The organism is Flavobacterium flavipallidum (genome assembly GCF_038289905.1).
Taxonomy (GTDB): domain Bacteria; phylum Bacteroidota; class Bacteroidia; order Flavobacteriales; family Flavobacteriaceae; genus Flavobacterium; species Flavobacterium flavipallidum.
Genome location: NZ_JBBYHU010000009.1, coordinates 57672 through 115342 on the forward strand (window position 1 = coordinate 57672; position 57671 = coordinate 115342).

The window sequence follows — 57671 nt, forward strand, 5'->3', positions numbered from 1 at the left end:
TATAATCTATTTGGGAGCAATTTTCCCAGATTTTAGCAAAGGCTTCCTGGACTAAGTCTAAAGCAGCATCAGCATCGCCTGATTTGTAATAGGCAAAATTAGTTGCCGATTGAATCGTTTTAATATAAAATTCGCTAAAATAGGATTCTTCGCAAAGATTATTTTTCTTCTCTGACATTCTCTTAGGATTGGGATTTGGTTAGGGTAAAAGTAATTTATTTTTTTTGAAATTGATTTCTTTTTTGTTTAGTTGCACTTTTTTAAATATTTAAAATATTGGTGTTTAGTATTTTATATTATTTTTTGATTTTTTTTGTTTTTTAGGGTGGGGAAAAAATGTTGATGGTTGTCTTACTGATAGAAATGCGAATAATTCGGCATTAATTAACTATTAGAAAATATTAAATTTGTAAAATTATGAAAACATTACAATTGATTACAGGAATTGCTTTGATGGGTATTTTTAGTTTAACCTCTTGCCAAAGCGAAATTGAAGAAGTACAAGGGGATAACCCAAATACTGCTAACTCTACAGCAGCTACTAATCTTAAAAGAGTATCCATGTTTGATGGTTCGTCTGATGATTTTTTAGATGATTCCTCTTGCTCTTCTATTGTATTTCCATATGTTGTTAAAATTAATGGTATTCAAGTTAGTATCTCAAGTCAAACTAATTTGGAGGCTGCATTATCAATTATAGGGGCAATTGACGATGATGCTGTGGAATTACAATTTCCTGTTAAAATTAAAATGAGTGATTATACAGTTGTAACTGTTAATAGTCAATCAGAATATGATGAAATTACCGAAAATTGTAGTGAAAGTGAAGATGCGATTTCGTCAATAAACATTAAATTCCCAATTACAATGTTATCTTTTGACTCTAGTTTACAACTAACAGGAAGTGTAGTGATCAAATCTGAAGAGGAATTGTATTTATATATGAAGAATATGACTTCAACAGAACTTTTTTCAATACAATACCCTATAACTGTTACACTTTCAGGTAGTACAAGTCAGATAATCAATTCAGAAGCAGAATTTAAGGCTGCAATTAATGCTGCTTTAGATATTAAATCAAAGATGGAAGTAGCTGAAGATAACAAAGAAAAATTGGAGGCTATTTTAGTTAATGGGACTTTTAAAGTGAGTTCTTATATTGTTGCAGGAGTGGAATCGGTTACTAGTTATTATTTGAATAAGACTATTGACTTTACAAACGATTGGAAGGTGAAGTCTATGGAAACATTGACTACTGTGGCTTCAGGTACTTATAGTATGAAATCAGAAACAGATGTATATTTACAATTAGATTTTACTAGTAATACTAATTTTACGGTATTCAATAAATCATGGAAAGTAACTAGTTTTACTGCCTCAACAATTACATTGCAAAGTACAACCAATAGTGCAGTAACTTTAGTATTAAAACAAATCTAATTGTTAAAGCTTGATTTTTGCAGATAATTTGTTTTTAATTTCTATTTTGCAAAGGAAAGTTTTTTATAAAAATATATCAATGAAGAAAATATTAGCTGTTGTTGCTTTAGTTTGTTTATTTCTGAATTCCTGTTCTGATTCTGAAGGTAATACTAAGGCTGCCAACCAAAAGGGATTAGGTTCCTCAGCCCATGAATTATTGTCGGAAGATAAATTTGACAGTATGATTATAGAAGTGGTTTATGTAGAAGGATTTGAACCTTCGGCAACAGCATTAAATAATTTCAAAAGTTTCTTAGAAAACCGAGTAAATAAATCGGGAGGAATTACAATTCAAAAAAGAGCTATTCCTTCGCCGGGAAATGAAAGCTATACTAATGCACAAATTATTGCCATAGAAGCAGCAAACCGAATTAATTACAATGAAGGAAGTCAAATTGCAGTTTGGGCTTTTTTTGCAGATGCAAAATCTTCTTCAGATACAAACACATCAGTTGTTTTAGGTACAGCTTACAGAAATACTTCTTTTGTAATTTATGAAAATACCATTAAAAAAATGAGTGGTGGTTTGTATAAGCCAAGTACAACGGTTTTAGAGTCTACAGTAATCGAACATGAATTTGGTCATATTTTAGGTTTAACCAATGCAGGAACAGCCATGCAAACAAATCATGAAGATGCGAATCATAAAAGACATTGTTCAAATAGTAGTTGTTTAATGTACTGGGAAGCCGAATCAGGAACTAATTTAACAGGTGGAACAATACCACAATTAGATGCACAATGTATAGCAGATCTTCAGGCTTTTGGCGGAAAATAATTTTTAAGACAGACATATGAAAAGATTATATTTAATGGGATTGTTGCTAGGTTTAGTAACATCTGTAGCGGCACAGGAATCTTCGTCGCACAAATCCAATGGGGGGATTAAAGGAGGATATAACTTAGCTTCGGTAAGTTTTGATGGTGAGGGAGAAACAGATACTCGAAATGGTTTTCATATCGGAGTTTATGGAGAATCTTTTTTAAGCGATTCCTTTTCTATCCAGCCGGAATTACTATTTTCGCAACAAGGTTATGAAATTACAAACGGTTCAGGAAGGTTTATCCAAAAACTAAATTACATCAATTTACCTGTAATGTTCAAAGCCTATCCTTCACAAAATTTTTTCTTGGAAGCAGGTCCGCAAATAGGTGTAGCTATTACACACAAGGAAATTTATGAGGGTTTATTTAGCAGTACTCAGGAATATGACCCAAGCAGTTTAGATTGGGGAATGAATTTTGGAGCTGGTTTCAAAACCAATTCAGGAGTGAGTTTAGGAGTGAGATATCATCTGGGATTAGGTGATTTATATGATGAACAAAAAGCCCAAAACCGAGTGTGGATGTTTTCTCTAGGATTTGATTTGTAAACGTCAAATCAGTCATTTTTTGAATATAAAAAAAGCTTAGTGTGTAATTGTTGAACAATTCGGCTAAGCTTTTTTGCTTTATTCAGGTTGGTGTTTCCATCTTTTATGCGTCCAGAAATAATATTCAGGAACTTCATAAATTTGTTTTTCTACTTCTTTAATATAGCGATGGATGATTTCATAATTAGGCAATGATTTTGGTTCATCAGTTATAGGGATTAAAGTAGCTTCATAATAGCCTCTTTTGACCTTAGTAACTTTGGCAAAAACCACATTAAGATTGTATTTTTTGGACAACAATTCCGGACCAATATGAACCGGAGTTTCAATTCCCATAAAACTTTCCCAATGCGCAATTTGTTTCGTTTTTGGGGATTGATCACTGATAAGTCCGTAGAGAGACAGGATGCCTTTTCTTTGATTGTTGGCCATTAAAGGAATGGTTTTTTCGGTGGAAACTAATTCAGTTTTAAATTCAGAACGAATTTTTTTGATAAGGTTGTCAAAATATCGGTTGGCAATTCTTTTATAAACAGCTACACCCTGATAACTTGACTTTAGGTTGATTGCAATTAACCATTCCCAACTGGCATAATGAGAAGCCAAAACCATAATGCTTCGATTTTTTTCTTCAAATTCTTTAAGTAATTCCGGATTGGTAATTTTAAAACGTTGTTGTATTTCTTCGGGTGAAATAGTCATGGTTTTTACCATTTCCATAAATAAGTCACAAAAATGGTGGTAGAATTTTTTTTCAATGACCAAGCGTTCTGCATCAGTCAAATGGGGTAAAGCAATTTTTAAATTGTTTTTTACTGTCTCTTTGCGATAGCCTATAATGTAGTAAACTACTAAGAAGATTAGGTCAGAAATCCAGTAAAAAATTCTAAATGGTAAAATGGATATCAGTAAAAGAAACGGATAAGCGATTATAAAAGCTAAAAATTGCATGCAGTATTTTTTAAAGGTACAAATATAATTAAAAAAGAATATCCTATATAAAGTTGCGTTTTACTGTAGTGCTATGTTGGATTCCTTATATTTACCATTGATAATAAATAAAACTATGAATACTTTTTTGATTGCAATTATACTCGCCAATGTTCTTTTTAGTTACAAAGGATTTAATGATTATTCTTTTTTTAGAAAATACGAATTTCATTTGGGCAGTATTCGTGCCGGTGAACAAATTAGAATGTTAACTTCCGGATTTCTACATGCCGATTTGGGGCATTTGGCCTTTAATATGATTACGTTGTACTTTTTTGCTCCGGTGGTAAGCGCTTATTTAGGAAACTTAATGTTTGTAATGATTTATTTTGCAAGTCTAATTTGTGGAAGCCTGCTCACATTGGTAATTCATAAAAACGAATATCATTATCGTGCTGTGGGTGCATCTGGGGCTGTTACAGGAGTTTTGTATTCGGCAATTTTGTTACAGCCTGATATGATGTTGGGAATCTTTTTTATAATTCCAATGCCGGCCTATCTTTTTGGAATTTTATACTTATTATATTCCATTTATGGTATGAAAGCCAAAAATGACGGAATAGGGCATACGGCTCATTTTGGTGGAGCCATTGGAGGTTATCTTATTACTTTGTTAATTTATCCTGATTTAATTTTTACAGAACCATTGATGGTGAGTTTGTTAACGATTCCAATAGTGTTATTGTTTGTTTTGATTAAGAAAAATAAGATTTAATGGCATAACTTTTGGATAGTTGTTGTAAACTTAAAAACATAAAATCATGAAAAGAAAGATAGTATTTTTAGCCTTAATGTTAATGCCTTTTGCATATGCTCAAGAGATAAAGCAAGTTCCTCAAATAACAGTTTCGGGAGAAGGAAAAGTTAAAGTAACTCCAGATCAGGCTACAATTTCGGTTTCAGTAGAAACGAAAGGAAATGTAGCTAAGGATGTAAAAAAAGAAAATGATACTAAAATTGATGCGGTTTTAAAACTCATTAAGAAAATGAATTTTGCTTCTTCCGATTTTCGTACGCAACGCGTGAGTTTGAATCCACAGTACGATTATGAGAAAAAGAAAACCAGTTACAATGCAACTCAAACTATCGAAATTATTGTTCGTGATTTGAATAAGTATGACGAATTGATGGATGGTTTAGTAAACCAAGGCATCAACCGAATTGATAATGTGATTTTTCAATCATCAAAATTAGCAGATTACGAATCGGAAGCTAGAAAATTAGCGATGAAAGAAGCCAAACACAAAGCCGAAGATTATGTATCAGTTTTAGGTCAAAAAGTTGGAAAAGCAATGACGATTTCTGATAACACACAAAGTTATTCACCACAACCGGTTTACGCCCGATTTAAAACAATGTCTTTAGCAGAAAGTGATGCTGCTCCTAGAGAAACATTGGCAGCAGGAGAGATTACTATAACAGCCAATGTAAGTGTGAATTTTATTTTGGAATAATCTATTTTTAAAAGTAAAAAAGCCAGTAAAACTTAATTTTACTGGCTTTTTTTATGGATTGAGATTAATGTAATTAATCTTGGTTTGTTACTTTTCTATATGGGAAAGAACCAAAAACGTGTCTTTTAGCAAAACGTGCAGGAGAATCTGCATTTACCATTTTCACATAAGTTGCTTTAGGAACACTGATGTATTCATAAACACTTCCGTTAGAGAAATTAACTACTAATCTTGCTTCTTCAAATTTGTAATCTGTAATAGTAGCTGTAGCAATAGTTTCCTGATATTCTGGTAAATTTTGTTTGATAGTCTCAGGATTGATACTTACTAAATGGTGGTAAGCTTCAATAATTTTTTTACTGTTTTCCTCAGCAGCTTTTAAACCAGCTTCATCACCTTGAAATTTATCCGGATGCGCTTCTTTCATTGCATTACGATAAATGGTTTTCAATTCTTTCAATTGTACAGTTTTATCAACATTTAAAAGCTTACGGTATTCAACTATTTTTTTCATAAATTAGGATAAATGCTTGTCTTTAAAGTAGAAAAGCAATTGATTTTTAGTTTCTAGATTGACAATTTTTTTGCAAAGGTACACTTTTTTTTAAGTTTTCAATTTTCCTTTTGAAAAAAAGAAAAAAGTTTTTAAATGCTAATAGTCAGATAATCAGCGATTACTGTTCTGGTTTGTTATTTGCCTTATCAAAGTTTTTTGACTTTTTAGGATATTGTTTGAAACTAATGTCACTTGGATTTTCAATAATTGATTTTATCGTAATCCAATCACCTACAGCGAATTTAGATTGTACCATTTTGTAATCCAGCAGATATTCTCCGCAAAAAAAGTTGTTGTTTTCATCTTTTTCAATAACTCCTGTAAAAACACCTTTTTGTAGCATCTTTTTATCTGAAGATTTGTCCATAATATTTTTGTATAAAATTGAAGAGGCAAAGTTAGTTAATTAAATTGTTGCATTCTGGTTATATTTGCACTCATGCAAAAGAACTATAAACCACATCCAAATTCATTTAAAAATACTTTTTGTGTATTTCATGAAGTGCTTCCAGAAGCTGTTGAAGGCTTAAAAGTTCAATTTGAAAGTAAAGCAGGGAGTACTTATTATTATACTTCTGAAGGGATGTATCGAAAATCCAATCATTGGGGACGATTAGCTAATAGTAAATGGAGATTAGTAGCAAGGGAACCGGAAACGCTTAGTAAATTCAAAATTGGTTTTGCTACTTGGGATTCATTTTATCCGGATAATAAAGAGGATTTATTGTATTATTTAGAAATGGATTACGATAAGAATACCGTAAGTTATCAGCATAAATTAAATCCTAATTATGATCAAAAGACGATGCTGCGTAATAGTGTTGCCACGACTAAAAGGATTAAACAAGTTAGAAATATCATCGAATTGAGTTCTTGGGCTAAACATTTTGATTGCGATGATATTAGTCTCTTACGGTCCTTAATTATCGATAAATTAATTAATACTGATAAAAATTTAGATGCTATAAAAAGGGAAATAGCTGAACAATTTTTAAGTTAGGTTTTGGCAATTTTTATTAAATCTTCAAGGCTTATAGGTTTCGACATATAACCCATGATATTAGGGTTGTTTTTAGCTCTTTCTTTGTCGTCAATTGCAATAGAAGAGCTAGAGATGTATATGTTAAACGAAATACTTGTTTGTTTTTTTAGATTAGCAATTTCTTCCATAAAACCCCATCCGTCAAGAACTGGCATTTCAATATCAAGTAATATGATGTCTGGAAATGAAGTATTATCCGAAGTGTTTTTCTTCAAAGAATCAATGGCTTCTTTTCCATTTATAAACGATTGTGTAGTAGAAAACAGTCCTGATTTAAGGATTATTTTTTTCATGATGATTTGATAGATAGGATCATCGTCAATTACCCAAATTGTTTTTTCCATTATGATATATATACTTTAAAAGTTGTTCCTAAATTGGGTTCACTTTCCACGGTAATACTGCCTCCCATAGCATCAATTTGATTTTTTGTAATAAATAAACCAATACCTTTCGAGTCTTTATGGGTACTGAATTTTTTATACATACCAAATATTTTATGTCCGTTTTTGTCTAAATCAATACCTATTCCGTTATCGGAGATTTTAAGCACCGTTTTTTTACCTTCTTTGTAACTGTCGATATGAATTATTGGATGCCTGTCATGATGGCTGTAACGAATTGCATTTGAAATAAGATTGTATAAAACGCTCTCTAAATAGGCCGGATTGTAGATAATTTCTACGTCTTTTTCTATTGAAGAAATTACCTGAACTCCTTTGAACTGAATTTGATCAGACAAAACGGTTAGTGTATTGTCGATATATTGTTTTAAGTTAAGTTTTTCGACAACAATGTCTATATTAGTTTGAATATTAACCACTTCATTAAGATTGAGCATGGTTTCATTTAGTGAGTCAGAAACTGATTTTAATAATTGAATCATTTCTTCTTTTTCTTCTTCAGAATCTGAGTTTTCAATTATATCAACAATCGATGAGATATTGCTGGTATGTGATCTTAAATTATGAGAAACGATATAAGAAAAATTTAGGAGTCTCTTGTTTTGTTCGGTAACCAAATGGAATGAGTTGTTTAAGTCTTTTTGAATTTCTTTGTTTTTTGTAACATCAATCATAATTCCTCTAAGACTTTTAGCCTGTCCACTTTCTATAATAACATTAACAATGTCTCTCAGCCATACAATTCTTCCGTCTTTTGCTACCATTCTGTATTCGAAATCATGGTTGAGATTTTGATTGGTTTTTTCCATACAAAATTTCAAAGTAGCTTCTTTATCGTTTTCATAAATGTGATCAACCCAAAAATTAGGTGTATTAATCCATTCCTCAGAAGTATAACCAAGAATATCTTCTACTTTTTTGCTAACAAAATTAAATTTCAAAGTTTCGGCGTCACATTCCCATACAATTCCGTCTATTGTATTAATCAGGGATTCTATTCTTTTTTGGGAATCCAAAATCTTTTCTTCAGCTAGTTTTCGTTCTGTAATATCTTCGGCAATGGCAATATGATTAGTGAGTACACCGTTATTTTCCCATAATGGAGAAATGGTAAGTTTAATCCAAATAACATCTTTTGATTTGGTAATATGCCTTCTTTCAGTAGTATATTCTTTTATAATACCATTTCTTAATTTTTCAAAATTGGTCAATGATTTTTCTAAATCATCAGGATGGATTAAATTAATGATGCTCTTTTGTTTAATCTCTTCCTGGTCGTAACCCAGTAAATTACAATATTTTTTGTTGGCTTCTAAAAGTTGTCCTGTAACAGTATCTACATAAGTAATACCAACGGAGGCTTGTTCAAAAACACTTTTAAATTTAATTTCGTTTTTTAAAATTTCATCCGATTGTTCTTTTATTAATTTTTCTAATTCGGCAGGTTTTTTATAAAATGAAGTGGTTAAAAATCCAATTAATGCAGCCAAAGAAAACCATAATAGGGAAAATGCGAAGAAAGGTAAAATAAGTTCGTTTGGATTTTTATCAACAAGATACAGTTTCCAGTCTCCATCAGGTATTGTTGAGGTGACAGCATTTTTTTCGTCTACTTTTAATTTGTTTTCTAAAAAGAAAACTTCTTTGTGGGTAACAGGATCAACTTTTGAAAATTGAAAATAATATTTCTTAGCATCAATTTTTTTTATTTCAGGTTTATCTAATAAAGTTTTTAATCGAATTAAAATAGCAGAAAATCCCCAAAATTTATTGTTTTTGTAAACAGCAATTCGGCCTAAAATTCCTAATCCACCTTGTTTTAACTCAAATGGTCCTGCAAAATACATTTTTCGGGTTTGTATTGCTTTTAAGGCTTCCGTTCGGTATTTTTTGTTAGTTAATAGATTAATGCCCTGTGCAGCTTCATTACCTTTAGCAGGATAGGTGAAACGAATAATTCCCTTAGGTACTAGCTGGACAGCATCAATACTACTATCAGCTTCGATAATTTGTTTTCCTACTGCTTCAAAATTTTCGGGTTTTCCTTTGTCATTAATTGTCAAGGCAAGTGTTAATGCATCCACATAATTGTCTTTTAAGGACTGTTCAATACTTTTGTGAATGTTTTGAAGAATAGCATTCATCTCATCATTTTTTGTTTTTTGCGCAATGCGATATTGCTGAGAAATGATAAGAGAAAACAGGATGCAAAAAAATAAAAAGAATAATACCCCTGTCAATTTTGGCTTAATTGTAAACCATTTATTGTGACTGAAGAGAGATTTTATTAAATTCATTTATTTAGTTTTTTAATATATTTAATTATTTGTTAAATAATAAAATTTACTCAAAATATAAAGGCTTTCCGTCAAAACTATGAAAAATAATTAAAAGATTTATGACAGAAATGAGTTTTTTTATAATTTTTTTAATAAGTTGTTTTTTGTGTTTTTTAAGTCTCTTGGAGTTAGGCAAAATGTAGAAAATAAGTACTTTTGAATTTAGTTTGTATTTTAACGTTGCTAGTCAAATTTATATTTTAAATTGACAGAAAATAATTGATTTTTGAAATGGGAAGAAATAATGAAAAAAATATAAAGAAGCATAACGATAAATTGCATAAGGCTCAGGCTAAGGCAAAACAAGCAGAAATGCTTAGAAAAGAAAAATTAAAAGCCATGGTGAAAAAATTCAACGAAAATTCATCAGAAGAAAACAATTAATTAAATAGAAATGGAAAACGATAAATATGCTTTGTTAAAAGCAGAAGTTCAGGAAATAATTGATTTTATAGCTGCTAAAAACGCTAAAGAGGCCAATAATAAATTAGTGGATGTAAGTGAACAATTAGATGATTTATTAGATACTAGCGATGATGATGAAGATTTGGTTGAGTTGAGTAAATATCAAGTTCTATTGAATCAATTGTATCAAAAAATTGTTGCACTAAACGGACAGGCTCAATAAAATAACTATGACTAAGTGTTATTGTAATTCCCAAAATTCATTTGAAGCTTGTTGTGAGCCTTATATTAAAGGTATAAAAAAGGCTCCAACAGCCGAAGCCTTGATGCGTTCCCGATATAGTGCTTATGCTACCCATCAGGCGGATTATCTGGTTGAAACTACTCATGTTTCACAAAGAGCCCTGTATTCTAAAGAAGATATTTTGCTTTGGGCTACGTCTAACCAATGGCAAAAATTAGAAGTTCTCAATGTAACTCCTACCACAGTTGAGTTTAAAGCTTATTATTTAGATAAAGCTAAAAAACAACACATTCATCATGAGTTTTCAACCTTTGCTCAGGAAGATGGAATTTGGTATTATGTTGATGGTGAGTATCATTGAATAATAAAGAAATTTTCCACCCTTTAGGGATGGGGAAAAGAAAATTTTCACTTTATTGAATTTCTTTTTAACTAAAAATTAATAACTGTTTGCTTGAAGTAGTCTTTAAAATGAGTTAATTTTAAAGACTATGGAAAACAGTATAAAAAAGGGATTTTATTTTAAACAATATCAGGCTCCATTTCAATCTCCATTTGATAAATTATTTGAAATTTTCAAAGAATTAATCACTCATACTTCAGGAGATTTTGACGAAGCTATCAGTTGGCTACGCGAATTAGACGTTGAATACAAACTGACTGATGAAAATTATACCATTGACGATTTTATCGAAGATCTAAAGAAAAAAGGCTACATCAAAGAAGAATTAAAGGATAATGGAAGTCAGGGTTTAGGTATTACTGCAAAAACGGAAAGAGCCATTCGACAACAAGCTTTGGATCAGATTTTTGGAAAATTAAAACGTTCCGGAAATGGTAATCATAAAACAAAATTTTCAGGAACCGGAGATGAACATACCGGAGAATTTAGGGAATTTCATTTTGGAGACAGTTTAGAACGTATTTCGTTAACCGAAAGTTTGCGAAATGCTCAGGTCAATAATGGCGTAGACCAATTTATGCTGACCGAAAATGATTTGGTGGTGGAAGATGCGCAGTACAAAGCCCAAATGAGCACCGTATTGATGATTGATATCAGTCACAGCATGATTTTGTATGGTGAAGACCGAATTACCCCCGCCAAAAAAGTAGCGATGGCATTGGCTGAATTGATTACGACACGTTATCCAAAAGACACATTGGAAATTTTGGTTTTTGGTAATGATGCCTGGCCAATTGCGATTAAAGATTTACCCTATTTAAAAGTAGGACCTTTTCATACGAATACTGTTGCCGGTTTACAATTGGCAATGGATATGTTACGTAGAAAACGCAATACCAACAAGCAAATTTTCATGATTACAGATGGCAAACCCAGTTGTGTTAGAGAACGCGATGGGTCCTATTACATGAATAGTAATGGCTTGGACGAATACATCGTTGATAAATGTTACACTCAGGCACAACAAGCTAGAAAATTACATATTCCTATTACGACTTTCATGATTGCATCTGATCCTTATCTGCAAAAATTTGTCAATAAATTTACCGAAGCTAATCAAGGTAAGGCTTTTTATACTGGCTTGAAAGGTTTGGGTGAAATGATTTTTGAAGATTATGAAACGAATAGGAAAAAGAGAATTAAATAATCTGAAAATAGATTAAAGAAGCAAGAAAAAAGAGGTTAGAAATAATGATTATTGAATAATGACAATGATTGCAATCTTTTAATTATTCAATCTTTTAATTTTTAAATATTAAATATGAAAATAGAAAACATAAAAACCTTGGGCGAATTAAAAGCGTCAGGATATAAAAGTAAAACGATAAAAGACGAATTACGAAACAATTTGAGGGAAAAAATCAAATTAGGTATTCCAACTTTTGAAGGAGTTCATGGTTTTGAAAATACGGTTATCCCTGAGTTGGAACGAGCTATATTGTCGCGACATAATATTAATTTATTAGGACTTCGTGGTCAGGCAAAAACCCGATTGGCTCGAAAAATGGTCGAGTTGTTAGATGAGTACATTCCGTATGTGAGTGGTTCAGAAATTAATGATGATCCTTTCCATCCAATTTCGCGTTATGCAAAAGATTTAATAATTGCCAAAGGAGATGAAACCCCAATTTCCTGGTTGCATAAAAGCGACCGTTTTTTTGAAAAACTAGCTACTCCAGATGTAACTGTAGCCGATTTGATAGGTGATGTAGATCCGATAAAAGCAGCTAATTTGAAATTATCCTATGCAGATGATCGTGTGATTCATTTCGGGATGATTCCGCGGGCTAATCGTTGTATTTTTGTGATTAATGAGTTACCTGATTTACAAGCGCGAATTCAAGTTGCCTTGTTTAATATTTTGCAGGAAGGCGATATTCAAATTCGTGGTTTTAAGTTGCGTATGCCTCTCGATATGCAATTTGTATTTACGGCTAATCCTGAAGATTATACCAATAGAGGAAGTATTGTTACGCCTTTGAAAGACAGAATTGGGTCTCAAATTTTGACACATTATCCGGAAAATATCCAAATAGCAAGAACAATTACGGAACAGGAAGCCAAGTTAGATGAATTGCAAAACGAAACTGTTTATGTGCCATCTTTAGCCAGGGATTTATTGGAACAAATAAGTTTTGAAGCCAGAGAAAGCGAGTATATCGATCATAAAAGCGGTGTAAGTGCCCGTATGAGTATTACTGCTTTTGAAAATTTGATGAGTGCTGCTGAACGTCGTGCTTTAAAAGCCGGTGTGGATAAAACTACTTTGCGATTATCTGATTTTATGGGTGTTATTCCTGCGATAACAGGAAAAGTAGAACTGGTTTATGAAGGAGAACAGGAGGGAGCTGCTGCGGTGGCGGAACGTTTAATTGCCGAAGCCGTTAAAACTTTATTCCCTAATTATTTTCCAAAGATTGAAAAACTGGAAAAACCAAATGAAAAAAATGCTTATTCTGATTTGATAGAATGGTTTTTTGCTGAAAGTGGTTTTGAATTGTTAGATGATTGTTCGGATGAAGAATACCAAAGAATTTTGGGAGCGATTGTTCCTTTAGAAATTTTATTAAAAGAATATCAAGCTGATTTGGCCAAAGAAGATAAGTTTTTTGTAGAAGAATTTATTCTTTGGGGTTTAGTAGAATATCGAAAATTAAGTAAGGATAGAATTTCAGAAGGCTATCAATTCAAAGATATTTACGGAAGTTATATCAGTAAATTATAAAGTTTTATAAAATGAAAAAAATCCGTTCCGATGAACTATCAGAACGGATTTTTTTAATTATGCGAAAGCATTATTCTGTCAGCAAAGCACGATCTAAATGAACGTATCCACCGTCACAGAAGATAAATTGCCCAGTAGTATGTGACGATCTTTCTGATATTGTAAATAAACAAGTATCGGCAATTTCGTCCGGAGTAGTCATACGGTTTTCTAAAGGAATCTTTTTTACGATAGATTGTAATTTTTCTTCTCCGTTTTCCAATGTTTTAATCCAAGTATCATAAGCTGGAGTCCAGCTTTCGGCAATGATAATCGCATTGACGCGGATGGAATATTTGATTAAATCCACAGCCCATTCGCGGGTTAATCCAAGAACTCCACCTTTTGCAGCTGCATAACCGGAAGTTCCTCCCTGACCGGTCAATCCTACTTTTGATCCAATATTTAGGATAGGACCTTTAGAGGCTTTTAAGTAGGGTAATGCATTTTTTACAGTTACGAAGTAGCTTACCATATTTAACTTTAAAGAATCCATAAATTCTTCGTAAGAAGCATCTAATCCCGCGCCATCGTTTACACCTACATTATTAATCAATGCATCGATACGACCATATTTTGCTCCAATTTTAGCAACTGCATTTTCGATTTCTACAGGATTAGTAACGTCTGTTTTGCAAAATAAAGCGTCAATTCCTTTTTGTTGTAATTCTTCTACATAGGCAAATCCACGATCATTTCTGTCAATCACAGCCGGAATTGCACCTTCTGCAGCTAAATGTTGTAGAATCGTTTCTCCAATACTTCCTTTAATTCCAGCAGCCCCTGTGATAACGACTACTTTTCCTTTTAATCCTAAATCCATAATTTATAAGTTATAAAATTCTATTGCATTATTCCCCATAATAGCGGCTTGTTCTTTCGAATTTAATTTTGCAATAAAATTGGTTATTAATTCTTTTGTTTTGGTATAATTCCCTGCCACTAAGCACACTGGCCAATCGGATCCGAAAAGGATTCTGTTAGCACCAAATGCTTCTAAAACCAATTGTATATAAGGCTCGATTTGTTCTGGTGTCCAGTTATTGTAATCGGCTTCGGTGGTCATTCCTGATAGTTTGCAATTCACATTTGGGAATTTGCTAATCGCTTTCATTAGTGAAGCCCAACCGTCATAAAATCCATCTTTTATATACGGCTTGGCAATATGATCGATAACAAATTTTTGATTTGGAAAACGACGGACTAATTCTAAAGCCGTTCCTAATTGGTGTGGGAAAATAAGAATGTCATAAGTGAAATTGTATTTTTCCAACGCTGCAATTCCGTTTAAAAAATCAGGACGTAACATGAAGTTATGATCCGCTTCGCCCTGAACTACATGACGAAAACCTTTGAGTTTTTCAAATTTGCTGTATTGCTCTAAAACAGTTTCGATATTCGAAGCTCTTAAATCAACCCAGCCTACAATTCCTTTGATAAAATCATTTTTTGAAGCCAAATCTAAAAGAAAATCGGTTTCTGCCAATGTTTGGTCAGCCTGAACGGCAACACAACCATCAATACCATTTTCCTGATAAACGGTTTTTAAATCTTCCGGTAGAAAATTTTTTCTGATGACTTTCATGTCATCGTCTATCCAGGCGTGTTTTTCGGTTTCGTAAATCCAAAAATGCTGATGTGAATCGATTATCATATTACTATAATTTAAAATCAACAGTAGCCTTGATAACTCCTGTTGCAGGATTTAACCAACTGTCAAAGTTTTCTATCATTTCTGTATAAGGTACCGTGTGCGTAATAAAAGAATCGGTAGGGAATTGATTGAGTACATTGATGACATGTTCAAAATCTTCAGTAGTAGCATTTCGGCTGCACATTAAAGTCATTTCTTTGGCGTGGATAGCAGGGTGTGTGTAGGTCAATTCACCTTTGGATAAACCTACTAAAACAAAACGTCCTCCATGTGACATATAATTTGGAGCCGATTCTAAAGCGCCTTTGTGTCCCGAAGCATCAAAAACTGCAGTACACAAATCACCATTTGTAATTTCTTTAATGGCTTCTACTGCATTTTCTCCGGCAACAACTGTATAATCAACGCCAATTTTTTCTTTGGCGTAAGCCAAACGTTGCTCATTCATGTCAATAGCAATCACTTTTGCTCCTGCAATTTGAGCCAGTTTCATAATTCCAATTCCAATAGGTCCACAACCAATTACAGCAATAGTTTCACCAGGAACAATCGCTGCTCTACGGATGGCGTGAGCCCCAATTGCCAATGGCTCTACAATGGCCATTTGATCATTAGTTAAATTGTTAGCAGGCAATAGGATAGAAGCCGGAACAGTAATTTGTTCTTGCATTCCTCCATCAGTATGTACGCCTAGAACTTTGATGTTAGTACAACAGTTCGTTTTTCCGTTTCTACAGGCAATACAAGTTCCGCAGCTTACATAAGGCATTACTACCACATTATCTCCGGCTTTAATTCCTCTTTCATTCTCTCCAATTTCTAAAACTGTTGAAGCTAATTCGTGTCCTAAAATTCTAGGGTAGGTAAAGAAAGCCTGATTTCCACCATAAGCGTGTAAATCGGTTCCGCAAATTCCAACCTTGTTGATTTGTAATAAAGCTTCGTTTTCTTTTCTAACCGGAGCTTCTTTTTCTTTTAAAATAAATTCTCCCGGTTTTTCGCAAACAATGTATTTCATGTATAAAATATTAGTATTTATCTCTTTTTGATGTTTATTTTAATTTGTTCAATCGTTTGAACACTTTTTAAAATAAAAAAAACACAATTACCTGAGTATTGTGTTTTTGGTATAAAATGTTATATTTGTTCAATCGTTTGAACAAATATAGAAACTAAATTGGAAAATAAAAAGAAATCTACCATAAAAGATATTGCAGCGGTATTAGGTTTAACACCTTCGGCGGTTTCAAAAGCATTGAATGATCATCCCAGAATAAGTGAAAAGACTAAAATTGCGGTGAAAGAAGCGGCAGTTCAACTGGATTATCAGCCTAATTATTTGTCGAGTGCTTTGCGTAAAGGGAAGAGTAATCTGGTGGGAGTGATAATTCCTCGTGTAAACAGCCATTTCTTTTCCTCGGTAATGGAAAATATTGAAAAAGTACTGAATCTAAATGGTTACAGTATCATTATGACGCAGTCTAATGAGTTGTTTGCCAAAGAATGTCAGGAGATTGATACTTTACTCAAAATCCAAGTAGATGGAATCATTGCTTCTATGGCTAACGAAACAATTGATTTAGAATATTATAAAAAAATTAAATCCAAAGGAACAGAACTCGTATTGTTTGACCGTGGGGAAGAAGAGTTACATGTAGACTATGTGGGAATTGATGATTATAAAAGCAGTCACTTAGTAGTAGATCATTTAGTTTCTCAAAACTGTAAAAAGATCGCTCATATTGCAGGTTTTAAGCACATTCGTATTTATAAAGAAAGGATTCGTGGTTATATAGATGCGCTTGAAAAATGGGATTTGAAAATGGATGATAACTGGATTATTGAAAGTAATCTTAGGGTAGAAGACGGACGTCGTATTATGCAGCAATTATTGGATTCGCCTGAAAGACCGGATGCAGTTTATGTGGCTGGTGATATAGCTGCATTAGGTGCTTTGCAGGTACTTTTAGAGAATAATATAAAAGTACCCGAGGAAATGGCGCTGATTGGTTTTAGTGATGAACCTTTTACTTCACTTACTCAGCCATCTATTTCGACCGTAAATCAGCATAGTGACCAAATAGGGAAATTGGCCGCAGAAGCTTTTTTAGACCGAATGAAAAACCCGAAGAAAAAAACGGTTAACCGAATCATTCTGGAACCGGAATTGATTATCAGGCAATCTTCAGCTAAGAATTTGAAATGATAAAAAAAATAAAGAAGGTTTCTTTGTTCAAATACAGGTTTTGAATTGGTATTTTCTCTTTTTATTTTGGGAAGTACTGAAATACTTTTAATGCAATCTTTCTAATTCTAATTCCAATTGATTGCGTTCATTGTCTAATATTTCCAATTCACTTTTAAGATGTGAAATTTCCGCCTGTAATGCATTTATTTCTCTGCTTTTTTCATCTGGAGTTCTAAAAAGTTGAAAATTATTCGCTTTGATTAATTTATTTTTAGCTTCATCTAAAAGCGTTTGAATTTCTATTTTACCTATTTGAATTTCAGAAAGCCTTTTGTTAATAGTATCTTTTTTTTCTTTGGCAATTCGTTCTTCTTCCAGTCTTTGTTGTTCCGCTAAACGTTCATTTTGTTCCTTGAGTTCTCTTTCTTTAAGTAAAAATTGACGGTTTTCAATTTCTGTTTGATGGTTTATTTTGCTTAATTCTTCTTTTCTGTTTTCTTCCAAAATATTTAAAACAAAACTCCCTATAAATAATACAACAAATAATAGCACCAAATAAAAGGTGTTTTTATGAAGTCCCATGATTTTGGACTTTTTTACTTTTTCCTTTGCTATCTTTTCCGTTTCGGGTTCAAGAGTTTTAAATGGTGGGGGACTCACTTTTAGAAGTACTTGAAGTTCTTCAATTTCGGCAGCAGTTTTCCAGTCCGGCAATCCTGAGAACCACACTGGCGTTGTTGCTGTAATTTGTTTTATTTCTAATTCGGACAAGTCAAAAGGACCACTGCTTTCAACACCGTTATGTAAATAGTACTTTTTCATTATTAAATATTGAATTTCTTTTTGAAATTATACAGAAATTAAGAATTGATATAAGCTTTTCGAAATTATAAAAGTTTGCCGAATTTTAAAAATTCACATGATTAATTTAGTAGTACAATCTGAAGTCAAGTAGTTTACAAAGAGCATAGTTTTTTTGATGTAATTCTTCTACAATTTCGATAATATCATCTAATTCATCACATAGATTAAAAAAGAGTTTATCCAGATGAATACTGCTAATTTTTTGGTTTTTGATTCCGTAACCCGAAATGGCTCTGGCACCTGTAATATCAAGAAAGTACTGTGCTTCTTCGGAAGTTAAATCCAGTACTTTTTCATTGGCAAAATGGATAATTTTTCCTTTTAATTTTCCTTCAAATAATTCGGCTATTTCTTCTATGCTATAATAGTAGTTGTGAAGGCAAATGCTATTTTCCTGTCCCGGCATTACTAAATAAATAATTTGGTAATCTTTGAAATTATGGTCGTCATAGAGTAAAGCGCCAATACTTTCTTCAAGACCTTCTATTGTGTCACAGCTTTTATAAATACTGGATATTTTATTTTCAAAAGCCAGATGCTCTAAATTTTTAAGCACTTCGGTAGTAACAGTAGTTTCTACGTCAGGGACGCCTTCAAGACAAAAAATAAAGTTCTCATGGACCATTTCAGCGTGTTTTGAATTGATATAAAAGTTAGCAAAGATATACTTAAAAGAATAGTTTTTTTTGTAGTGGATACTAATTCTTTTTTATGTTTTAGAGGATTATTATTTACCTAAATAGTTGTAAAAATGTTATTGGTCGAAAATATATAAGTCAGGAATTAAATTGCTGTAAATTTATATTTTAAATGAATGATTTATCTTTAAATATCGCCTAATTATAATGAAAAAACTGTTTTTATTATTTAGTTTTTTAACTGCATTTTTTCCTGTTTACAGTCAGAAATTAGTTAATCCACCAAAAGCTTTTGGACCACTTCCTTCTGAAAAACAACTCAAATGGCATGAAATGGAGTCTTATGCGTTTGTGCATTTTTCGCTCAATACTTTTACCAATAAAGAATGGGGCTATGGGAATGAATCGCCTGAATTGTTTAATCCTTCAGCTTTAGACGCAAATCAATGGGCAAAAGTTGTAAAAGAGGCGGGATTGAAAGGGATAATTTTAGTAGCTAAGCATCATGATGGATTTTGCTTATGGCCATCTGCCTTTACTGAACGTTCCGTTAAAAATTCTCCTTGGAAAAACGGAAAAGGAGATGTTGTTAGAGAGTTATCTAAGGCCTGCAAAAAATATAATTTGAAATTTGGGTTGTATTTATCTCCATGGGATCGCAATCATCCGGCTTATGGGAAACCTGAATACATAACTTATTTTAGAAATCAACTAAAAGAATTGCTTACTAACTATGGCGATGTTTTTGAAATGTGGTTTGACGGGGCGAATGGAGGTGATGGTTATTATGGAGGAGCTAATGAAATTAGAAAAATTAATACCCTTGAATATTACAACTGGGATGAAACTTATAAAATGATTTATAGTCTGGCTCCTAAAACATTGGTTTGGGGAATTGGGCCTTCTGAAGCGCGATGGATTGGTAACGAAGAAGGTTATGCAAATGCGACCAATTGGAGTCTTTTGAGACAAAAAGATGATTTGGCCGGAAAAGTACATTATACCGAATATATGTCTGGTCATGAAAATGGTGAAAAATGGGTGCCAGGCGAAGTGGATGTATCTATAAGACCAGGCTGGTTTTATCATAAATCAGAGGATGATAAAGTACATACATTAGATGAAATGGTGGATTTTTATTATCATTCGGTGGGACGAAATGCCAGTTTTTTATTGAATATTCCGCCGGACAGAAGAGGGTTAATTCATGAAAACGATATTCAACGTTTAAAAGAATATGCGGCCGTAATTAAAGCCGATTTTAAGACAGAAGTTTTATCTAAGGCTAAAGCTACAGCTGATAATTTCCGAGGAAATAATAATTTATATGCTCCCAAAAATACAAATGATGCTAATAAGGAAAGTTATTGGGCAACTGATGACAATGTAACGAAAGCTTCTATACTTTTTACATTTCCTAAACCAACGGCATTCAATAGATTATTGCTTAAGGAAAATATCAAATTGGGTCAAAGAGTGAAAGCATTTACTGTAGAAGCCAAAGTGGATGGTAAATGGCAAACGATAGCCAGCGAAACCACTATTGGTTACAAAAGAATATTAAGATTAGCCAGAGTTACAGCTACCGCTCTCAGAATTACAATTACAGATGCTAAAGCTTCTATTGTAATTTCGAATATTCAGGCTTTTAATGCGCCAACATTTGTTAAAATGCCAATAATTAAAAGAGATAAAAGCGGTATAGTAACAATGGAAGCAGAAGCCGAAACTCCTATTTATTATACGCTTGATGGTTCAAAACCTTCAAAAGCTGCTACAAAATATACCGCTCCTTTTAAATATGATAAAGCCGTAGTAATAAACGCTGTTTCGATAAATGAAGAAGGAATTAGTAGTGCGGTTAGAAATATCAAATATGGTATTTCTAAGGAAAATTGGAAAATTGTTTCGATATCCAGCGGAGATTTGCAAACGGCTAATAAAATTATTGATGGTAATCCGGATTCAGTATGGAGTTTTGGAGAGGATTTGAGTCAGCAATCTCAAGAAGTAGTGATTGATTTAGGAAATCTAATCAGTATTAAAGGATTCACTTATACTCCAAATCAAGCGGTTGAAAATCCTGGTTTAATTTCGAACTATGAATTATATAGCAGTTCTGATGGAGTGGACTGGAAGATACAATCAGAGGGTGAATTTTCAAATATTAAAAACAATCCTATTGAACAAGTAAAGCTTTTTAATGCTATAAATGCCAGGTATTTGCGTTTTGTTGCTAAAACAACGGTTGCTGATTCTAAGGAGATTACAATAGGAGAAATTAGTGTTGTAGAATAGTTTTAAAGTCAAAAATCGGAATAATAATAATTATAAAAATCGTTGAAAAATGTTTTTTGCCGAAGTAGGCTTGTTGTTAGTCGAATTTATGATTTCAGGCTAATATGAAATAGTAATTTTATGATATAAATAAAAAAAGTGGTTATGTTTAAAGAAGGTATTAGTTACAGAGAAGCTGGAAAGTTTGAAGAAACACGTTTCGAAAAAATTCATAATGTTATTTTCGAATCCTCAAAAGAAGCCTCGATATTAGTTGCTCACGAATTAGCTAATTTAATTCACAGAAAAGAAGAATTAAATGAGCCATGCGTTCTGGGTTTAGCAACAGGTTCATCACCAATTAAGGTTTATGAAGAACTTGTGAGAATGCATAAGGAGGAGAATTTGAGTTTTAAAAATGTGGTAACATTTAACTTAGACGAATATTATCCTATGGATAAAAATAATATTCAGAGTTACCATCATTTTATGCATGAACACCTTTTTAATCATGTAGATATACTTCCTGAAAATGTTAATATTCCAAATGGAACAGTTAGTGCAGAAGAATTACAACAATATTGTATTGATTATGAAATGAAGATCATTTCTTATGGAGGATTGGATTTTCAACTTTTAGGAATTGGAAGAACAGGACACATTGGTTTTAACGAACCAGGTTCTCACATTAATTCAGGAACTAGAAGTATTACTTTAGACCATTTGACCAGAGCAGATGCGGCTCCTTCATTTTTAGGGATTGATAATGTACCTAGAAAAGCCATTACAATGGGAATTGGAACTGTTCGAAATGCTAAAAGAATAGTTTTATTAGGTTGGGGTATTAGTAAGGCTGAAATATTGAAAAAAACTATTGAAGGCGAAATGTCATCTCAAGTTCCGGCTACTTATTTACAAGAGCATAACAATACCACTTTTGTTTTAGATACAGAGGCATCATCTGAATTAACGCGAGTGAAAACGCCATGGTTAGTTAAATCATGTGTTTGGACTGACGAATTAAAGTTAAAAGCTGTAGTGTGGTTAAGTGAATTAACCAGTAAACCTATTTTGAAGTTAACGGATAAAGATTATAACGATAATGGTATGTCAGGCTTATTGGCAGAGGAAGGAACTGCCTATAATTTGAATATAAAAATGTTCAATCATTTGCAGCATACCATTACAGGATGGCCGGGTGGAAAACCATTTGCTGATGATACTTACAGACCGGAGCGTTCTAATCCGGCTAAAAAAAGAGTAATTATTTTCAGTCCGCATCCTGATGATGATGTAATTTCAATGGGAGGTACTTTTGATCGATTAGTTGAGCAAGGACACGAGGTTCATATTGCTTACCAAACTTCGGGGAATATTGCAGTTTCAAATGAGGAGGCATTAAAATTTGCAGAAGTTTCTTCTGTTTTAAATTTTGAGTCTAAAGAGTCTAAAGAAGTTATTGATTTCTTGAAAAATAAAGGGGAAAATGATATTGATTCTCTTCAGGTTAGACAACTAAAAGGATTGATTAGAAGAAGTGAATCGCTAGCTGCAACACGTTATCTAGGAGTTCCAGATGCTAATGTTCATTTCTTGAATTTACCGTTTTATGAAACAGGAACAGTAAAAAAAGGAAATCTTACTGAAGCTGATATTAAAATAATGTGTGATCTTATTGAAGATATAAAACCACATCAAATTTATGCAGCCGGAGATTTAGCCGATCCTCATGGAACGCATAAAGTGTGTTTAGATAGTTTGTTTGAAGCATTAAAACAATTAAAGCACAATAGTTATATGGATGATTGTTGGGTTTGGTTGTACCGAGGTGCTTGGCACGAATGGGAATCTTATCAAATTGAAATGGCAGTTCCTATGAGTCCGGATCAGGTATTGAAAAAACGACACGCTATTTTTTACCATCAATCTCAAAAAGACGGAGTTATGTTCCAGGGTGATGATAGCAGAGAGTTCTGGGTACGTGCCGAAGATAGAAACAGAGCAACAGCAAAAAAATATAATGATTTAGGTTTAGCTGATTACGCTGCGATTGAAGCATTTAAGCGTTATCACTTTTAAAGTTTGGTTGGTTAGCAAGTGTAATTTTAGTTTTTGTTGGTTATTTACTAAATTACATTAACAAAAATGCAATCGTAATGATTGCATTTTTTTTGTTTTATATAGATTTGAATCAATGATTTTATTAGAGCGAATTGTTTAGAATTCGTTGTTTTACTTCGTCAATATAGGATCTTCCAATAACATATCTTAGTCCTTCAATTTCAATACTATTTCCTTCTACAGCATCAATTTTATTAACAGCTACGGTGTAGGAACGATGTATTCTTATAAAATCTCTTTCGGGTAATAAATTGGTGAAATCAGATAGGGTACTGTGGATGATATATCTTCCCGAAGTTGTGTTGATTTTTAAATAATCTTTTAAACTTTCGATAACCAAAATTTCATCTAAGAAAATTTTTTTCATTTTCTTTTTGTCAATTTTTACAAAGATGAAAGGGTTTTCTTTGGAGTTGTCAATAGCTGTTTTGTTTGTAGCATCGAGTCTTTTGTAAACTTTATTGATAGCCTTCATCAACCTTGGAAATTCAATGGGTTTGACTAAATAGTCAAGAACATCTAATTCATAAGTTTGTATAGCAAATTCGTCGTAAGCACTTGTAATTATTAAAAGAGGAGGATTTTCTAAACTTTTAATAAAATTAATACCATCCAGTACAGGCATATTTATGTCAAGGAAGATAACATCAACAGTATTGTTTTTTAAATAATTCAAACCTTCGATTGAATTGTTAAAGGTTTTTACTAATTCTAATTCTTCAATTTGTTCGATATAATTTTTAATAACATTAATTGCTAATGGTTCGTCATCAATTATCAGACATTTAATTTTCATTGTTGGATATATTATTTTTAGGTCAATTTAATTAAAGTTTGTTTTGAATAGTGTCAAAGGATCTTTAGGCAACTTTAATTTTAAGCTTGACAACAAAATTATTGTTTTTATTTTTAATAGAAAGTTTATAATCACTTTTATTATAGCCTAATTCAAGTCTTTTTTTAACATTTTCAATACCAATTCCACTGGATTTACTTAAATTGTCTACATGATTCGTAACGGCAGGCATTGGGTTTGAAACCGAAAAATAGAGAAAATCTTCTTTGATTTTGAAGTTAATGTCTATTTTAACATTACCTACATTTTTATTAGCACCATGTTTGAAAGAATTTTCTATGAATGTCAATAAAAGCATAGGAGAAATCTCTTTTTCATGAATATCTCCCGAAATATACATATTTACTTCGAGTCTTTCATCATGTCGAATTCGTTCTAGATCAAGATAGTTTTGAATACAAAGAATTTCGTTTTCCAGCGTTTGTCTTTTGCTTTGTGTTTCATACAACATATAGCGCATTAATTCAGACAATTTTAGGATAATCTTAGGTGTCTTATTTGATTTTTCTACTGATAAGGAGTAGATGTTATTTAGAGTGTTAAAAAAGAAATGCGGAGATATTTGAGATTTTAAAAAAAGTAATTCTGTTTCCAAATTGGCTTTTTCTAAATCGGTAACTCTTTTGTGTTCTTTGATAAAGTCAAGTGTAATTTTAATAGCGGTTACAAAAGTAATTACATATAGTTCGCCTATCATCATATCTATCGTATAATTCAAAGTCAGTATTTCTATACGTTCCGGTCCTTCTGGCCACACATTGTGATTGATTAAATAATAAGTGAGATTAAATTTAACCATCACCATACAAAATATAGAAAGGAGTAAGAGAATTATGTAAAGCGTGTACTTTTTTTTGTAAACAAAATTTGGCATGAGAACCAAAATATTCAAATAACAAAGTGTCATGTGAATAGGGAATCCCAGCAGATTAGATTTTAATGAATAGAGGTAATCATTGAAATAGCTTCCCCATCTAAAAGTATTAAAAATGAAATAAACTGACCAGAACACTACATGGTAATGCAATGGAATTTTATGAAGCTTGTTAGAATTAAAAAACATGTTTTTGATTTTAGGGTTTTCGAGGTGTTTTTTTGGTGTTTAGCCGTGTTTAATTGTTGTCCGTCTAAAATTATTTCAACAGCTGTCAAATTTATATAAATTTAGTGTTAAATATAAGAATATCGTTTATGAAGAATATCGCTTTACTTGTTTTATCGGCAACTTTGCTTACAAATTGTAAATCAAATAGCGAAAAAAGGACAGCTAAATATGATGATTTAGTTCAATATGTAAATCCTTTTATTGGAACCGGAGGTCATGGTCATACCTATCCCGGGGCAACAGTTCCGTTTGGGATGATTCAGGTAAGTCCTGATAATGGTTTTTCAAGTTGGGATTGGTGTTCCGGTTATCATTATTCGGATTCGATAGTTGCGGGTTTTAGTCATTTGCATTTAAGCGGAACGGGTATTGGGGATTTGGCTGATATTCTTTTTATGCCAATCAATAAACAAATTGAATTAACAACTAAAGCAACTTCCAGAGATTTACTGGCTTATAAATCCACCTACAGTCATAAAAATGAAACTTCAAAACCAGGTTATTATCAGGTTTATTTAAATGATTCTAAAATCAATGTAGAATTAACAGCTTCGCAAAGAACCGCTTTCCATAAATATACTTTTGAAGATAAAGATTTACAATCGGTTATTGTTGATTTAGGTTTTGCTATCAATTGGGATAAGGCTACCAAAACCGAAATTACCATCGAAAATGAAACGACAATAAGTGGTTATCGTTACAGTACAGGATGGGCCAAAAATCAAAAAGTTTTTTTCGTAGCTCAATTTTCAAAACCTATTTCTAAATGGGGATTAGTTGCCGATGAAAAGAATATAGCCGGCATAAGTGCATCAGGAGAAAAAACAATTGCACAATTATTTTTTGATCATAAAAATTCAAATGAATTGTATTCTAAGGTTGCAATTTCTTCTGTAAGTGTAGCTAATGCTAAAGAAAATTTAGACAAAAGCAATTTTGATTTTAATAAAGTAAAAGCAACAGCTACTAAAACCTGGAATACAGCTTTAAATCCTATCGAAGTAGAAACATCAGTCGATTCTCTTAAAACAATTTTTTATTCAGCACTCTATCATTCACAATTAGCGCCGGTAACTTATAGCGATAAGAATGGTCAGTTTAGAAGAGAAGATGATAAAATTATTACGGCTAAAGATTATACCGCTTATTCTACTTTGTCGCTTTGGGATACTTTTAGAGCCGAAAATCCTTTGTTGACTTTAGTAGCTCCTGATAAGGTTTCTGATCTTATCAATTCGATGTTAGCCTATTATGAAACCAAGAAAATTTTACCAGTTTGGACTTTGTATGCTAACGAAACCAATACGATGACAGGATATCACGCCATACCGGTAATTATGAATGCTTATAATAATGGTATTAAAGGTTTTGATGTCGAAAAAGCCTATGAAGCGATGAAAAGCACTATGATGCAAAATGAACGCGGATTAGATTTGTACAAGAAATATGGTTTTATTCCATATAATCTTTTGGATGAGTCGGTTACAATTACTTTAGAATATGCTTACGATGATTGGTGTGTGGCTCAAATGGCTAAATCTTTAGGTAAAGAAGAAGATTATAACTATTTCCTAAATCGTTCAAAAGCCTACGAATTTTTATTTGATGCCAAATCCGGATTCATGCGAGGAAAAGCAGCTGATGGAAAATCCTGGAATGAGCCTTTTGATCCTAAACATTCGAACCATAGAGAACATACTGATTATACCGAAGGTAATGCTTGGCAACACAGCTGGTTTGTACCTCATGATGTAGATGCTTTTATTCGTTTACATGGTGGAAACGAAAAGTTCAGCAAACGCTTAGAACAATTATTTACAGAAAGTTCAGAAATAACCGGTAATAATATTTCGGCTGACATTTCAGGATTAATAGGTCAATATGCGCATGGAAATGAACCAAGTCATCATATTGCATATATGTTCAATCATGCTAAACAACCGTGGAGAACACAATATTGGGTACGCCATATTTTAGATACGCAATACAATACAACTCCTAATGGATTAAGCGGAAATGAAGATTGCGGACAAATGTCGGCTTGGTATATTTTTAGTTCCATGGGATTGTATCCTATGAATCCTGCTTCAGGAGAATATGAAATTGGCAGTCCAATTTTTGAAAAAACAACGCTTAATCTTCCTCAAGGAAAGAAATTTATTATTGAAGCAGCGAATGTTTCAGCAAAGAATTTTTACATACAATCGGCAACACTAAACGGATTACCGTTTAATCAAACAACCATTACACATCAACAGCTATTAGACGGTGGGACTTTACATTTTGTTATGGGGTCTGAGCCAAATAAAAATTGGGGATTAACAAAATAATATTAGAAGAAATGAATAGCATAGATGTAGCAATAATCGTTTTTTATATCCTATTAACAATAGGAATTGGGATTTGGATTTCAAGAAAAGCCTCTAAAGGTTTGGATGATTATTTTTTAGGAGGAAATTCAATAAAATGGTATTATTTGGGATTGAGTAATGGTTCGGGAATGTTTGATGTTTCCGGTACTGCCTGGATGGTTGGAGTACTTTTTTTATATGGTATTAAAAGTTTCTTTTTAATGTGGCTTTGGCCTATATGGAATCAGGTTTTTGTGATGATGTTTCTAGCCATTTGGATTAGAAAATCGAATACCATGACAGGATCTGAGTGGATTTTGACCCGATTTGGGAACGATAAAGCAGGACGGGCTTCACATATTATTGTAGCGGTTTTTGCTATCGTATCTACCATTGGTTTTATAGCTTATTTCTTTGAGGGAATCGGTAAGTTTATGACCATTATTTTACCTTGGGATTTGGCTATTCATTTAGGTGATATTTCTTTATTGACTTCAGAACAAAGCTATGCCTTATTAGTTATTTTTCTAACAACAATTTATACCATAAAAGGAGGTATGTTTTCGGTTGTAGCGACAGAAGTTTTACAATACGGAATTATGGTTGTTGCCGGTATTCTTGTAGCGGCTTATTCCTTTATTAATTATACGGATGTTCAAATTAATTCGGTGATAACAGAAGAATGGAAAAATGTGTTTTTTTCAACGGAATTAGGTCCTCACTGGAGTGAAAAATTTCAAACTTTTAATAATTTGATTGATACCGAAGGTTATAAAATGTTTGGAGCTTTGGTTGGAATGTCTTTATTCAAAGGATTTTTTGCCAGTATTGCAGGACCTACACCAAGTTACGATTTACAACGTATTCTTTCCACCAAATCGGTTAAAGAAGCGGCTTATATGAGTGGATTTACCAACTTAATTTTATTCATTCCTCGCTACCTTTTAATTGCTGGAATTGTAGTAATTGCATTAGTAACAATGGCTCCTGAAATGAATTTAAATCCAAATTTAAGTGGTGCTGATTTAGAGGTGATTATGCCAAAAGTAATTAATTTTCAAATTCCCGTTGGTATTAAAGGTTTGTTATTAGCGGGATTGTTAGCTGCATTTATGTCTACTTTCTCAGCATTTGTAAATGCGGGTCCGGCCTACATTGTAAATGATTTGTATAAAAAATATTTTAAACCAAATGAAACTAGTGAGCATTACATCAAAGTGAGTCAAATTGCTTCTTTTTTAGTGGTAGGTTTAGGCGTTTTTATGGGATTTTTTGCAGAGTCGATTAATTCACTGACCTTATGGATTACCAGCGCTTTATTTGGAGGTTATGTGGCAGCTAATTTCCTTAAATGGGTTTGGTGGCGTTTCAATGGTTGGGGATATTTCTGGGGAATGTTCGCTGGATTGATTATTGCTTCCTTAGAATTTGTTTTGGAACAAAATAAAGGAAGTTTCGCTCAGGGAACTTTATTACATACTTTATCTGAGATGCAGGCTATTTATTTGTTCCCAATTATTCTTGCTTTTTCAGCATTAGGATGTGTTTTAGGAACCTATTTCAGCCAGCCAACCGATATGGAAGTTTTGAAATCTTTTTACACTAATGTTAGACCTTGGGGATGGTGGAAACCCGTTTATCAGTTATTGAAAAAAGAAGATCAACAATTTGAAAAAAATAACGATTTTATAATGGATATGTTTAATTGTCTAGTAGGTATTGTTTGGCAATCGAGTATGATAGTTTTACCAGTTTATTTTATTATTCGTGATTATCCAAAGACGATTGTTTCGTTAGTTGTTTTCTTAGTAACCACAGTAATTTTAAAATATACCTGGTTAGATAAGGTTCGAAAAATTCAAGATTAAATTAAAATTGACAAAAGTTTTAATCAAGTAGCATTAAAAGATTTAATAAAAAAAGAATAAACAAAATATATAAAAAATGAGTACAATTCCTTGGCAAGACAGACCCGAAAATAACAATGACATTATGTGGAGATATTCTGAAAATCCCATAATTGAAAGATATGCTATTCCTTCATCAAACAGTGTTTTTAATAGTGCTGTAGTTCCTTTTGGAGATGGTTTTGCGGGCGTTTTCAGATGTGATAATAAGGCTGTGCAGATGAATATTTTTGCAGGATTTAGTAAAGACGGAATCAATTGGGAAATTAATCATGATCCCATTGTAATGCAGTCTGGAAATACCGAAATGATTGAATCTGCCTATAAATACGATCCACGTGTGGTGTTTATTGAAGATCGTTACTGGATTACTTGGTGCAATGGATATAACGGACCTACAATTGGTATTGGTTATACTTTTGATTTTGTAGAATTTTTTCAATGCGAAAATGCCTTTTTACCTTTTAACAGAAATGGAGTTTTATTTCCTCAAAAAATTAATGGAAAATATGCCATGTTAAGTCGTCCAAGTGATAATGGTCACACTCCTTTTGGCGATATTTGGATTAGTTTTAGTCCGGATATGAAATATTGGGGAGAGCATCGTTTAGTAATGAAGCCAACTCCTTTTGAAGATAGTGCTTGGCAATGTACAAAAATTGGTGCAGGACCAATCCCAATTTTAACGGATGAAGGTTGGTTAATGATTTATCACGGTGTAATTAATACTTGTAATGGATTCCGTTATGCAATGGGAGCTGCTATTTTAGATACAGAACAACCTGATAATGTAAAATACAGAACGCAACCTTATTTATTAGGTCCAGCGGTAAATTATGAGCAAGTTGGTGATGTGCCAAATGTAGTTTTCCCGTGTGCGGCTTTACACGATTTAGAAGAAGATAAACTAGCTGTTTATTACGGAGCGGCTGATACAGTTGTTGCTATGGCATTTGGAAAATTAAGCGAAGTAATTCAGTTTACAAAAGATAATAGCTTGTAAAAAGTATGATTAGTAAAATTAAAAGTATTGTGTTTGTTTTAGGTTTCATTTCCTCTATTGGCTTTGCCCAATCCAAAGGAATTGTACCCAAAAACTATGTAGCTTACAAAACATCAGAAAAGATCCAAATTGACGGTGATGAATTAGAAACTTCATGGTCAAAAGCAGAGTGGACAGATGCTTTTATTGATATTGAAGGTGTTGAAAAACCTAAATACAATACAAAGGTAAAAATGCTTTGGGATAATAAAAATTATTATATCCTGGCAAAAATTCAAGAACCACATGTTTGGTCAAATTTGAAACAACACGATACCATTATATTTTACAATAATGATTTTGAAGTTTTTATTGATCCTGATGGTGATACTTTTAATTATTACGAGTTAGAAATCAATGCTTTGAATACGGCTTGGGATTTGTTTTTAACCAAGCCTTATCGTGAAAAAAATGTCGTGCTAAATGATTGGAATATTACAGGATTGCAATCGGCGGTAAAAATTCAGGGGACTTTAAATAATCCTGCTGATACAGATGAAGGATGGACTTTAGAAATTGCAATTCCATGGGCTTCATATCAAAAATCTTTTGGAGAAGATAATGTTCCAAGAGATAAATTCTGGAGAGTGAATTTTTCAAGAGTCAATTGGCAACACGATATTGTAAACGGTAAGTACGAACGCAAAAAAGATGCTTCAGGTAAATATTTACCGGAATACAATTGGGTTTGGTCTCCACAAGGCGTTATAAACATGCACGAACCTGAAAAATGGGGTTATGTATATTTTACTTCTAAAGAAATTGGAAATAAAGTAACTTTTACAATCCCTCAGGATGAAAAAATTAAATGGGAATTGTTCGAATTGTACAGAGCTCAAAAACAATATTTAGCCAAAAATAAAAAATGGGCCGTAGCGATTAATCAATTAACAAAAAGTGAGATTAAAGTTGGTACAAATGTTATAACTCCTAAATTAGAGAACCATAGTTTTGGTTGGAATATATCAGTAAAAAGTCCTTTTTCAAACAAGACTTTTATCATCAAAGAAGATGGTCAGTTTATTGAAAAATGATACCATTAATGAAAATTAAAGCATAATAAAAGAATGAAATTAAGTCTTTACATAGTGATTATCAGTTGTTTTTTTGCTTGTTCTACTTTAGAAACTAAAAAGAAGAGCAAAGCAGAGGATACTAAAATTATAGGGTACGTAGCAGGTTATGAGGATTTTGACCCCGCTAAGGTTGATGCAACTAAATTAACTCATGTTAATTATGCTTTTGCAAATATTGTAAATGGCAACGTTCAATTTGAATTAGCTACTGATGATGCTAAAATCAAAGCATTGATGGGACTTAAAAAGCAAAATCCTTCATTGAAAGTCTTATTTTCAATAGGTGGATGGGTTTGGTCTGATCAGTTTTCTAATGTTGCTGCATATCAAAATTCGAGAGAACAATTTGCGAAAAGTGCGGTAAAATTGATGAAAAAATACGGATTTGACGGAATTGATATTGATTGGGAATTTCCGGGACAAAGAGCCGAAGACAATGTGTTCAGACCATCCGATAAAGAAAATTTTACGTTGTTACTAGCCGAATTACGTAAACAGTTAGAAATAAAAACCACTTCAGATAAAGTTCATTATTTATTAAGTATTGCTTCGGGAGCTGATCAAAATTATTTAGATCATACCGATTTAAAAGCGGCTCAAAAATACCTGGATTACATTAATATCATGGGTTATGATTTTTATAATGGTTGGATGTATCAAACCGGACATCATGCTAATTTAAATGCATCAAAATTTGAAAAATTTGGTGGAGATAATTTAACTAAAACAGTTGATGCCTATTTGAAGACAGGAATAACTGCCGATAAAATAGTTGTTGGGATTCCTTTTTACGGAAGAAAATGGTCTAAAGTAAATCCACAAAATAACGGTTTGTATCAATCGGCGCAAACGGGTGCTGAGATTATTGCTTATTGGAAAATTAAAGAAGAAATAGCTACCGGAAAATACAAACAGCTTTATGATGAGTCGGCAAAAGCTTCTTATTTGTGGAATGAAAAAGACGGCATTTTTATTTCTTATGAAACGCCAAATGAGATTGAATTGAAAGCAAATTTTATTAAAACTAAAGGTTTAGGTGGAGCCATGTTTTGGGAATACAGTCTGGACAGTAAGCAGGAATTACTGAACACGCTTTTTGAAAACATGAAAAAATAGTTTTAATACTTACATACAGAAAAATTAATTATGAAATATATTCAACTATTATTTTTAGGATTAATCATCACGGCTTGTTCGAATAAAATAATCCAAAATTCAGAAGTGAAACATAAAGCAAAAGATTTTGAATTTGGAGTTTGGATTTCAGCCGATGCTAAACGTAGTGACGAATCTTATAGTGTTGAATTTAAAAAGTACCACGAAGCAGGAATTGACGAAGTTTTAATTAATACAGGTACAAGTCCTGAGTTGTTAAAAAGATTAGTTCCATTGGCTAAAAATGAAGGATTACGAGTTCATGCCTGGATTATGACGATGAACCGACCAGGAGATCAAGTTGCCTTACAACATCCAGATTGGTATATGGTGAGCCGCAGCGGTAAATCCTGTTTTGATGATCGTCCGTATGTAGATTATTATCAGTGGTTGTCTCCAAGTCAACCCGAAGCTCGCCAACATATTTATGACTTATTAGAAGGACTGGCTAAAGTAGAAGGAGTAGAAAGTGTGCACTTGGATTATATTCGTTACCCTGATGTTTTTTTGCCAATTGGTTTGTTGCCCAAATACAATTTGGTTCAAAATACTGAATTACCGGATTATGATTTTGATTATTCAGATGCCAGTGTCAATGCTTTTATGAAGGAATTTGGCAGAGATCCAAGAAAAATGGAACATCCCGAAATTGATATGGAATGGAAGCAATTTCGTTTAAATCAAATAAGAAATGTAGTCAATCACGCTTATGAAATTGCCCATAAATATGGAAAAAATCTAACTGCAGCAGTATTCCCTTATCCGGAAATGGCTGATCACATGGTGCGACAACGTTGGGATAAATGGGATATTGATGAGGTTTATCCAATGATTTATCATAACTTTTATAATGAAGGAATTAATTGGGTGGGTTTTGCAACTCAACAAGGAGTGACTGATTTAAAAGGAAGAATCACAAAAGTTAATACAGGAATTTATATTCCCGGAATAGAAAATGAAGCCGATTTAAGAAAAGCTATTTTGACAGCTAAAGAAAACGGCGCTAAAGGTGTAGCATTTTTTGATGGAAATGCCATATCTGATGCTTATTTGAAAGTAATCAAAACTACTAAAGAAAGTCTAAAATAAATTGCAAACTAAATCTAATTACTAACTCAATCTAAGACTATGTCAAACAGAAGAAATTTTATTAAAAAAACTACTTTAGGAACCATAGGCTTAGGTACTTTTATAGGAGTCAATGGAATGACTACGCCAGAGACTCCTTTAAAAAGTGCTTCAAAAAAAGTCAAAAAACCTGTTGTTATTTCGACTTGGAATCATGGTTTGCCAGCTAATGAGGAAACTTGGAAGCAAATTAAAGCGGGAAAAAAAGCTTTAGATGCGCTTGAAGCTGGCTTGAGAATTCCGGAGGCTGATCCTAAAGTACGAAGTGTAGGTTACGGAGGCTATCCGGATCGTGAGGGAAAAGTAACTTTGGATGCCTGCATTATGGATCATAACAGCAATTGTGGTTCAGTATCTTTTTTAGAAGGGATTATGCATCCCATTTCGGTAGCTAAAAGAGTGTTAGAAAACACACCACATGTAATGTTGTCTGGATCTGGAGCGTTACAGTTTGCACTTTCTGAAGGATTTAAAGTGGAAAACCTATTAACTCCTGAAGCCGAAAATGATTGGAAAAAATGGTTGGAAGAATCTAAATACAAACCCGTTATTAATATAGAAAATCATGATACCATTAGTATGTTGATGATTGATGCAGAAGGAAATCTTGCCGGAGGTTGTACGACTAGCGGAGCGGCCTGGAAAATGCATGGACGTGTCGGTGACTCCCCAATCATCGGTGCGGGACTTTTCCTGGATAATGAAGTAGGAGCTGCAGCTGCAACCGGTTTAGGTGAAGCCGTAATTAGAACCGCCGGTAGTGCTATGGTGGTTGAATTAATGCGTCAGGGGAAATCGCCATATGAAGCTTGTAAAGAAATTACGGAACGTATTTATGAGAAACATAAAAACCACCGTGATATGGAATATCTACAAGTTGGATTTATTGCATTAAATAAAAATGGGGAACACGGAGCTTATAGTTTGCGTTCAGGTTTTAATTATGCTATTTGCGATGACGAAAAAGGAAACAGAATGGAAGATGCAAAGTTTAAAATGACTTGGGATAAATAATTTTACAGAAATTAAAAATAAATACAAAGCCAAATAAAGAATATAGAAGCCTTTTAAAATAAATAATTTATGAGAATAATTAAAACTACGATTGCCTTGTTTTTACTTCTGATTACGACTTCGGTTGTGGCACAGGAAGACATAGCTATTATACCTAAACCGGCTCATACAGAAGTTAAAGATGGAAAGTTTCAATTTTCTTCAAGTACTAAATTCATTGTAAAAGGGGATTCACAAAAGGAAATAGTAGAGGTATTGATCGCTAAATTTCAATTGGCAGCAGGATGGAAACCTCAAATTTCAAATAAGAAACCTAAAAATAATTTTATCGAATTTAAAGTTGATAAAAACCTAAATAGAGAAGCTTATAAATTAGAAGTTACTTCAAAAAGTATCCTAATAACAGCAAAGGAAAATGCAGGTTTTATTTATGCTTTGGAATCCATCCGACAATTATTACCTACCGCAATTGAAAGTAAAAAAACAGTTGCTAATGTAAATTGGTCTGTTCCTAATGTGACAATTATTGATGAACCTCGCTTTCAGTGGAGAGGTTTAATGTTGGATTTATCGCGTCATTTTTTCGATAAATCATATATCGAAGCCACAATTGACCGTTTGGCAATGCTAAAAATGAATGTATTGCATTTGCATTTAGTAGACGATCAGGGATGGCGAATGGAGATTAAAAAATATCCAAAATTAACCGAAGTTGGTGCTTGGCGTGTTAATCAGGAAAATTTAATATGGAATGCTAGATTAACGACAAATCCTGATGAAAAGGGAACTTATGGCGGATTTTTAACTCAGGAGGAACTTAAGGAAATTGTAAAATATGCTCAAAAGAAAAATATCGAAATCATTCCTGAAATCGAAATGCCGGCTCACGTAAGTAGTGCTATTGCTTCTTATCCTGAATTGGGTTGTTTTAATCAAAGAATTGGGGTTCCATCTGGTGGACTTTGGCCATTAACTGATATTTATTGTGCGGGTAAAGAAACGACTTTTGAATTTTTACAAAATGTAATTGATGAAGTAATTGCCATTTTCCCTTCGAAATATATTCATATCGGTGGCGATGAAGCTACTAAGACTAATTGGGAAAAATGTCCTCATTGTCAAAAAAGAATTAAGGAGGAACATTTGAAAGATGTCCATGAATTACAAAGTTATTTTGTAAAACGTATGGAAAAATACATCAATTCAAAGGGAAAAAGAGTTATAGGATGGGATGAGATTTTAGAAGGTGGTTTAGCTCCGGATGCTACAGTAATGAGTTGGAGAGGTACTAAGGGCGGAATTGAAGCTGCTGATCAAGGTCATGATGTAATTATGACACCTGAAAATCCTTGTTATTTTAATTTTTATCAAGGTCCTCAAAACGAAGAACCTCTGGCCTTTAATGCTTACAATTTTTTAAATGAAGTCTATAAATTTGATCCTGTAGTTGACTCTATGTCACCAAAAGAAGCTGCACATGTTTTGGGTGGACAGGCTAATTTGTGGGCAGAATATCTAGCTACACCAAAGGATTCAGAATACATGATTTTTCCAAGGTTGGCTGCTTTATCCGAAACACTTTGGAGTCCAAAAGATAATCGTAGCTGGAATGATTTTACTTCACGATTATTCCCTTTATTAAAACGTTATGATTATTTAGGAATCAATTATTCAAAGAGTGCTTATTTGGTAACTGCAACTTCAACAGCTTATTTAGCTAACAAATCAATAAAAATTGAATTAAAAAATGAGTTTCCTAATCCGGATATTCGTTATGTATTGGGAGATAAAAGTATTGAAGTTGATGCAGTAAAATATATGAAACCAATTGAAATAAAGGAATCTACCGTTTTAAAAGCTTCTTTATTTCAGGATAATAAACCAGTTGGTAAAACATTTACTGATTCGATTGTTTTTCACAAAGCCTTTGCCAATAATGTAAAATACAATACCCTTTACAATTCAAATTATAAAGGAGATGATCATACACTTGTAAATGCTATCCGCGGAAGCAAAAATTTCCACGACGGACAATGGCAGGCTTGGTTAGTTGATGATATGGATGTGGTGATTGATCTGGAAACTACAAAAACAATTAGTGAGGTGACTTTAGGTTCTTTAGAAAATCAAGGAGCCGGAATCTATTTTCCTACTGAGATCAAAACATTTGTATCTACAGATGGTGTTAATTATAAAGAAGTTGGAAAAGTAGTTCACCCATTTGCCATCAATTCTTATGTAGAATTAAAAGATTTTAAGATGAACTTTAAACCTACTGCAGCAAAATTTGTAAAAGTAATAGCTACTAATTTGAAAAAAAGTCCTAAAGGAGATAGTTCCTTTATGTTTTTTGATGAAATTGTAGTGAAGTAACTATTCAATTTTAGGTTTTATAAATGTATAATTTGGAACAAAGAATGAACAAACTATTATTTAAATTCGGAATAGTATTAATGTGTTTGATGCCGCTTTTCAATCAGGCGCAAACAAAAGGATTTTCTATTGCTAACGGAGAATTCAAACAGGATGGAAAAATTGTTAAAATACATTCAGGAGAAATGCACTATGAACGTATTCCAAAAGAATATTGGAGACATAGATTGCAAATGCTTAAAGCAATGGGTATGAATACGGTGGCGACTTATGTATTTTGGAATTATCATGAAGTAGCTCAGGGAGTTTGGGATTTTAAAACCGGAAATAAAAATTTGGCTGAATTTATTCGTACAGCCAAAAGTGAAGGATTGTATGTAATTTTGAGACCAGGACCTTATGCTTGTGGAGAATGGGAATTTGGGGGATATCCATGGTGGTTACAAAATAATCCTGATTTAGTAATTCGCACTAATAATAAAGCCTTTTTAGAAGCTTGTAAAAGCTATTTGGAGCATTTGTCTGCCGAGGTAAAAGGCCTTTTTTCTAATCAGGGAGGACCAATTATTATGGTTCAGGTTGAAAATGAATTTGGTTCGTATGTTTCTCAAAGAACAGATATCAATTCTAACAATCATAAGGAATACAAAACGGCTATCTACAATATGTTGAAATCCACTGGTTTTCAGGAGCCTTTTTTTACTTCTGACGGAACTTGGTTGTTTGAAGGTGGAGCTGTTGACGGAGTTTTGCCAACTGCTAATGGAGAATCAAATATTGAAAATTTAAAGAAGCAGGTTGATAAATTTCATAAAGGTCAGGGGCCTTATATGGTAGCGGAGTTTTATCCGGGATGGTTGGATCATTGGGCAGAACCATTTGTAAAAATCGGTTCTGAGGAAATTGCAAATCAAACCAAAAAGTACTTGGAAGCCGGCGTATCTTTTAATTATTATATGGCTCATGGAGGGACTAATTTTGGATTTACTTCTGGTGCTAATTATAATGAAGAAATGGATATTCAGCCTGATATTACAAGTTATGATTACGATGCACCAATTAGCGAAGCGGGTTGGACAACACCAAAGTTTTTAGCTATTCGTGATGTCATGCAAAAATTTTCTAAAACAAAATTACCAGCTATACCTGAGAAAATTCAAGTAGCAAAATTCCCTAATCAGCCTGTAAAATCAAGTATGGATGTTTTAAGCTGGATTAAAAAGGAAAAAGCAGTTGTAAACGATCAACCTTTAACTTTTGAGAAACTGGGTCAGGGTAATGGTTATGTTTTGTATCGAAAAAGATTCACACAACCTATTTCAGGTACTTTGAAAATCCAGGGATTAAGAGACTTTGCTACAGTTTATGTAAACGGGGTTAAAGCAGGTGAGTTGAACAGAGTTTTCAAAAACTACGAGTTGCCAGTTACCATTCCTTTTAATGGAATTTTAGAAATTTTGGTGGAAAACATGGGACGTATTAATTATGGTGCCGAAATTGTTCACAATACTAAAGGAATTATTTCTCCAGTTGTAATCAATGAATATGAAATTACCGGAGGTTGGGAAATGTATAAAATGCCAATGAGTGAAGTTCCAACAGTTAAAAATGAAACTATCAAATTAGGACGCCCCGTTTTATATGAATCCATTGTAAATATTGATAAACCTGCTGATACTTTTTTGGATATGTCAGCTTGGGGCAAGGGAATTGTATTTGTAAACGGACATAATTTAGGACGCTATTGGAAAGTAGGACCGCAACAAACATTATATGTACCAGGTTGTTGGCTGAATAAAGGAGTAAATAGCATTGTAGTATTAGAACAACTAAATGAAAATGCACAAACGCAATTAACATTTACTGACCAACCAATACTTGAAACATTAAATACAGAGACTAAGTAATAACAGATTTAAGAATTAAAATACGAAAGAATGAAAAAAAGCATAGCAATCATAGCATTATTGTTTTCAGTACAAATCTTTTCTCAAGCCATTTATGAAGATGAGCGTTATGTACCGGAAACCGACCCATTGGTATTGAAAAATTTAGAGGAATGGCAGGGAAAAAAGTTTGGATTGTTAATGCACTGGGGTACTTACAGCCAATGGGGAATCGTAGAATCATGGTCTATATGTCCGGAAGATTATGGCTGGTGTGAGCGTAAAAAAGGCAGCAATCCATCAAATTATAATGATTACATAAAAGATTACGAAGGTTTAAGAAAGACTTTTAATCCCGTAAAATTTGACCCGGAAAAATGGGCCAAAGCGGCTAAATATGCTGGTATGAAATACATGGTCTTTACCACAAAACACCATGATGGATTTAACATGTATGATACTAAATATTCTGATTATAAAATCACTAGCAAAGACGTTCCTTTTCATTCAAACCCTAAAGCTGACGTTTTGAAAGAAGTTTTCAATGCTTTCAGAACCGAAAAAATCTCAACAGGAGCGTACTTTTCAAAACCAGACTGGCATAGTGAATATTATTGGGATCCATATTTTCCTCCTTTTGATAGAAATGTAAATTACGATCCTGCTTTATACCCTGAAAAATGGCAGAAATATGTCGATTTTACGCATAACCAAATTATGGAAATCTTGACTAACTATGGTAAAGTAGATATTTTATGGTTAGACGGAGGTTGGGTTCGTAAAAGAGACCAAGTAAACATCAAAGAAAACTATGCTGAAAAATTTACTGAAAACGAATCTAAAAACGGTTTCATTAAACACAGAGTAGTGGATCAGGATCCTAAAATGGACGAATTAGTAGCCAAAGCTCGTGTTAAACAACCAGGTTTAATTGTGGTAGACAGAGCCGTTCATGGTAAAAACCAAAACTATTTAACTCCGGAAGGACGTGTACCTGCTAAAACATTGCCTTATCCTTGGGAATCTTGTATTCCTGCTGGCGGAGGATGGTCTTATACTCCGGATGCACAATATTTAACAGGACGTCAGGGGATTCATATGTTAGTTGATATTGTTGCAAAAGGTGGAAACTTATTATTAAACATTGCGCCAAGTCCTGAAGGAGAGTGGGATAAAGCAGCTTATGATTTGTTACAGGCTTATGGTGACTGGATGAAAGTAAACAGCACAGCGATTTACAACACTAAACCTATTGAGCCTTACAAAGAAGAAAACATCTGTTTTACCCAAAATAAAGCAGGAAATGTATATGCTTTTTATTTAGCAAAAGACGGAGAAAATAAAATTCCGGCTGAAGTTACAGTAAAATCAATCAGTCCTAAAAAAGGAACTAAGATTACGCTTTTAGGTTCAAAAACGGCGCTAAAATGGACTAAATTTGATAAAGGATTTAAAGTACTAATTCCTGAAAGTTTAAGAAACAATTTGCCTTGTAAAGAAGCTTGGACTTTAAAAATTGAAGCAATAAACCGTTAAGATTGAAACCTATGGTTTTAAAAAATAAAAAAATTATTCAGGCAGCATGTATTTTGTACATGCTGTTTGTTAACAGCACTATTTCTGCACAGCAACCGGCTGATTTTGTCAACCCAATAATTGGGACATCCAACTATGGTGCGGCTTTTCCCGGGCCTATTGCACCACGCGGAATGGCCAGTATTAGCCCGTTTAATGTTTCCGGACCTCAAAATAGACCTTTGGAAAAAGACAGTCAATGGCTTTCAAATCCTTATGTAAATGAGAATACTTTTTTGACGGGTTTTAGTCAGGTAAATTTGAGCGGTGTGGGTTGTCCTGAATTGGGTGTAATTTTAGTAATGCCAACCACAGGTGAAGTAGAAATAGATCATTTAAAATACGGTTCTACTTATTCTAACGAAGTAGCCAAAGCAGCTTACTACAGTGTAAACATTGATAAATACAATGTAAAAGGTGAATTTACTGCTTCAAAACGTGTTGGTGTAAGCCGATTCACTTTCCCGAAAGGACAATCGAATGTTTTATTAAATCTGGGTGTTGGTTTAACCAATGAAGAAGGAGCCATGGTAAAAGTGGTTTCGAATACCGAAATTGAAGGAATGCGTTCTGTTGGTTCGTTTTGTTACAACAGTCCCGAAGATGCTTATCCGGTTTATTTTGTAGCTAAATTTTCTAAAGCTGCTGATAAATTCGGAGTTTGGAAAAAACCTGCTAAATATAATGGAGTAGAAGCGCAATGGATGGGTTACAACGGAAAAGCGAGAATAATGGAAAATACAATCAAAACCGTTGTGGGAGATAGTATTGGAAGTTATTTTACCTATAAATTCGACAAAGAAGAAACGGTTGAAGTGAAAATTGGTATTTCCTATGTCAGTATCGAAAACGCACGTGAAAACTTAGCAAAAGAAGTGGGTGACAAAGTTTTTGAAACAGTTTACAAAGAAACCTACGACGAATGGAATGAAGAATTATCTAAAATTGCAGTTGAAGGAGGTTCTAAAGATGACAAAACGATATTTTACACCGCTTTGTATCACACATTAATTCACCCCAATACTTTAAATGATTTTAATGGTGAATTTCCGGAAATCAAAAGAAGTAAAATAGGTAAAACTGATGGTACTCGTTATACCGTATTTTCATTATGGGATACCTATAGAAACTTACATCAGTTGATGTCTTTAGTCTATCCAAAACAACAATCGGATATGGTGAAAAGTATGATTCAAATGTATGATGAAAACGGCTGGTTGCCTAAATGGGAATTGAATTCAACCGAAACATTTACTATGGTGGGCGATCCTGCAAGTATTGTAATTGCGGATACTTATCTGAAAGGAATCCGTGATTTTGATGTTCAAAAAGCGTATAAAGCCATGCTGAAAGGAGCTGATCAAATGGAGAATAATCCGCTTCGTCCGGGATTAAAAGATTATATTCAAAAAGGTTTTTTAACTACAGATAACAGAGGTCCGGTTTCGACAACACAGGAGTACAATATTTCAGATTATGCAATTTCACTTTTAGCGGATGCTTTAGGGAAAAAAGCCGATGCGAAACGATTTAAAGCACGTTCCTTATCGTATCGAAAATTATTCGATAAAAATTTAAAATTACTTCGTCCAAGAATAGCTAATGGAAACTGGTACGAGCCTTTTGATCCAAATTCGGGTGCTAATTTTGAAGAAAATGTTGGTTTTATCGAAGGTAATGCGTGGCAATATAATTTTATGGTTCCGCACGATATCAATGGATTAAAAAAATTAATGGGAGGAGATAAAGCTTTTTCGGCACAATTGCAGAAAATCTTTGATAGCAAACAATTTGATATGGCCAATGAACCGGATATTGCCAATCCTTATTTATTTAATTATGTAAAAGGTGAGGAGTTCAAAGCTCAGGAAAATGTAAAAAGACTGGTACAGGAATATTTCCAAAACAAACCAAAAGGATTGCCAGGAAATGATGATACAGGAACGATGTCAGCTTGGTTAGTGTATTCAATGATGGGAATTTACCCAATTGTTCCGGGAGAACCTGTTTATACGATAACTGCGCCAATGTTTGATAAAGTAACGATCAAACTTGATCCTAAATATTATAAAAATAACAGTATTGTAATCGAAAAAGAAGTCAATACCGATGGAAAAATCAAAGCAATACAATTGAACGGAAAACCATTGAATAGTTATTTCATTTCCCATGACAATTTGGTAAATGGTAAAACTTTAAAAGTGATTCAGAATTAAAAAATACGCCTAAAATATGTTAGAATTAAAAATTAAAAAAACAGCTATTCTTTTTGTGATGGCTGTTGGTTTTAGTCAAGCTGGCTTTGCTCAAAAGAAATATCCTTATCAGGATTCCAAATTGCCTGTTGAGGAAAGAGTAAAAGACCTGTTAAGCCGCATGTCTCTTGAAGAAAAAGTACGTCAGATGGACATGTACCGAGGTGATTTTTTTAAAGAGAAAGATGATTTCGCTAAAGGTAAATCGGCTGAAAAAATTGGGAAATTAGGAATTGGAGCGATTCATGACCTTTATCCTCGTTCGGCAAAAATGATTAATGATTTACAGACTAATGTCATCAAAGGGAATCGTTGGGGAATTCCGGCTTTGATTATGTGTGAAATGCTTCACGGCTATTTAGACGAAGGAAGTACGGCATTCCCAATGAACATCGGACTTGGAGCAACTTGGGATACTGCGTTGATGAAAAAAGTAGGAGGCGTTATCGGGATGGAAGCCCGTGCTCACGGAGTACATTTTGGTTTTGGACCTAATTTAGATTTAGGACGTGAACCAAGATGGGGAAGAGTAGCTGAAACTTTTGGTGAAGATGCTTACCTGAATAGTGAAATTGGTTTAGGATTTATCCAAGGATTACAAGGAGATGATTTAAAATCAGATCGTTCTATTATTGCTGAACCAAAGCATTTTGCCGTTCACGGTATTCCACAGGCGGGAGGGAATTCGTCGCCAATTTTGGTTGGAGAGCGTTCTGCACGTGAAGATCATTTACCTTCTTTCGAAAAAGCCTTTAGAAAAGGTGGTGCTTTAGGAACAATGTGTGCTTATTCTGAATTAGACGGAATTCCTTGTGCTGCAAATCATTGGTTATTAACGGATGTTTTGAGAAATGAATGGGGTTTCAAAGGACTTGTTGTATCCGATTTAGGAGCTATTAAATACATCCAAACGACTCATAAAGTGTCTGATTCTCCAAAAGAAAGTATCAGAGAAGCGGTTTCGGCAGGAGTTGATATGCAGTTTTATGATTTTTCAAATGAATTCTGGCAAAATACAATTGTTGAATTAGTAAATGAAAAGAAATTAACAATGGAAAATATTGACCGTGCCGCGGGTGATGTTTTACGTTTGAAATTCTTATTAGGATTATTTGAAAATCCTTATACTGATAAAAACTTGATTAAATTGCGTTTTCATACGCAAGAAAATCAAGCTGTTGCTTTAGAAGCTGCCCAAAAATCGATGGTTTTATTGAAAAATGAAAACAATCTGCTTCCATTAAAAAAAGACCTTAAAAACATTGCAGTTATTGGACCAAATGCTAATGCTTCGAGATTGGGAGGTTATTCTCCAAAAAATAGTGTTGGTGTAACTGTTTTTGAAGGAATTCAGCAATTGGTAGGAAAAACAGCTAATGTGGTTTATGAAGAAGGGGTGCCACTGATCATAAAAGGACAGGCGATTCCTTCTAAATATTTATTTACTTCAGATGGATCTCAAAATGGATTAAAGGGGGAATATTTTAATAATAGAAATTTAGAAGGAACTCCAGCTTTAACTCGTATTGATAGCCAATTAGAGTTTGACTGGCCCTGGGCGCCTGGTGATGGTGTAAATGTGGATGATTTTTCTATTCGTTGGACAGGTTATATTCAATCAGATAAAGCTTTTGACGGATGGTTAGGTTTAAGTTCAGATGACGGAATCAGAATGTGGATTGACGATCAATTGGTAATAGACAACTGGACAAAAGGTGCGACAAGTATCGTAACAACTCCAAAAAATATTGAAGCAGGAAAAAAATACAAAGTTCGCATTGAAATGTGGGAAGGAGGCTGGGGAGCCAGAGCCCATTTGCGTTGGAATCTGGAAAAAGTAAATTTACAACCAGCAGTTGAAGCAGCAAAAAAAGCAGATGTTGCCGTTGTTGTTTTAGGAGAATCAAACGAATTGGTTGAAGAAAACAGAGATGTTGCCGATTTGAATTTACACGGAATGCAACAGGAATTAATTGAAGCCATTCAAAAAACCGGAACTCCTGTAGTTTGTGTCTTATTGAACGGTCGTCCATTATCCACTAACTGGATTGCCGAAAATATTCCAGCTATTGTAGAAGGTTGGTTTCCTGGAGAGAAGGGGGGTAGAGCAGTAGCGGATGTATTATTTGGTGATTACAATCCAGCGGGAAGATTGCCTATTACAGTTCCTAAATCGGTTGGACAATTGCCAATTTATTACAATCAAAAACCATCTGCTATTCACAGATATGTTAGCGAAAGCGAAAATCCATTATTTACATTTGGTTACGGATTAAGCTACACTACTTTTAAATATTCTAATTTAAAATTGAATGCTAACGAAATTAAAACAGATAATGAAATTAAAGTAGTGGTAGATGTAAAAAATACTGGTGACAGAGACGGAGAAGAAGTAGTGCAATTATATATTAATGATGTATATAGCAGTACTACAACACCGGAGAAAACATTGAAAGGATTTAAAAGAATATTCATTAAAAAAGGAGAAACACAACATGTAGAATTTACATTAACTCCTGATGAATTATCCCTTTGGAACCGAGAAATGAAAAGAGTTGTAGAACCGGGTGATTTTGAAGTAATGGTGGGAGGAAATTCTTTTGATTTGAAAAAAGCAACTTTTAAAGTTCTAAAATAATTTGTTTTTTCAATGTTAGGAAGTAATTATTGTATCCTAAATTTATGAATTACTTTTTGTAAAAAAACATAACAATTTTATAAACCAGCGAATCCTATTCGCTGGTTTTTTTTTGTTCAAAAAAAAGACTGGTTTTAATCATGAATTTTCTTTTTTGAAAGTTGTGAAGCCCTTTTTTTTGTAGGACTTTTGGATGTTTTACAGGTTTCTTTTTTTTGTATTTTAATTCTTTTGAAAAAGGATGAATAATGTTAAAATTACATCATTAAATTCTGATTTTTAAGATTTAATTTTGCTACATAAGACATAAATAAACATGTTTTTTCGCAAGAAATAAGTTTGTTTTAGAGCTTGAAAATCATTTGTTTTTAGGAAAAAATTCCCAACGTCTATCCAAAATTGTTGTTGGTCGAAATTATGACATAGTAACAATTTATAATAATAAATTTAACAAACAATTAACCTCAGGCTGGTTGTTCAAAAAACAAATTAATAACTCAAAAACCAAATTATGAATCAAAATGTATTAAAACTACTGTTTGTGTTTTGCTTGTTCGGGTTTCAATATGCTCAAGCCCAAATTACAGTAAAAGGGACAGTAACAGATGCTAAAAGCGGTGTGCCATTGCCGGGAGCAAACATCATTGTTAAGGGGACAACAAATGGTGTATCATCAGATTTTGATGGAAAGTACACAATTAGTGTTCCAAATCAATCAACAGTTCTTGTATTTTCTTTTATAGGTTCTGTACCAAAAGAAGTTGCTGTTGGTTCTTCTACGGTAATTAATATTTCATTATCTGAAGATGCGCAACAATTAGGGGAGGTAGTTGTTACAGCTTTAGGTATTAAGAGAGAGAAAAAATCTTTGACTTATTCGGCACAAACGGTGTCAACTAAAGAACTTTCTGAAGCAAGATCTTTAAACGTTGCGAACTCGCTTTCTGGAAAAGTAGCGGGTCTTAACTTTTCAACTACTGGTTCAGGAGTAGGAAGTTCTTCCAGAATTACATTAAGAGGGAATCGTTCTCTTACAGGGAATAACCAACCTTTATATGTTATTGATGGGGTTCCTATGGATAACTCAGTAACTTCTCCGGCTACAGATATTGGAGGAACTACAAGTTTTGATGGAATTTCAAATATCAACCCTGAAGATATTGAAAGTATTACTGTATTGAAAGGTCCTTCGGCAGCTGCTTTATACGGTTCACGTGCTAGTAACGGGGTTATCGTTATCACTACTAAAAGTGGATCTAAAGAAGGAAAACCAAAAATTTCAGTTTCTTCAAATTTTATGGCATCTAATGCTTATAATTTGTTGAATCAACAAAATGTTTATGGTCAAGGTGCAGGAGGAGTTTATAATCCTTTATCCAAAACTAGTTGGGGACCAAAAATGGAAGGTCAGTCAGTTGCAGCATGGCAATTAAGTCATAACCCTAATTATGATGGTCCGGCTACTTATGCATTTACCCCACAACCAAATAACTCTTCAGACTTTTTTAAAGGTGGTTATAACTGGTCTAAAAATTTAACAGCTTCAATGGGTAATGAAAAAACGCAAGGATATTTTTCATATACTAATACTACAGCTGAAGGAATTGTAATTGGTAATGAATTGGATAGACATAACGTTAATTTACGTTTAACGAGTAGTTTAACAGACAAATTAAAATTAGATGTTAAAACTAATTACATTAATCAAAAAATTGAAAATGCTATTGGTGCAGGTGAAGGTGGAATTGGTGAAGCCGTTTACACAATGCCTAGAAGTTTACCTTACAGTCAATACAAAGATTTTGAATATATTGATGATGCTGGGCAAATCAGATATAATTATCCTGATGCAAATACTTTAAGTACTTTGGGAGCAAACCCTTTCTGGTTAGCTAAGAGAAACTTAAGAACAGATGAAAGAAGCAGAATTATCGCTTTTGGATCTTTGACTTATGATTTTACAAAAGAATTAAGTTTAATGGTTAGATCTGGTTTAGATCAGTCTACTAATAAATCTAAAAGTTCCCGTTATGCAGCTGTTGCAATCTTGAATCAAGATTATGGTAGCTATTCAGAGTCGATAGGGGATGTTTTAGAAATGAATACAGATTTCCTTTTGTCATACAAAAAAGAATTAGGTGATTTTAAATTAAATGCCAATTTTGGAGGAAATGCCAGAAATCAAAAAAGTACTGGTTTGAGTAGTGGAGGAACTTTAACGAAGAGAAACTATTTTACATTAACTAATTTACAAAGTACTACTGTGACACCAGAATATAGTCATAAAAAAGTAAATTCTTTGTACGGTTCAGCACAATTAGGATATAAAGACTATTTGTATTTAGATGTTACAGCACGTAACGACTGGGATTCAACTTTGCCAGAAAATAACAGATCTTTCTTTTATCCTTCTGTTGGTTTATCAGGTATTGTTACGGATATGTTAGATATTAATTCTGATGTGTTGTCTTTCTTAAAAGTGAGAGGTTCTTTTGCTCAGGTAGGTAATGCTACAGATCCTTATCTTTTAGCTAACCAATTGTATTTTTATGGTTTTAACGGAGGTGTTGTACAATCTTCAACTTTAAAAAACAACCCAAATCTTAAGCCAGAGATTTCAAGTTCAACAGAATTTGGATTAAATACAAGATTATTTAAAAATAGAATTGGTTTAGATTTTACTTGGTTCCAAACAGATACTAAAGATCAAATTTTCACAATTAACTTACCTGAGTCTTCAGGATATTCAAAACAAGTTATTAACGGTGGAAAAATCCAAAATAAAGGTTTTGAAATGGTCTTGAATGCTAAAATTTTCGATGATGAAAAATTTACTTGGGATGCAACAGCAAACTTTGCAACTTACAGAACAAAAGTTTTAAGTCTTTCAGAAGGACAAGACGAATTAAATCTTTCTACTGGTTACGAAAGGTTAGCACAAACAATTGTTAAAAAAGGTGGAGGTTACGGTGATTTGTACATAAGAGGATTTAAACGTAATGATGCTGGCGATATTATTGTAAATGCAACAAGTGGATTACCTGAATTTACTTCTGGATTTGATGTATTGGCTGGTAGTTTTAATCCAGACTGGACAGCAGGTTTGCAAAACACATTTACTTATAAAGATTTTAGACTTAGTTTCTTGGTAGATTTCCGTATGGGTGGAAAAACAATTTCTTACTCTCAAGCAAGAATGGCTGGAGCGGGTGTTAGTGATATCACTTTAGCAGGTAGAGATGGTTTTGTAGTTAATGGTGTTAATGATAATGGGGATGGTACTTATTCTCCAAATACAACTTCTATTACTGCTGAAAATTATTGGTCACAAGTGGCAAGTAGAGATCCTAAATCAGCAGAGGATTTTGTTTTTGACGCTACGAATATTAGATTAAGAGAAGTTGTTTTAGGATATTCACTTCCAAGTAAATTCTTGAAAAGATCACCATTTACAGCAGTTGATTTCTCTTTAGTAGGCAGAAATTTATTCTTCTTTGTTAATAAAGCGAAATATTTTGATCCAGAACAAGGAGTAAGTGTTGGAAACCTTCAAGGAATAGAATCTTATAACATTCCAAGTACAAGAGACTTTGGATTTAATGTAAAATTCAACTTTTAATAAATAAATTATGAAAAACAATATAGTTAAATTTTTAGCAGTAGCTTTCTTGTTTCAGTTAACAGGGTGTACAGGTGATTTTAATGAAGTAAATACAAATCCTAATACACTTACTTCTGATCAGTTAGATGCAACTATGGCAGGACCATCATTTGCAAATGCTTTATATAAAGGAATTGGTAATGCTTCATGGAGTTTACCTGGAGATGATTATGGAACTTATGGATTAGCTACAGCCCTACATTCAATGGTGTTTTCACATTATATGGCTTATCCTGGTGGTGCTACTGATGCAAATGGTGTTAATGATGGATGGAGAAGTAGAGGTTGGTTGAGATTTTATACAATTGCCGTTCCATCTCTTTTAAATACTTATAAAGCAGCAGCTGGAAACGCAGAAGCCTTAGCAGTTTTAGATATCTGGAAAGTGTATATGTTTCACAGATTTACTGATGAGTGGGGACCAATTCCTTATTCTCAGGCAGGTATTGGAGGTAAATCTGTAGCTTATGATTCTCAAGAAGCAATGTATACTGATTTCTTCAAACTTTTAGAGGCTGCTAATGCTACTTTGAGCGCTAGTTCAGCAACTACAGTTGGTGTATTTAAAGACTATGATGCATTATATAGCGGAGATGTTGAACAATGGAGAAAGTTTGGAAATTCATTAAGATTGCGTTTAGCTTTAAGAATTTCTGATATTGATGCTGCAAAAGCAAAAACGCAAGCAGAAGCAGCTGTAAGTGCCGGAGTAATGGTGTCAAATAGTGATAATGCATACTATAAAGTTACTTCAGATACCTATAATAATTTTGTAGATATTATGAAATACTGGGGTTTTTATATGACTGCAGATATGGAAAGTATTCTTAAAGGTTATAACGATCCTCGTATGGCAAAATGGTTTAGTCCTGTATTAGATAATACTTCTACATACAAAGGACAATATGTAGGTTTACCAAATGGTATTGGATCAACAATTCCATATCAAGGTAAAAACTTTAGTGGAACGAATCAGGTAACAACATTTTCAGATAATGCTACAAAAAACATAGAAGTAATGATGGCTTCTGAGACCGATTTCAATCGTGCTGAAGGTGTTTTGAAAGGTTGGAGTATGGGAGGAACAGCGAAAGCATTATATGAAGATGGTATTCGTTTGTCTCTACAACAATGGGGTGTAACAGATGAAAGCGAAATAACTGCCTATATTGCAGGAACTACTACTGGTGCTGTACCTACATTTGGAAGTTTGTATACTGATTCTACACCACCTGTAAATGTACCGGTAGCATGGTCAGGTACTGTTGCAAATCAAAAGAAGCAAATTGCAGTTCAAAAATATTTAGGTCTTTTCCCAGAGTCATGGGAAGCTTGGTCTGATTTACGTAGAACAGATGCAAATATTTTATATCCTTTATTAACTACTGAAGATGCTACAATTGGTAAAGGAATCATGAAGCGTATTACTTACTTGCCGAATGAATATAGTACTAATGCTGATGCGGTTAATGCAGCAGTTCAATTACTAGGAGGTGCTGATAAAGGAAGCACTAAACTTTGGTGGGACGTTAATTAAAATTAATGCTTGATTTTAAATAGGGGTAAGATATAATGCTTACCTCTATTTATTTTAAAGATAAAGTTTTTGTTATTTGGTAATTATAAAACATAATTTAAGCGATATTAAATGATTCGATTATTGAAAATTATTCTACTGAGTTTACCTTTCTTTTTAAATGCTCAAAATAAATTAGATACTTATAAAATAAGCTATAATCAAATTGTAAACGGCAAAAAGACTGATGGAATTACAGAGGTTTTTTTTCAAAATCAAATGGTTTTTTTAACTAAAAATTCAGATAAAGTACAACAATATATAGATCTGGCTAACAAAAACAATATAAGTACTATCGCATATGAAGATAAAATTTTCAAAAAACTAATTTCATTTGATAGTTTACCTCAACCTAAAAAAGAGAATGACACTAAAGAAATTTTAGGTTTTAGCTGTCAGCATGTTTCCTATTCTTATTTTTCTAATCGAATAGATGTTTGGTACACAGAGCAATCGAAAGCCAAAGCTACTCCAAATGCAAATTATTTGCCTTCCACAAATGCACTCGTACTTCAGATGGTGTTTAATGGTAATCAAACTTTAGTGGCTAATGCAATTACTAAAGTTGAAAATTATCAGCCATTTATTAATTATGATGCTAAGAGTATTGAAGTGACCGCTTCAGAATTTGAAGAAATAATTATTAATTCCCGATTTAAAAGATTGCTTGTTTTTGAAAAAGAGATAATCAATTTTGATCCAAAACGAATAGTACCAAATGAAAAGGAATTGACAAATGATCAAGTGTATCATTTTTCGAATGGAAGTGTGATTTTAAAAAAAATCAAAGTAACCCCCGAATTAAAAAACAGTCAGGCCATTTTTGCAAAATTGATTTGTAAGTCTAATGGTGATGCCTATGACCGTACTGGTTCTGTTTTTATAGTACCATCAAAAGAGAATGACTCAGCGATAAATCTATTAGATGCCTATTTGTATGGTCTAAATAAATTACCGGTTTTTACGGATAATAAATCCAATAAATACCAAGGTTTCATTAAAGAAAATGAATATTCACCTGCAATTGAAATAATGCGCTTTTTTACTCCATTTGGGGTTAATTATTTTAACGATAAAAGAAAAATTAATCATTACAACTGGGCTAAAGAAGTGGTATATAAAGAAGAGGTGACTTCAGTAATACCTAATGATAAAGCGGAATTTTGGATAGGAGTTTTTATCGGAAATTATGACAAAGGAGGACATGAAGTAAGTTTAGAACTGGATGTTTATCCTTCTTTGGATAAAAAAGAAAAAGATTTTAAAAAATATATAGAACCCTTGTTTTCTACTGTTAATACTATGGAAATGTCCGGGCAAAATTATGGTGGTTTATTTGCAAATGATACTTTAAAAGTAAATTTTGAAATCAAAGATGAAGTTCAAAATTTAGAGCTTTTATATACCACTACCGGACACGGTGGATGGGACAATGGAGATGAATTTGTTCCAAGAATGAATAAGGTTTATGTTGATGGTCAGGAAGTTTTTAAAATAGTTCCCTGGCGGACCGATTGTGGAACCTATAGATTGTCAAATCCGGCATCAGGTAATTTTGCAGATGGTTTGTCTTCTAGTGATTTGAGTCGATCTAATTGGTGTCCCGGAACCTTAACACCTCCTTATAGTATTCCTTTATCTAATTTGAAAAAAGGAAATCATAGCATCGAAGTTGTTATTGATCAAGGTCCTAATGAAGGACAAAGTACCAATCACTGGAATGTTTCCGGGGTTTTAGTGGGTAAGTTGATAAATTAGAATATAAATAATAAGTTATGCTTCTTGAAATCTGTGCTTCATCTTATCAATCGGCTATAAATGCACAAAATGCAGGTGCTCATCGTATAGAATTATGTTCAGAATTGGCTTTAGGAGGAATTACGCCTTCTTATGGTTTAATAAAAAAAGTGGTAGAAAATCTTTCTATTCCTGTACATGTATTGATACGTCCGCGGAGTGGAAATTTTAGCTATTCAGAGGAAGAATTCGAAATAATGAAAGCCGATATTTTACTGTGTAAAGAATTGGGTTGTCAGGGAATTGTTTCAGGCGTTTTAAAATCAGATAATACAATTGATGTTATTAGAACGCAAGAATTAATTGAATTGTCAAAACCGTTAACTTTTACTTTTCACAGAGCTTTTGATTGGGTTGAGGATTCCTTTGAAGCGCTTGAAACATTAATAAATGTGGGAGTTGACAGAATTTTGACATCGGGAAAAAAAACTACTGCATTGGAAGGAATACCTCTTCTTAAAGATTTGGAGACAAAAGCGGATAACAAATTAATAATTCTACCCGGAAGTGGCATCAATTCTGAAAACGCCCTTCAGTTTAAAGAAGCCGGTTTTAAAGAAATCCATTGTTCGGCATCTAAAATGGAACATATAGGTGGACTTGGAAAAATACCGATGAATTCAAGCGTTTTTTTTGATGAAAACATTATTGTTAGTTCAGATTATGAAAAGATTAAAGCCATTGTGGCTATTTGTTAAACAATAAAAATGCAATGAGATAGATTAAAAGTGCAATTATAAATATTTAAAAAATGAATTATGAATAGTAATAGTATTTCCATTCCGCAAACAAAGAACAGTACATTGGTACCCATACTGATAATAGCAGCCTTATTTTTTATTTTTGGGTTTGTAACCTGGATTAACGGAGCTTTAATTCCATTTATGAAAACAATAAATGAATTGACTTCGGCACAATCGCTTTTAGTGGCATCGGCTTCTTATATTTCATTTGTAGTGATGGCTTTGCCAGCTTCTTACATTTTATCAAAAGTGGGTTATAAAAAAGGAATGTCTTTGGGGTTATTTGTTATGGGGGTAGGAGCATTAGTTTTTATTCCTGCAGCAGAAGCAAGAACCTATTGGATGTTTTTAACGGGTATTTTTATTCAAGGTGCCGGAATGACTTTGTTACAAACAGCTTCTAATCCTTATATCACCATTTTAGGACCAATTGATAGTGCAGCCAAAAGAATTGCAATTATGGGAATTGCGAATAAAATTGCAGGTGCTTTAGGTTCGCTTATTTTTGGTGCTTTACTACTTTCTGGAATTGACGAAATCAAAGAAAAATTAAATGTAGTTAGTGCTGCTGAAAAAGCTGAATTATTAAATACAATGGCGGATAGCGTGGTGATGCCTTATGTGGTAATGGCAGCTGTTTTGTTTATTCTAGGATTGCTGATAAGAAAAGCGCCTCTTCCTGATGTAGAAGCTGCTCCTATTAAAGAATCTGCTGATGGAACAACTACAAAAACGAGTATATTTCAGTTTCCTCATTTGTGGTTAGGAGTGCTTACTCTTTTTATGTATGTAGGTGTTGAAGTAATCGCCGGAGATACCATTATTGCTTATGGAATTTCATTAGGCATTCCTGTTGCTGATGCTAAGTTTTTCACAACTTTCACTTTAATGGCAATGGTGGCTACTTATGCGATGGGAGCCTTATTGATTCCTAAATATATTTCGCAAACTTTTGCCTTAAAAGCTAGTGCTGTTTTAGGTATAATTTTATCATTTTGTATTGTTTTTACTTCCGGATTTACTTCTGTATTGTTTGTAGCTGCTTTAGGAGTATCCAATGCTTTGGTTTGGCCGGCTGTTTGGCCTTTAACATTGAAAGGTCTTGGCAAGTTTACTAAAACGGCTTCAGCATTATTAATTATGGCTATTTCAGGTGGAGCGATTATTCCTCCATTGTATGGAAACTTAGTAGATGCTCAAAAAGTAGAATTGATGGCTCAGGGAATGAACGATGCTATGGCAACAGCTGCCGCTTCAACTAAAGGCTATTGGATTTTGTTGCCTTGTTATATCATCATTTTGTATTATGCTGTTGCAGGTCATAAATTAGGTCTTGGTAAAAAATAAATCGAATAAATAGTAATAAACAGATGTTTGAATGAAATCAAAATGGATAAAAAACGGTATTGGTATCTCGATTGTTTTTTTAACTTATTCGTGCAAATCATTACCTGCAAAACCTGAAGCGAAACAGATTACAACAGCATATATTGCAAATCCGCCTGTAACTACTAACAGTCATGCTGCTACATTAGTTGAATATTTGCCAAATAAAATTATGGCAGCATGGTTTGGCGGAAGTTATGAAGGGGCAAAGGATGTTGCTATTTATACTTCAAAATTAGAAGATAAAGGATGGACTAAACCTCAGTTAGTTATAAAACCTGCTATAATAAAAGGTGATACCTTGGCTTGTTGGAATCCTGTTTTGTTTAAAAGTATAACGACTAAAAAGTTATACCTTTTTTATAAAGTAGGTAAAAATCCAAGAGAATGGTTGGGAGCGATGGTTACATCTTTAGACAACGGAAATTCCTGGAGCTCACCTAAATACTTACCGGATGGATTTTTAGGACCAATTAGAAATAAAGCTATTGAAGTAAGTCCCGGAATTATTTTATCAGGTAGTAGCACCGAAAGTGTTGCTACTAATGAATGGAGAGCGCATATTGAAATGTATAATGAAAAAACAGCTTCCTGGTCTAAAATTACTATTCCAAATGACAAAGGATATGATATCATTCAGCCATCAGTTCTTGTTCATTCTAATAAAAGTTTGCAACTACTTTTTAGAAGTAAGCACAATAAGTTAGTAACAAGTTGGTCTGATGACAATGGAACTACTTGGACAAATGCAGAACTGATTGATGTGGTGAATTCTAATTCAGGAGTTGATGCTTTGAGTTTGTCCGCAAAATCTTTTTTATTAGTTAATAATCCATTACCGCAAGGAAAAGACTGGTTTTACGGCCGAAATATTCTGGATGTCGAATATTCAGCTGATGGTTTAAATTGGGCGAAATTATTCGATTTAGAAAATGAAAAAGAAGGAGAATTTAGTTATCCCGCTATGATTCAAACCCAAGACAAGAAAGTGCATATCGTTTATACTTATAATCGAAAGTATATCAAATATGTGAATTTTGAAATAAAAAAATAAAAGACTGTTTATCAGATAAAATAATATAATTATGCAAAAATATTGTCTGTTTTTAGATTTACATGAAGATCGGGAATTGATAGAAGAATACAAATTGTTGCATCAGGATGTTTGGCCGGAAATAATTGCCAGTATCAAAAATGCCGGAATAACTAATCTTGATATTTATAATGTAGGTAATAGATTGTGTATGTTTATTGAAGCTGATGCCGATTTTTCATTTGAGAAAAAAGGAAAAATGGATGCTGAAAATGAAAAAGTACAGGAATGGGAATCGCTTATGTGGAAATTTCAAAAAGCCTTACCACAAGCTAAAGAGGGAGAAAAGTGGCTATTAGCAGATAAAATTTTTGAACTAAAATAAGAAGTTGCTTTTATTGTAAATTATAATTTTTAAGGAAAATATGTATGACGATTTTAAAAGAAAAAGAAAAGATAGGAAGTTTTTATTTTTGGCAGCCATCTTCGCTTATAGCTCAATTTATGCACAAAATAGATCTTTGGAAAAGCAATTTTACAAACACGAAAAGTACCTCTCTTCAGATAAATTACAAGGTAGATTCCCCGGAACACAAGGAAATAATGAGGCAGCAGGATATATCAAGAAATATTTTCAGAAACATGATTTAAAACCATTACAATCAGGTAGTTATTATCAATACTTTCAATTGTTTGTTAAAGAAGGAATTAATAAAATGCCTTCGGATAGTGTACAAACGCAAAATGTAGTTGGTTACATAGAAGGTTCGGATAGTCAACTTAAAAACGAATATATTGTTATTGGTGCACATTACGACCATTGGGGCTGGGGAGGAATAAATTCTGGCAGTAAAAAGAAAGATACTGTTGCCATTCATAACGGTGCCGATGATAATGCATCGGGTGTTTCGGCTTTGTTGTGTATTTTGGAACAAGTTACCAAGGCTAAAGTGAAACCTAAGCGAAGTATTATTTTTGTTTCTTTTAGCGGAGAAGAAGAAGGTTTGTTGGGCTCTAAATATTTTATCAAACATTTGCCAGTTCCTATGGCATCCGTAAAAGTAATGCTGAATATGGATATGGTAGGACGTTTAAATGCCGAAAAACAAATCTACATGGGAGGAGCCGGAACTTTTCCTGATGGTGTGGATTTGATGAAAAAAATAGGAGAAAACAGTGGCTTGAATCCTGTTATTCATGCTGGTGACGTAGGAGGTTCTGATCATGTTTCTTTCTATAAAGCGGGTATCTCGGCAGTAGGATTTCATACTGGAGGTCATCCACAATACCATACTCCGGAAGACGATTTTGATTTAATAAATTTTAAGGGTGGAGCTTTAGTTACTCAGTATATTTACAATGCTTTACTTTCAATTGCCAATTATCCTCAGCCACTGTATTTTATCAATCAAAATTAGCTGAGTGATTTTTTATATTGCATAGGAGAGATTCCTATTTGTTTTTTGAACATTCTGGAAAAATAGTAAGGGTCTTCAAAGCCCACTTCTTTACATATTTCTTTAATACTCATATTCGTAAAATAGAGGTATTCACAGGCTTTTTGTATTTTTAATCGAATAAAATATAAAATAGGTGAATACCCTGTTTTTTGTTTGAAAAGTTCTGAATACCTCGAAACAGAAAAGCAGGCTTCTTGGGCCAATTTTTCAATAGTAATCAATTGGTTTAAATTGTTTTTCATATAGGAAATGGATTGACTAATCTTATCATTAATGGTGTTTTCTAATAAATTTGAATAACAAACTGAACTTAAAAAACTGCTTAATTTAAAATGAATGAATTCCGTTTTTTCTTCGTTTAATTCATTTTCCAAAACGGTAATAATATCCTTTAAA

At 33.2% G+C, this 57671-nt stretch carries 48 protein-coding genes (2 of these 48 cut by a window edge); 34 read left to right on the top strand and 14 right to left on the bottom strand.

Annotation, left to right across the window (positions count from 1 at the left end; genetic code table 11):
* Positions 1-178, bottom strand: partial view of an RNA polymerase sigma factor gene (locus AAEO59_RS06630; protein ID WP_341699952.1) — the start only. Its footprint begins 338 nt before the window's first position; only the first 178 of its 516 coding nucleotides appear in the window; its start codon is at positions 176-178; its stop codon lies beyond the left edge, outside the window.
* 239 nt (positions 179-417) lie between these two features.
* Here AAEO59_RS06630 and AAEO59_RS06635 point away from each other — a divergent pair, with 239 nt between their 5' ends.
* The 3 genes from AAEO59_RS06635 (at position 418) to AAEO59_RS06645 (ending at position 2855) form a co-directional block, all read left to right on the top strand.
* Positions 418-1440 (top strand): hypothetical protein, encoded by a 1023-nt coding sequence (locus tag AAEO59_RS06635; RefSeq protein WP_341699953.1) that lies wholly within the window; start codon positions 418-420, stop codon positions 1438-1440.
* A gap of 79 nt (positions 1441-1519) precedes the next feature.
* Positions 1520-2260: a membrane metalloprotease gene (locus AAEO59_RS06640; RefSeq protein WP_341699954.1), complete on the top strand. Its 741-nt coding sequence runs from the start codon at positions 1520-1522 to the stop codon at positions 2258-2260.
* A 16-nt stretch (positions 2261-2276) separates the two neighbouring features.
* Entirely contained in the window at positions 2277-2855 is a 579-nt protein-coding gene (locus tag AAEO59_RS06645) for a porin family protein (protein ID WP_341699955.1), read from the top strand.
* Positions 2856-2933: 78 nt separating this feature from the next.
* Here the strand turns inward: AAEO59_RS06645 and AAEO59_RS06650 are convergent, their stop codons facing one another.
* Complete coding sequence (locus AAEO59_RS06650) at positions 2934-3806, bottom strand: lysophospholipid acyltransferase family protein (protein ID WP_341699956.1); 873 nt, start codon at positions 3804-3806, stop codon at positions 2934-2936.
* 115 nt (positions 3807-3921) lie between these two features.
* Between AAEO59_RS06650 and AAEO59_RS06655 the strand changes: the two genes are divergently transcribed.
* Both AAEO59_RS06655 and AAEO59_RS06660 read left to right on the top strand, forming a co-directional pair.
* Entirely contained in the window at positions 3922-4560 is a 639-nt protein-coding gene (locus AAEO59_RS06655; RefSeq protein WP_341699957.1) for a rhomboid family intramembrane serine protease, read from the top strand.
* Positions 4561-4606: 46 nt separating this feature from the next.
* A complete protein-coding gene (locus AAEO59_RS06660; protein WP_341699958.1) occupies positions 4607-5299 on the top strand; it encodes an SIMPL domain-containing protein in 693 nt (230 codons plus the stop codon).
* Between the two features lie 73 nt (positions 5300-5372).
* Here AAEO59_RS06660 and AAEO59_RS06665 read toward each other — a convergent pair whose 3' ends face one another.
* Both AAEO59_RS06665 and AAEO59_RS06670 read right to left on the bottom strand, forming a co-directional pair.
* Positions 5373-5813: a KTSC domain-containing protein gene (locus AAEO59_RS06665; protein WP_341699959.1), complete on the bottom strand. Its 441-nt coding sequence runs from the start codon at positions 5811-5813 to the stop codon at positions 5373-5375.
* A gap of 160 nt (positions 5814-5973) precedes the next feature.
* Positions 5974-6222, bottom strand: a complete 249-nt coding sequence (locus AAEO59_RS06670) for a hypothetical protein (protein WP_341699960.1) — start codon at positions 6220-6222, stop codon at positions 5974-5976.
* 72 nt (positions 6223-6294) lie between these two features.
* Here AAEO59_RS06670 and AAEO59_RS06675 point away from each other — a divergent pair, with 72 nt between their 5' ends.
* Entirely contained in the window at positions 6295-6855 is a 561-nt protein-coding gene (locus AAEO59_RS06675) for a hypothetical protein (RefSeq protein ID WP_341699961.1), read from the top strand.
* On the opposite strand, the gene AAEO59_RS06680 is transcribed toward AAEO59_RS06675, so the two are convergent.
* On the bottom strand, positions 6852-7241 hold the full coding sequence (locus AAEO59_RS06680; protein WP_341699962.1) for a response regulator: 390 nt from the start codon (positions 7239-7241) through the stop codon (positions 6852-6854). The genes AAEO59_RS06675 and AAEO59_RS06680 overlap by 4 nt on opposite strands.
* The gene (locus AAEO59_RS06685; RefSeq protein WP_341699963.1) at positions 7241-9598 is read right to left on the bottom strand and encodes a sensor histidine kinase; all 2358 of its coding nucleotides are present in this window, start codon (positions 9596-9598) and stop codon (positions 7241-7243) included. Before AAEO59_RS06685 ends, AAEO59_RS06680 begins: the two co-directional genes overlap by 1 nt.
* Positions 9599-9871: 273 nt before the next feature.
* Here AAEO59_RS06685 and AAEO59_RS06690 point away from each other — a divergent pair, with 273 nt between their 5' ends.
* The 5 genes from AAEO59_RS06690 (at position 9872) to AAEO59_RS06710 (ending at position 13477) form a co-directional block, all read left to right on the top strand.
* A complete protein-coding gene (locus tag AAEO59_RS06690) occupies positions 9872-10024 on the top strand; it encodes a hypothetical protein (RefSeq protein WP_341699964.1) in 153 nt (50 codons plus the stop codon).
* Between the two features lie 10 nt (positions 10025-10034).
* Positions 10035-10268, top strand: a complete 234-nt coding sequence (locus AAEO59_RS06695; protein ID WP_341699965.1) for a hypothetical protein — start codon at positions 10035-10037, stop codon at positions 10266-10268.
* Between the two features lie 7 nt (positions 10269-10275).
* Positions 10276-10650 (top strand): YchJ family protein, encoded by a 375-nt coding sequence (locus AAEO59_RS06700; RefSeq protein ID WP_341699966.1) that lies wholly within the window; start codon positions 10276-10278, stop codon positions 10648-10650.
* A gap of 130 nt (positions 10651-10780) precedes the next feature.
* Positions 10781-11899 (top strand): vWA domain-containing protein, encoded by a 1119-nt coding sequence (locus tag AAEO59_RS06705; RefSeq protein WP_341699967.1) that lies wholly within the window; start codon positions 10781-10783, stop codon positions 11897-11899.
* A 114-nt stretch (positions 11900-12013) separates the two neighbouring features.
* A complete protein-coding gene (locus tag AAEO59_RS06710) occupies positions 12014-13477 on the top strand; it encodes an AAA family ATPase (RefSeq protein ID WP_341699968.1) in 1464 nt (487 codons plus the stop codon).
* Positions 13478-13547: 70 nt separating this feature from the next.
* On the opposite strand, the gene AAEO59_RS06715 is transcribed toward AAEO59_RS06710, so the two are convergent.
* Genes AAEO59_RS06715 through AAEO59_RS06725 form a run of 3 tightly spaced genes read right to left on the bottom strand, consistent with a single transcriptional unit; the run spans position 13548 to position 16188 of the window.
* Positions 13548-14339 carry an SDR family oxidoreductase gene (locus tag AAEO59_RS06715; protein WP_341699969.1) on the bottom strand — a complete coding sequence of 264 codons (792 nt, stop codon included), beginning with the start codon at positions 14337-14339 and terminating at the stop codon, positions 13548-13550.
* A 3-nt stretch (positions 14340-14342) separates the two neighbouring features.
* On the bottom strand, positions 14343-15170 hold the full coding sequence (locus tag AAEO59_RS06720) for an amidohydrolase family protein (RefSeq protein WP_341699970.1): 828 nt from the start codon (positions 15168-15170) through the stop codon (positions 14343-14345).
* A 4-nt stretch (positions 15171-15174) separates the two neighbouring features.
* A complete protein-coding gene (locus AAEO59_RS06725; protein ID WP_341699971.1) occupies positions 15175-16188 on the bottom strand; it encodes a zinc-binding alcohol dehydrogenase family protein in 1014 nt (337 codons plus the stop codon).
* Positions 16189-16347: 159 nt separating this feature from the next.
* Here AAEO59_RS06725 and AAEO59_RS06730 point away from each other — a divergent pair, with 159 nt between their 5' ends.
* A complete protein-coding gene (locus tag AAEO59_RS06730) occupies positions 16348-17376 on the top strand; it encodes a LacI family DNA-binding transcriptional regulator (RefSeq protein WP_341699972.1) in 1029 nt (342 codons plus the stop codon).
* Between the two features lie 87 nt (positions 17377-17463).
* Here AAEO59_RS06730 and AAEO59_RS06735 read toward each other — a convergent pair whose 3' ends face one another.
* Both AAEO59_RS06735 and AAEO59_RS06740 read right to left on the bottom strand, forming a co-directional pair.
* Positions 17464-18180 (bottom strand): DUF4339 domain-containing protein, encoded by a 717-nt coding sequence (locus AAEO59_RS06735; protein WP_341699973.1) that lies wholly within the window; start codon positions 18178-18180, stop codon positions 17464-17466.
* Between the two features lie 106 nt (positions 18181-18286).
* On the bottom strand, positions 18287-18847 hold the full coding sequence (locus AAEO59_RS06740) for a DUF6642 family protein (RefSeq protein WP_341699974.1): 561 nt from the start codon (positions 18845-18847) through the stop codon (positions 18287-18289).
* A 220-nt stretch (positions 18848-19067) separates the two neighbouring features.
* Here AAEO59_RS06740 and AAEO59_RS06745 point away from each other — a divergent pair, with 220 nt between their 5' ends.
* Together AAEO59_RS06745 and nagB are read left to right on the top strand one after the other, a co-directional pair.
* Complete coding sequence (locus AAEO59_RS06745; RefSeq protein WP_341699975.1) at positions 19068-21158, top strand: alpha-L-fucosidase; 2091 nt, start codon at positions 19068-19070, stop codon at positions 21156-21158.
* 144 nt (positions 21159-21302) lie between these two features.
* Complete coding sequence (gene nagB / locus AAEO59_RS06750; RefSeq protein WP_341699976.1) at positions 21303-23216, top strand: glucosamine-6-phosphate deaminase; 1914 nt, start codon at positions 21303-21305, stop codon at positions 23214-23216.
* A 124-nt stretch (positions 23217-23340) separates the two neighbouring features.
* On the opposite strand, the gene AAEO59_RS06755 is transcribed toward nagB, so the two are convergent.
* Together AAEO59_RS06755 and AAEO59_RS06760 are read right to left on the bottom strand one after the other, a co-directional pair.
* Positions 23341-24054 carry a LytR/AlgR family response regulator transcription factor gene (locus tag AAEO59_RS06755; protein WP_341699977.1) on the bottom strand — a complete coding sequence of 238 codons (714 nt, stop codon included), beginning with the start codon at positions 24052-24054 and terminating at the stop codon, positions 23341-23343.
* Positions 24055-24118: 64 nt separating this feature from the next.
* Positions 24119-25177 carry a sensor histidine kinase gene (locus AAEO59_RS06760; protein ID WP_407934922.1) on the bottom strand — a complete coding sequence of 353 codons (1059 nt, stop codon included), beginning with the start codon at positions 25175-25177 and terminating at the stop codon, positions 24119-24121.
* Between the two features lie 128 nt (positions 25178-25305).
* Here AAEO59_RS06760 and AAEO59_RS06765 point away from each other — a divergent pair, with 128 nt between their 5' ends.
* From AAEO59_RS06765 to AAEO59_RS06860, 20 genes are all read left to right on the top strand, one after another.
* Positions 25306-27549, top strand: coding sequence for a GH92 family glycosyl hydrolase (locus AAEO59_RS06765; RefSeq protein WP_341699979.1), 2244 nt, complete (start codon positions 25306-25308; stop codon positions 27547-27549).
* An 11-nt stretch (positions 27550-27560) separates the two neighbouring features.
* A complete protein-coding gene (locus tag AAEO59_RS06770) occupies positions 27561-29438 on the top strand; it encodes a sodium:solute symporter family protein (RefSeq protein ID WP_341699980.1) in 1878 nt (625 codons plus the stop codon).
* Between the two features lie 76 nt (positions 29439-29514).
* Positions 29515-30480 (top strand): glycoside hydrolase family 130 protein, encoded by a 966-nt coding sequence (locus tag AAEO59_RS06775; protein ID WP_066329110.1) that lies wholly within the window; start codon positions 29515-29517, stop codon positions 30478-30480.
* A gap of 5 nt (positions 30481-30485) precedes the next feature.
* On the top strand, positions 30486-31553 hold the full coding sequence (locus AAEO59_RS06780) for a sugar-binding protein (protein WP_341699981.1): 1068 nt from the start codon (positions 30486-30488) through the stop codon (positions 31551-31553).
* Between the two features lie 33 nt (positions 31554-31586).
* A complete protein-coding gene (locus AAEO59_RS06785; protein ID WP_341699982.1) occupies positions 31587-32711 on the top strand; it encodes a glycoside hydrolase family 18 protein in 1125 nt (374 codons plus the stop codon).
* Between the two features lie 30 nt (positions 32712-32741).
* Positions 32742-33839 carry a family 10 glycosylhydrolase gene (locus AAEO59_RS06790; RefSeq protein WP_341699983.1) on the top strand — a complete coding sequence of 366 codons (1098 nt, stop codon included), beginning with the start codon at positions 32742-32744 and terminating at the stop codon, positions 33837-33839.
* A gap of 39 nt (positions 33840-33878) precedes the next feature.
* On the top strand, positions 33879-34892 hold the full coding sequence (locus AAEO59_RS06795) for an isoaspartyl peptidase/L-asparaginase family protein (protein WP_341699984.1): 1014 nt from the start codon (positions 33879-33881) through the stop codon (positions 34890-34892).
* A 69-nt stretch (positions 34893-34961) separates the two neighbouring features.
* Positions 34962-37265, top strand: coding sequence for a glycoside hydrolase family 20 protein (locus AAEO59_RS06800; protein ID WP_341699985.1), 2304 nt, complete (start codon positions 34962-34964; stop codon positions 37263-37265).
* Between the two features lie 44 nt (positions 37266-37309).
* Positions 37310-39172: a glycoside hydrolase family 35 protein gene (locus AAEO59_RS06805; protein WP_341699986.1), complete on the top strand. Its 1863-nt coding sequence runs from the start codon at positions 37310-37312 to the stop codon at positions 39170-39172.
* Between the two features lie 30 nt (positions 39173-39202).
* Positions 39203-40687, top strand: a complete 1485-nt coding sequence (locus AAEO59_RS06810; protein ID WP_341699987.1) for an alpha-L-fucosidase — start codon at positions 39203-39205, stop codon at positions 40685-40687.
* Positions 40688-40698: 11 nt separating this feature from the next.
* On the top strand, positions 40699-42942 hold the full coding sequence (locus tag AAEO59_RS06815; protein WP_407934923.1) for a GH92 family glycosyl hydrolase: 2244 nt from the start codon (positions 40699-40701) through the stop codon (positions 42940-42942).
* Between the two features lie 16 nt (positions 42943-42958).
* Complete coding sequence (locus AAEO59_RS06820; RefSeq protein WP_341699988.1) at positions 42959-45619, top strand: glycoside hydrolase family 3 C-terminal domain-containing protein; 2661 nt, start codon at positions 42959-42961, stop codon at positions 45617-45619.
* A gap of 511 nt (positions 45620-46130) precedes the next feature.
* Complete coding sequence (locus tag AAEO59_RS06825; RefSeq protein WP_341699989.1) at positions 46131-49238, top strand: SusC/RagA family TonB-linked outer membrane protein; 3108 nt, start codon at positions 46131-46133, stop codon at positions 49236-49238.
* Positions 49239-49248: 10 nt separating this feature from the next.
* On the top strand, positions 49249-50817 hold the full coding sequence (locus tag AAEO59_RS06830) for a SusD/RagB family nutrient-binding outer membrane lipoprotein (RefSeq protein WP_341699990.1): 1569 nt from the start codon (positions 49249-49251) through the stop codon (positions 50815-50817).
* A gap of 111 nt (positions 50818-50928) precedes the next feature.
* Complete coding sequence (locus tag AAEO59_RS06835; RefSeq protein WP_341699991.1) at positions 50929-52614, top strand: PNGase F N-terminal domain-containing protein; 1686 nt, start codon at positions 50929-50931, stop codon at positions 52612-52614.
* A 17-nt stretch (positions 52615-52631) separates the two neighbouring features.
* Positions 52632-53351 carry a copper homeostasis protein CutC gene (locus AAEO59_RS06840; RefSeq protein ID WP_341699992.1) on the top strand — a complete coding sequence of 240 codons (720 nt, stop codon included), beginning with the start codon at positions 52632-52634 and terminating at the stop codon, positions 53349-53351.
* Between the two features lie 60 nt (positions 53352-53411).
* Positions 53412-54743, top strand: coding sequence for a sugar MFS transporter (locus AAEO59_RS06845; RefSeq protein WP_341699993.1), 1332 nt, complete (start codon positions 53412-53414; stop codon positions 54741-54743).
* 31 nt (positions 54744-54774) lie between these two features.
* Positions 54775-55836: a sialidase family protein gene (locus AAEO59_RS06850; RefSeq protein ID WP_341699994.1), complete on the top strand. Its 1062-nt coding sequence runs from the start codon at positions 54775-54777 to the stop codon at positions 55834-55836.
* A 31-nt stretch (positions 55837-55867) separates the two neighbouring features.
* The gene (locus AAEO59_RS06855; RefSeq protein ID WP_341699995.1) at positions 55868-56200 is read left to right on the top strand and encodes an L-rhamnose mutarotase; all 333 of its coding nucleotides are present in this window, start codon (positions 55868-55870) and stop codon (positions 56198-56200) included.
* Between the two features lie 136 nt (positions 56201-56336).
* Positions 56337-57233, top strand: a complete 897-nt coding sequence (locus AAEO59_RS06860) for a M20/M25/M40 family metallo-hydrolase (protein ID WP_341699996.1) — start codon at positions 56337-56339, stop codon at positions 57231-57233.
* Here AAEO59_RS06860 and AAEO59_RS06865 read toward each other — a convergent pair.
* Positions 57230-57671, bottom strand: partial view of an AraC family transcriptional regulator gene (locus tag AAEO59_RS06865; protein WP_066323739.1) — the 3' portion only. 437 nt of this gene lie beyond the right edge of the window; 442 of the gene's 879 nt are visible here — the last part of the coding sequence; its start codon lies off the right edge, out of view; the stop codon is at positions 57230-57232. The genes AAEO59_RS06860 and AAEO59_RS06865 overlap by 4 nt on opposite strands.

Bases quoted from the DNA above. Each gene is read 5' to 3' on its own strand.
- AAEO59_RS06855 (WP_341699995.1), top strand. From the start codon at position 55,868: ATGCAAAAATATTGTCTGTTTTTAGATTTACATGAAGATCGGGAATTG.
- AAEO59_RS06665 (WP_341699959.1), bottom strand. From the start codon at position 5,813: ATGAAAAAAATAGTTGAATACCGTAAGCTTTTAAATGTTGATAAAACT.
- AAEO59_RS06695 (WP_341699965.1), top strand. From the start codon at position 10,035: ATGGAAAACGATAAATATGCTTTGTTAAAAGCAGAAGTTCAGGAAATA.
- AAEO59_RS06785 (WP_341699982.1), top strand. From the start codon at position 31,587: ATGAAATTAAGTCTTTACATAGTGATTATCAGTTGTTTTTTTGCTTGT.
- AAEO59_RS06690 (WP_341699964.1), top strand. From the start codon at position 9,872: ATGGGAAGAAATAATGAAAAAAATATAAAGAAGCATAACGATAAATTG.
- AAEO59_RS06710 (WP_341699968.1), top strand. From the start codon at position 12,014: ATGAAAATAGAAAACATAAAAACCTTGGGCGAATTAAAAGCGTCAGGA.
- AAEO59_RS06660 (WP_341699958.1), top strand. From the start codon at position 4,607: ATGAAAAGAAAGATAGTATTTTTAGCCTTAATGTTAATGCCTTTTGCA.
- AAEO59_RS06800 (WP_341699985.1), top strand. From the start codon at position 34,962: ATGAGAATAATTAAAACTACGATTGCCTTGTTTTTACTTCTGATTACG.
- AAEO59_RS06650 (WP_341699956.1), bottom strand. From the start codon at position 3,806: ATGCAATTTTTAGCTTTTATAATCGCTTATCCGTTTCTTTTACTGATA.
- AAEO59_RS06680 (WP_341699962.1), bottom strand. From the start codon at position 7,241: ATGGAAAAAACAATTTGGGTAATTGACGATGATCCTATCTATCAAATC.
- AAEO59_RS06655 (WP_341699957.1), top strand. From the start codon at position 3,922: ATGAATACTTTTTTGATTGCAATTATACTCGCCAATGTTCTTTTTAGT.
- AAEO59_RS06705 (WP_341699967.1), top strand. From the start codon at position 10,781: ATGGAAAACAGTATAAAAAAGGGATTTTATTTTAAACAATATCAGGCT.
- AAEO59_RS06770 (WP_341699980.1), top strand. From the start codon at position 27,561: ATGAATAGCATAGATGTAGCAATAATCGTTTTTTATATCCTATTAACA.
- AAEO59_RS06765 (WP_341699979.1), top strand. From the start codon at position 25,306: ATGAAGAATATCGCTTTACTTGTTTTATCGGCAACTTTGCTTACAAAT.
- nagB (WP_341699976.1), top strand. From the start codon at position 21,303: ATGTTTAAAGAAGGTATTAGTTACAGAGAAGCTGGAAAGTTTGAAGAA.
- AAEO59_RS06700 (WP_341699966.1), top strand. From the start codon at position 10,276: ATGACTAAGTGTTATTGTAATTCCCAAAATTCATTTGAAGCTTGTTGT.
- AAEO59_RS06670 (WP_341699960.1), bottom strand. From the start codon at position 6,222: ATGGACAAATCTTCAGATAAAAAGATGCTACAAAAAGGTGTTTTTACA.
- AAEO59_RS06715 (WP_341699969.1), bottom strand. From the start codon at position 14,339: ATGGATTTAGGATTAAAAGGAAAAGTAGTCGTTATCACAGGGGCTGCT.
- AAEO59_RS06825 (WP_341699989.1), top strand. From the start codon at position 46,131: ATGAATCAAAATGTATTAAAACTACTGTTTGTGTTTTGCTTGTTCGGG.
- AAEO59_RS06850 (WP_341699994.1), top strand. From the start codon at position 54,775: ATGAAATCAAAATGGATAAAAAACGGTATTGGTATCTCGATTGTTTTT.
- AAEO59_RS06815 (WP_407934923.1), top strand. From the start codon at position 40,699: ATGGTTTTAAAAAATAAAAAAATTATTCAGGCAGCATGTATTTTGTAC.
- AAEO59_RS06735 (WP_341699973.1), bottom strand. From the start codon at position 18,180: ATGAAAAAGTACTATTTACATAACGGTGTTGAAAGCAGTGGTCCTTTT.
- AAEO59_RS06745 (WP_341699975.1), top strand. From the start codon at position 19,068: ATGAAAAAACTGTTTTTATTATTTAGTTTTTTAACTGCATTTTTTCCT.
- AAEO59_RS06810 (WP_341699987.1), top strand. From the start codon at position 39,203: ATGAAAAAAAGCATAGCAATCATAGCATTATTGTTTTCAGTACAAATC.
- AAEO59_RS06840 (WP_341699992.1), top strand. From the start codon at position 52,632: ATGCTTCTTGAAATCTGTGCTTCATCTTATCAATCGGCTATAAATGCA.
- AAEO59_RS06775 (WP_066329110.1), top strand. From the start codon at position 29,515: ATGAGTACAATTCCTTGGCAAGACAGACCCGAAAATAACAATGACATT.
- AAEO59_RS06790 (WP_341699983.1), top strand. From the start codon at position 32,742: ATGAAATATATTCAACTATTATTTTTAGGATTAATCATCACGGCTTGT.
- AAEO59_RS06635 (WP_341699953.1), top strand. From the start codon at position 418: ATGAAAACATTACAATTGATTACAGGAATTGCTTTGATGGGTATTTTT.
- AAEO59_RS06640 (WP_341699954.1), top strand. From the start codon at position 1,520: ATGAAGAAAATATTAGCTGTTGTTGCTTTAGTTTGTTTATTTCTGAAT.
- AAEO59_RS06830 (WP_341699990.1), top strand. From the start codon at position 49,249: ATGAAAAACAATATAGTTAAATTTTTAGCAGTAGCTTTCTTGTTTCAG.
- AAEO59_RS06645 (WP_341699955.1), top strand. From the start codon at position 2,277: ATGAAAAGATTATATTTAATGGGATTGTTGCTAGGTTTAGTAACATCT.
- AAEO59_RS06685 (WP_341699963.1), bottom strand. From the start codon at position 9,598: ATGAATTTAATAAAATCTCTCTTCAGTCACAATAAATGGTTTACAATT.
- AAEO59_RS06805 (WP_341699986.1), top strand. From the start codon at position 37,310: ATGAACAAACTATTATTTAAATTCGGAATAGTATTAATGTGTTTGATG.
- AAEO59_RS06820 (WP_341699988.1), top strand. From the start codon at position 42,959: ATGTTAGAATTAAAAATTAAAAAAACAGCTATTCTTTTTGTGATGGCT.
- AAEO59_RS06725 (WP_341699971.1), bottom strand. From the start codon at position 16,188: ATGAAATACATTGTTTGCGAAAAACCGGGAGAATTTATTTTAAAAGAA.
- AAEO59_RS06675 (WP_341699961.1), top strand. From the start codon at position 6,295: ATGCAAAAGAACTATAAACCACATCCAAATTCATTTAAAAATACTTTT.
- AAEO59_RS06740 (WP_341699974.1), bottom strand. From the start codon at position 18,847: ATGGTCCATGAGAACTTTATTTTTTGTCTTGAAGGCGTCCCTGACGTA.
- AAEO59_RS06760 (WP_407934922.1), bottom strand. From the start codon at position 25,177: ATGTTTTTTAATTCTAACAAGCTTCATAAAATTCCATTGCATTACCAT.
- AAEO59_RS06755 (WP_341699977.1), bottom strand. From the start codon at position 24,054: ATGAAAATTAAATGTCTGATAATTGATGACGAACCATTAGCAATTAAT.
- AAEO59_RS06720 (WP_341699970.1), bottom strand. From the start codon at position 15,170: ATGATAATCGATTCACATCAGCATTTTTGGATTTACGAAACCGAAAAA.
- AAEO59_RS06780 (WP_341699981.1), top strand. From the start codon at position 30,486: ATGATTAGTAAAATTAAAAGTATTGTGTTTGTTTTAGGTTTCATTTCC.
- AAEO59_RS06835 (WP_341699991.1), top strand. From the start codon at position 50,929: ATGATTCGATTATTGAAAATTATTCTACTGAGTTTACCTTTCTTTTTA.
- AAEO59_RS06795 (WP_341699984.1), top strand. From the start codon at position 33,879: ATGTCAAACAGAAGAAATTTTATTAAAAAAACTACTTTAGGAACCATA.
- AAEO59_RS06845 (WP_341699993.1), top strand. From the start codon at position 53,412: ATGAATAGTAATAGTATTTCCATTCCGCAAACAAAGAACAGTACATTG.